The sequence below is a fragment of the Rhodococcus sp. NyZ502 genome (assembly GCF_041464245.1).
Taxonomy (GTDB): Bacteria; Actinomycetota; Actinomycetes; order Mycobacteriales; family Mycobacteriaceae; genus Rhodococcus_F; species Rhodococcus_F qingshengii.
Window position 1 is genome coordinate 5,601,585 of record NZ_CP167155.1, and the last position, 57,133, is coordinate 5,658,717.

Annotated in this window: 58 protein-coding genes (2 of these 58 only partly in view); 23 read left to right on the forward strand and 35 right to left on the reverse strand. The window is 61.8% G+C overall.

The genetic code is table 11. The features are described 5' to 3' along the window. From ACBG85_RS25950 to ACBG85_RS25975, 6 genes are all read left to right on the forward strand, one after another. Positions 1-653, forward strand: the 3' portion of a protein-coding gene (locus ACBG85_RS25950; protein ID WP_070162549.1) for a YafY family protein. Its footprint begins 322 nt before the window's first position; 653 of the gene's 975 nt are visible here — the last part of the coding sequence; its start codon lies off the left edge, out of view; it ends in the stop codon at positions 651-653. 110 nt (positions 654-763) lie between these two features. After that, a complete protein-coding gene (locus ACBG85_RS25955; protein WP_007729796.1) occupies positions 764-1,981 on the forward strand; it encodes an MFS transporter in 1,218 nt (405 codons plus the stop codon). 102 nt (positions 1,982-2,083) lie between these two features. Continuing rightward, positions 2,084-2,752, forward strand: coding sequence for a FadR/GntR family transcriptional regulator (locus ACBG85_RS25960; RefSeq protein WP_003939850.1), 669 nt, complete (start codon positions 2,084-2,086; stop codon positions 2,750-2,752). 21 nt (positions 2,753-2,773) lie between these two features. After that, positions 2,774-3,202, forward strand: a complete 429-nt coding sequence (locus ACBG85_RS25965) for a hypothetical protein (RefSeq protein WP_372025364.1) — start codon at positions 2,774-2,776, stop codon at positions 3,200-3,202. Between the two features lie 119 nt (positions 3,203-3,321). After that, entirely contained in the window at positions 3,322-4,725 is a 1,404-nt protein-coding gene (locus tag ACBG85_RS25970) for a DUF222 domain-containing protein (protein WP_372025365.1), read from the forward strand. 99 nt (positions 4,726-4,824) lie between these two features. Then, entirely contained in the window at positions 4,825-5,373 is a 549-nt protein-coding gene (locus ACBG85_RS25975) for a hypothetical protein (RefSeq protein ID WP_372025367.1), read from the forward strand. 13 nt (positions 5,374-5,386) lie between these two features. On the opposite strand, the gene ACBG85_RS25980 is transcribed toward ACBG85_RS25975, so the two are convergent. After that, the gene (locus ACBG85_RS25980; protein WP_372025369.1) at positions 5,387-6,760 is read right to left on the reverse strand and encodes a hypothetical protein; all 1,374 of its coding nucleotides are present in this window, start codon (positions 6,758-6,760) and stop codon (positions 5,387-5,389) included. Between the two features lie 548 nt (positions 6,761-7,308). On the opposite strand from ACBG85_RS25980, the gene ACBG85_RS25985 reads away from it, so the two are divergent. The 3 genes from ACBG85_RS25985 (at position 7,309) to ACBG85_RS25995 (ending at position 10,137) form a co-directional block, all read left to right on the forward strand. Continuing rightward, complete coding sequence (locus ACBG85_RS25985) at positions 7,309-8,013, forward strand: TetR/AcrR family transcriptional regulator (protein ID WP_372025371.1); 705 nt, start codon at positions 7,309-7,311, stop codon at positions 8,011-8,013. Further along, on the forward strand, positions 8,010-8,747 hold the full coding sequence (locus ACBG85_RS25990; protein ID WP_372025372.1) for an SDR family oxidoreductase: 738 nt from the start codon (positions 8,010-8,012) through the stop codon (positions 8,745-8,747). The genes ACBG85_RS25985 and ACBG85_RS25990 overlap by 4 nt, the downstream gene beginning before the upstream one ends. Before the next feature lie 82 nt (positions 8,748-8,829). Continuing rightward, positions 8,830-10,137, forward strand: a complete 1,308-nt coding sequence (locus ACBG85_RS25995; protein ID WP_075834622.1) for a serine hydrolase — start codon at positions 8,830-8,832, stop codon at positions 10,135-10,137. 19 nt (positions 10,138-10,156) lie between these two features. On the opposite strand, the gene ACBG85_RS26000 is transcribed toward ACBG85_RS25995, so the two are convergent. The 3 genes from ACBG85_RS26000 to ACBG85_RS26010 form a co-directional block, all read right to left on the reverse strand. Further along, on the reverse strand, positions 10,157-10,993 hold the full coding sequence (locus tag ACBG85_RS26000) for a DUF1206 domain-containing protein (RefSeq protein ID WP_372025374.1): 837 nt from the start codon (positions 10,991-10,993) through the stop codon (positions 10,157-10,159). A 61-nt stretch (positions 10,994-11,054) separates the two neighbouring features. After that, a complete protein-coding gene (locus tag ACBG85_RS26005; protein WP_020971062.1) occupies positions 11,055-11,456 on the reverse strand; it encodes a hypothetical protein in 402 nt (133 codons plus the stop codon). 58 nt (positions 11,457-11,514) lie between these two features. After that, positions 11,515-12,486 (reverse strand): serine/threonine dehydratase, encoded by a 972-nt coding sequence (locus ACBG85_RS26010; protein WP_372025377.1) that lies wholly within the window; start codon positions 12,484-12,486, stop codon positions 11,515-11,517. A gap of 167 nt (positions 12,487-12,653) precedes the next feature. Between ACBG85_RS26010 and ACBG85_RS26015 the strand changes: the two genes are divergently transcribed. Together ACBG85_RS26015 and ACBG85_RS26020 are read left to right on the forward strand one after the other, a co-directional pair. Further along, complete coding sequence (locus ACBG85_RS26015) at positions 12,654-13,292, forward strand: NAD(P)-dependent oxidoreductase (protein WP_030536013.1); 639 nt, start codon at positions 12,654-12,656, stop codon at positions 13,290-13,292. 32 nt (positions 13,293-13,324) lie between these two features. Further along, positions 13,325-14,242: a nuclear transport factor 2 family protein gene (locus ACBG85_RS26020; RefSeq protein ID WP_225320166.1), complete on the forward strand. Its 918-nt coding sequence runs from the start codon at positions 13,325-13,327 to the stop codon at positions 14,240-14,242. 36 nt (positions 14,243-14,278) lie between these two features. Here ACBG85_RS26020 and ACBG85_RS26025 read toward each other — a convergent pair whose 3' ends face one another. The 4 genes from ACBG85_RS26025 to ACBG85_RS26040 form a co-directional block, all read right to left on the reverse strand. Then, positions 14,279-15,445: an alkane 1-monooxygenase gene (locus tag ACBG85_RS26025; protein ID WP_372025379.1), complete on the reverse strand. Its 1,167-nt coding sequence runs from the start codon at positions 15,443-15,445 to the stop codon at positions 14,279-14,281. 420 nt (positions 15,446-15,865) lie between these two features. Next, positions 15,866-16,849: an ABC transporter substrate-binding protein gene (locus ACBG85_RS26030; protein ID WP_030536016.1), complete on the reverse strand. Its 984-nt coding sequence runs from the start codon at positions 16,847-16,849 to the stop codon at positions 15,866-15,868. 94 nt (positions 16,850-16,943) lie between these two features. Further along, a complete protein-coding gene (locus ACBG85_RS26035) occupies positions 16,944-17,801 on the reverse strand; it encodes an AraC family transcriptional regulator (RefSeq protein WP_372025381.1) in 858 nt (285 codons plus the stop codon). Further along, complete coding sequence (locus ACBG85_RS26040; protein WP_054187490.1) at positions 17,798-18,742, reverse strand: D-cysteine desulfhydrase family protein; 945 nt, start codon at positions 18,740-18,742, stop codon at positions 17,798-17,800. Before ACBG85_RS26040 ends, ACBG85_RS26035 begins: the two co-directional genes overlap by 4 nt. Positions 18,743-18,798: 56 nt before the next feature. Here ACBG85_RS26040 and ACBG85_RS26045 point away from each other — a divergent pair, with 56 nt between their 5' ends. Then, positions 18,799-19,485, forward strand: coding sequence for a dienelactone hydrolase family protein (locus ACBG85_RS26045; RefSeq protein WP_372025383.1), 687 nt, complete (start codon positions 18,799-18,801; stop codon positions 19,483-19,485). Positions 19,486-19,498: 13 nt separating this feature from the next. Here the strand turns inward: ACBG85_RS26045 and ACBG85_RS26050 are convergent, their stop codons facing one another. From ACBG85_RS26050 to kynB, 3 genes are read right to left on the reverse strand one after another with little or no spacing between them, the layout of a single operon-like run. Continuing rightward, positions 19,499-20,932, reverse strand: coding sequence for an amino acid permease (locus tag ACBG85_RS26050; RefSeq protein WP_003943087.1), 1,434 nt, complete (start codon positions 20,930-20,932; stop codon positions 19,499-19,501). A 52-nt stretch (positions 20,933-20,984) separates the two neighbouring features. After that, positions 20,985-22,250: a kynureninase gene (gene kynU / locus ACBG85_RS26055; RefSeq protein ID WP_372025385.1), complete on the reverse strand. Its 1,266-nt coding sequence runs from the start codon at positions 22,248-22,250 to the stop codon at positions 20,985-20,987. Further along, positions 22,247-22,978, reverse strand: a complete 732-nt coding sequence (gene kynB, locus ACBG85_RS26060) for an arylformamidase (protein WP_051649548.1) — start codon at positions 22,976-22,978, stop codon at positions 22,247-22,249. The genes kynU and kynB overlap by 4 nt, the downstream gene beginning before the upstream one ends. A gap of 137 nt (positions 22,979-23,115) precedes the next feature. On the opposite strand from kynB, the gene ACBG85_RS26065 reads away from it, so the two are divergent. Both ACBG85_RS26065 and ACBG85_RS26070 read left to right on the forward strand, forming a co-directional pair. After that, complete coding sequence (locus ACBG85_RS26065; RefSeq protein WP_007730865.1) at positions 23,116-23,607, forward strand: Lrp/AsnC family transcriptional regulator; 492 nt, start codon at positions 23,116-23,118, stop codon at positions 23,605-23,607. Between the two features lie 83 nt (positions 23,608-23,690). Continuing rightward, entirely contained in the window at positions 23,691-24,683 is a 993-nt protein-coding gene (locus ACBG85_RS26070) for a phosphotransferase enzyme family protein (RefSeq protein ID WP_372025387.1), read from the forward strand. Positions 24,684-24,732: 49 nt separating this feature from the next. Here ACBG85_RS26070 and ACBG85_RS26075 read toward each other — a convergent pair whose 3' ends face one another. The 5 genes from ACBG85_RS26075 to ACBG85_RS26095 all read right to left on the reverse strand — a co-directional run bounded on the left by ACBG85_RS26075 (position 24,733) and on the right by ACBG85_RS26095 (position 29,794). Further along, entirely contained in the window at positions 24,733-25,359 is a 627-nt protein-coding gene (locus ACBG85_RS26075) for an MBL fold metallo-hydrolase (protein ID WP_007730862.1), read from the reverse strand. Next, the gene (locus ACBG85_RS26080; protein WP_007730860.1) at positions 25,356-26,444 is read right to left on the reverse strand and encodes an S-(hydroxymethyl)mycothiol dehydrogenase; all 1,089 of its coding nucleotides are present in this window, start codon (positions 26,442-26,444) and stop codon (positions 25,356-25,358) included. The genes ACBG85_RS26075 and ACBG85_RS26080 overlap by 4 nt, the downstream gene beginning before the upstream one ends. A gap of 148 nt (positions 26,445-26,592) precedes the next feature. Continuing rightward, positions 26,593-27,855: a response regulator transcription factor family protein gene (locus ACBG85_RS26085; protein WP_003943037.1), complete on the reverse strand. Its 1,263-nt coding sequence runs from the start codon at positions 27,853-27,855 to the stop codon at positions 26,593-26,595. Between the two features lie 22 nt (positions 27,856-27,877). Further along, positions 27,878-29,047, reverse strand: coding sequence for a DUF4185 domain-containing protein (locus tag ACBG85_RS26090; RefSeq protein ID WP_372025389.1), 1,170 nt, complete (start codon positions 29,045-29,047; stop codon positions 27,878-27,880). A gap of 120 nt (positions 29,048-29,167) precedes the next feature. Continuing rightward, entirely contained in the window at positions 29,168-29,794 is a 627-nt protein-coding gene (locus ACBG85_RS26095) for a type 1 glutamine amidotransferase (RefSeq protein WP_372025391.1), read from the reverse strand. A gap of 209 nt (positions 29,795-30,003) precedes the next feature. Here ACBG85_RS26095 and ACBG85_RS26100 point away from each other — a divergent pair, with 209 nt between their 5' ends. The 6 genes from ACBG85_RS26100 (at position 30,004) to ACBG85_RS26125 (ending at position 35,338) form a co-directional block, all read left to right on the forward strand. Next, a complete protein-coding gene (locus ACBG85_RS26100; RefSeq protein ID WP_030536029.1) occupies positions 30,004-30,507 on the forward strand; it encodes a PASTA domain-containing protein in 504 nt (167 codons plus the stop codon). Between the two features lie 129 nt (positions 30,508-30,636). Further along, positions 30,637-31,413, forward strand: a complete 777-nt coding sequence (locus ACBG85_RS26105; RefSeq protein ID WP_225320168.1) for an aspartate/glutamate racemase family protein — start codon at positions 30,637-30,639, stop codon at positions 31,411-31,413. Positions 31,414-31,449: 36 nt separating this feature from the next. Then, positions 31,450-32,133, forward strand: a complete 684-nt coding sequence (locus ACBG85_RS26110; protein ID WP_003942830.1) for a GntR family transcriptional regulator — start codon at positions 31,450-31,452, stop codon at positions 32,131-32,133. 61 nt (positions 32,134-32,194) lie between these two features. After that, positions 32,195-32,572, forward strand: coding sequence for a helix-turn-helix transcriptional regulator (locus tag ACBG85_RS26115; protein ID WP_003942971.1), 378 nt, complete (start codon positions 32,195-32,197; stop codon positions 32,570-32,572). Further along, complete coding sequence (locus ACBG85_RS26120; protein ID WP_372025394.1) at positions 32,569-33,165, forward strand: SRPBCC family protein; 597 nt, start codon at positions 32,569-32,571, stop codon at positions 33,163-33,165. Before ACBG85_RS26115 ends, ACBG85_RS26120 begins: the two co-directional genes overlap by 4 nt. Before the next feature lie 133 nt (positions 33,166-33,298). Further along, positions 33,299-35,338 carry a YhgE/Pip domain-containing protein gene (locus ACBG85_RS26125; protein ID WP_099697137.1) on the forward strand — a complete coding sequence of 680 codons (2,040 nt, stop codon included), beginning with the start codon at positions 33,299-33,301 and terminating at the stop codon, positions 35,336-35,338. A 6-nt stretch (positions 35,339-35,344) separates the two neighbouring features. Here ACBG85_RS26125 and ACBG85_RS26130 read toward each other — a convergent pair whose 3' ends face one another. The 12 genes from ACBG85_RS26130 to ACBG85_RS26185 form a co-directional block, all read right to left on the reverse strand. Beyond that, on the reverse strand, positions 35,345-36,544 hold the full coding sequence (locus ACBG85_RS26130; protein WP_372025396.1) for a DUF4185 domain-containing protein: 1,200 nt from the start codon (positions 36,542-36,544) through the stop codon (positions 35,345-35,347). Positions 36,545-36,714: 170 nt separating this feature from the next. Continuing rightward, on the reverse strand, positions 36,715-37,500 hold the full coding sequence (locus ACBG85_RS26135) for a RhlG family 3-oxoacyl-ACP reductase (RefSeq protein WP_007730838.1): 786 nt from the start codon (positions 37,498-37,500) through the stop codon (positions 36,715-36,717). Next, complete coding sequence (locus ACBG85_RS26140; RefSeq protein ID WP_007730836.1) at positions 37,497-38,696, reverse strand: acetyl-CoA C-acyltransferase; 1,200 nt, start codon at positions 38,694-38,696, stop codon at positions 37,497-37,499. Before ACBG85_RS26140 ends, ACBG85_RS26135 begins: the two co-directional genes overlap by 4 nt. A 79-nt stretch (positions 38,697-38,775) precedes the next feature. Further along, on the reverse strand, positions 38,776-39,759 hold the full coding sequence (locus tag ACBG85_RS26145; RefSeq protein ID WP_003943088.1) for an NADPH:quinone oxidoreductase family protein: 984 nt from the start codon (positions 39,757-39,759) through the stop codon (positions 38,776-38,778). Positions 39,760-39,790: 31 nt separating this feature from the next. Beyond that, positions 39,791-40,888, reverse strand: coding sequence for an acyl-CoA dehydrogenase family protein (locus ACBG85_RS26150; RefSeq protein WP_192712777.1), 1,098 nt, complete (start codon positions 40,886-40,888; stop codon positions 39,791-39,793). Next, entirely contained in the window at positions 40,885-42,078 is a 1,194-nt protein-coding gene (locus ACBG85_RS26155) for an acyl-CoA dehydrogenase family protein (RefSeq protein WP_283551699.1), read from the reverse strand. The genes ACBG85_RS26150 and ACBG85_RS26155 overlap by 4 nt, the downstream gene beginning before the upstream one ends. Positions 42,079-42,112: 34 nt before the next feature. Next, a complete protein-coding gene (gene fabG, locus ACBG85_RS26160; protein ID WP_338926408.1) occupies positions 42,113-42,871 on the reverse strand; it encodes a 3-oxoacyl-ACP reductase FabG in 759 nt (252 codons plus the stop codon). Between the two features lie 45 nt (positions 42,872-42,916). Next, entirely contained in the window at positions 42,917-43,951 is a 1,035-nt protein-coding gene (locus ACBG85_RS26165; RefSeq protein ID WP_065455055.1) for a phosphotransferase family protein, read from the reverse strand. After that, positions 43,944-44,726, reverse strand: coding sequence for an SDR family oxidoreductase (locus tag ACBG85_RS26170; RefSeq protein WP_007730827.1), 783 nt, complete (start codon positions 44,724-44,726; stop codon positions 43,944-43,946). The genes ACBG85_RS26165 and ACBG85_RS26170 overlap by 8 nt, the downstream gene beginning before the upstream one ends. Before the next feature lies 1 nt (position 44,727). Beyond that, positions 44,728-45,948: an acyl-CoA dehydrogenase family protein gene (locus ACBG85_RS26175; protein WP_019745701.1), complete on the reverse strand. Its 1,221-nt coding sequence runs from the start codon at positions 45,946-45,948 to the stop codon at positions 44,728-44,730. Then, positions 45,935-46,738, reverse strand: coding sequence for an enoyl-CoA hydratase-related protein (locus ACBG85_RS26180; protein WP_372025399.1), 804 nt, complete (start codon positions 46,736-46,738; stop codon positions 45,935-45,937). The genes ACBG85_RS26175 and ACBG85_RS26180 overlap by 14 nt, the downstream gene beginning before the upstream one ends. After that, on the reverse strand, positions 46,735-47,556 hold the full coding sequence (locus ACBG85_RS26185; protein ID WP_047269419.1) for an SDR family oxidoreductase: 822 nt from the start codon (positions 47,554-47,556) through the stop codon (positions 46,735-46,737). The genes ACBG85_RS26180 and ACBG85_RS26185 overlap by 4 nt, the downstream gene beginning before the upstream one ends. 157 nt (positions 47,557-47,713) lie before the next feature. Between ACBG85_RS26185 and ACBG85_RS26190 the strand changes: the two genes are divergently transcribed. Further along, the gene (locus ACBG85_RS26190) at positions 47,714-48,190 is read left to right on the forward strand and encodes a MaoC family dehydratase (RefSeq protein ID WP_003942878.1); all 477 of its coding nucleotides are present in this window, start codon (positions 47,714-47,716) and stop codon (positions 48,188-48,190) included. 103 nt (positions 48,191-48,293) lie between these two features. On the opposite strand, the gene ACBG85_RS26195 is transcribed toward ACBG85_RS26190, so the two are convergent. Beyond that, positions 48,294-48,974: a TetR/AcrR family transcriptional regulator gene (locus ACBG85_RS26195; protein WP_054187502.1), complete on the reverse strand. Its 681-nt coding sequence runs from the start codon at positions 48,972-48,974 to the stop codon at positions 48,294-48,296. 137 nt (positions 48,975-49,111) lie between these two features. Here ACBG85_RS26195 and ACBG85_RS26200 point away from each other — a divergent pair, with 137 nt between their 5' ends. Next, positions 49,112-50,614, forward strand: a complete 1,503-nt coding sequence (locus ACBG85_RS26200; RefSeq protein ID WP_063315559.1) for a class I adenylate-forming enzyme family protein — start codon at positions 49,112-49,114, stop codon at positions 50,612-50,614. 118 nt (positions 50,615-50,732) lie between these two features. Here the strand turns inward: ACBG85_RS26200 and ACBG85_RS26205 are convergent, their stop codons facing one another. The 6 genes from ACBG85_RS26205 to ACBG85_RS26230 all read right to left on the reverse strand — a co-directional run bounded on the left by ACBG85_RS26205 (position 50,733) and on the right by ACBG85_RS26230 (position 56,762). Further along, positions 50,733-51,020: a putative quinol monooxygenase gene (locus ACBG85_RS26205; protein ID WP_007730819.1), complete on the reverse strand. Its 288-nt coding sequence runs from the start codon at positions 51,018-51,020 to the stop codon at positions 50,733-50,735. Positions 51,021-51,075: 55 nt separating this feature from the next. Continuing rightward, complete coding sequence (locus ACBG85_RS26210) at positions 51,076-51,708, reverse strand: HAD family phosphatase (RefSeq protein ID WP_315873464.1); 633 nt, start codon at positions 51,706-51,708, stop codon at positions 51,076-51,078. A gap of 38 nt (positions 51,709-51,746) precedes the next feature. Further along, positions 51,747-52,421, reverse strand: coding sequence for a TetR/AcrR family transcriptional regulator (locus ACBG85_RS26215; protein WP_372025403.1), 675 nt, complete (start codon positions 52,419-52,421; stop codon positions 51,747-51,749). A gap of 68 nt (positions 52,422-52,489) precedes the next feature. After that, a complete protein-coding gene (locus ACBG85_RS26220; protein ID WP_003943131.1) occupies positions 52,490-53,881 on the reverse strand; it encodes an MFS transporter in 1,392 nt (463 codons plus the stop codon). 250 nt (positions 53,882-54,131) lie between these two features. Beyond that, entirely contained in the window at positions 54,132-55,787 is a 1,656-nt protein-coding gene (locus tag ACBG85_RS26225) for an AMP-binding protein (protein WP_372025405.1), read from the reverse strand. A 3-nt stretch (positions 55,788-55,790) separates the two neighbouring features. Next, complete coding sequence (locus tag ACBG85_RS26230; protein WP_003943005.1) at positions 55,791-56,762, reverse strand: phosphotriesterase; 972 nt, start codon at positions 56,760-56,762, stop codon at positions 55,791-55,793. A 157-nt stretch (positions 56,763-56,919) separates the two neighbouring features. Here ACBG85_RS26230 and ACBG85_RS26235 point away from each other — a divergent pair, with 157 nt between their 5' ends. Next, positions 56,920-57,133 carry the 5' portion of a QsdR family transcriptional regulator gene (locus ACBG85_RS26235; protein ID WP_003943195.1) on the forward strand. 347 nt of this gene lie beyond the right edge of the window, so 214 of the gene's 561 nt are visible here — the first part of the coding sequence; the start codon lies at positions 56,920-56,922; the stop codon falls past the right edge of the window.

The following is a 57,133-nucleotide window of genomic DNA, read 5'->3' on the forward strand; positions in this document are numbered from 1 at the left end:
AAGTGATGCCGTCGCGTCTGCGCCATCGCCTCGACGCGCTCACGTTCACCACGATTTCGGCCGGTTCCGGCGACGCAGACTCCGTGTCCCCAGAGGTGCTCGTAGCGATTTCCGCTGCAGTCCGCGCTCGCGAGGTGTTCCGCTTCGATTACTCGAACGACCACTCAACCGACAACAGCGAAATAACACCCCCGCGCCGAGTGGAGCCGCATCATCTGGTGACCTCCAAGCGTCGCTGGTACCTCGTCGCGTGGGATCTCGCGCGAGACGACTGGCGAATCTTCCGCGCCGATCGCATCACCCCACGCACCCCGAACGGTCCCCGGTTCACGCCGAAGGAAATCCCCGGCGGCGACGTCAGCGAATACGTGTCCGCGCGCTTCAAAGGATCGGAACATATCAACAATTGGCCGTGCCACGGCAAGGTCGTTCTCCATCGACCAGCCAGTTATGTTCTTCCCTTTGTCGGGGACGGCATCGTCGAAGATCTTGGCCCCGAGCAGTGCAGTCTCGAAGCCGGATCATGGTCTTGGACGGCGCTGGCAGCCTCCTTCAACCAATTCGACACCGACATCGATGTCGTCGGCCCGCCAGAACTTACCCACGCTTTCGCGCAACTCGCCGCCCGCAACGCCGCGACTGCTGAGAGTTAGTCAGTCGTCTCGAATGAGATCCAGGTCTCCAACGCAACCGTGCGCCCGCGGGTTCGCGATAGCTTTCAAGTCCTCAGAGGACCTGAGGACTTGAAGACCTGAACGAAGGGATGCCCAAGGAGATGAAGAAGGGGCAAGTTGCATTTCTCACCGGCACACACGTCGTGAACGATCTGTACCAGGGGGCTGTGCCTGCGCTGTTGCCGTTCATGATGCTCGAACGCGGATATTCCTATTCCGCGGTCGCCGGAATCACGCTCGCCGCGACCGGACTATCCAGTGTCGTGCAACCTGCATTCGGCATGCTGGTCGATCGAAAGAGCCGAAACTGGCTGGTACCCACAGGTTTTGTGACGGCCGCAGCAGGCATTGTCGTGGCAGCGATGAGCACCACCTACATCGTCACTTGGCTGGCAATTGCCGTGGCCGGCATCGGCATCGCCGCATACCATCCTCCCGCCACAAATTTGGCACGCGCGGCTGGAGGTCATTCACAGAAAGCCATGAGCGTGTTCTCCGTGGGCGGTACGTTGGGCGCCTCGCTGGCGCCACCGTTTGTCACGCTCGTGGTTGGCTCACTCGGTTTGTCCGGCGGCTATCTACTCGCAGTTCCTGCAGTGGTGGCGGCTATTTGGTGGATGGTCGCCCAGTCGCGATCGGCCAACACGGGTGCGGCCGAGTCAGCCCAGTCGTTGAGTGCGCAACTGGCAGCGAACGGTCCCGTGTCAGACGATTGGCGCTCGTTCACACGACTCGTGCTGGTAACGGTCTGTTGGTCAATTCCGTACGTGACCACTCTGTCGTTGGTCTCACCGTTCGTGCTCAACGCACTGAACGGATCGTCCTCGAGCGCTGCAATCGTGTTGTCCTCCTTCACATTGGCAGGAGCGGCCGGAACGCTACTGGGAGGAGTCCTCGCGGACCGTCGTGGTCGACGCGCATCCATCCGACTCGGCTACCTGCTTGCGGTACCTTCACTGGCACTGCTCGCTGCCGCCCCGCACGTAGCAGTTGCCGAATTGGGAATCGTCTGTCTCGGATTTGCTATGTTCCTGCCCTTCGCGCCACAGGTGACATTGGCGCAGGACTACCTACCGAATCGCCCCGGCACAGCAAGTGGGGTGACGCTCGGACTCGCGATGTCCGTGGGGGGCATCGCATCTCCGCTGTTCGGCTACCTGGCAGATCACTTCGGACCGCGCATGGCGATCGGGGCGACAACTGCAGTGCTGTTCGTCGGCGCCGTCATCGCATTCACCTTGCGCGATCGACGCCTCGACCCGGAAGACGAGACGGAGCGCGAACTGGACGTCATCGCCCTTCGATAAACCATAAGACGGCCCCGTAGTCTGAAGATTCATCGGAGGACATGAAGTATTACTCGGTGAGCCGCTCCATTGCGGTTCACCGAGTCAGTCAGGAGCAGTCACATGGCAGTGCGCCAGATCAAGCAGCAGTCGCTGGTACAGAAAGCCGCGGACGAACTTGCGCGCCTCATCGGCGACGGCGAGTGGCCGGTCGGGACCAAAATCCCGAACGAACAGGATCTGAGCACACTCCTCGGAGTCGGGCGTTCGACCGGCAGAGAGGCCGTTCGCGCACTGATTGCGTCGGGCCAGCTCTACTCGCATCAAGGGTCCGGCACCTACGTCATGTCCTCGACACCGGTCACAGAACTCGAGCGAGAACTCAAACGCTCGGACCGCCGCGAAGTCTACGAAGTACGCAGACTCCTGGAAGTGGAAGCGGGCCGCCTGGCTGCCATGCGCCGAACTTCGGCCGACGTCGATCTGTTACAGGCAGCACTCGAAGCCCGTGAAAATGCCTCGACACCAACAGAATTTGTCGACGCTGACATGGAACTACATCGCGCCGTGGTGAATGCTGCGCACAACAGCGTGTTGTCGATGGTGTTCGATTCATTCATCGAAACGCTCCGCAACTCGGCCCTGGACGTGATCACCGACGTCGCGGCGCGAGACCCCGAATCGATCGACGACGAAGCCGCTGCCCACCGAGATCTAGTAGAAGCCATCGTCGCGGGTGATGCCGACGCTGCCAGCGCGGCAACGCGCAGGAACATGGACGGGCTCGACTGACCCTCTCTATCGTTGTCAGGCATGACGTCCACATCGCTCCCTCCACGGGGTCTCCGGATCGGTCTGTCCGCCATCGCGTGGCTAAACCTGCTCTCTGCGCTCGTAGGAATGGCGGGCCTGACGATCGGCGGCGGGATGGGCCTGCCTCCTGAGTGGATCGAGGGAACCGTCTTCCCTTCATATTTCTGGCCCGGAATCCTCCTCGGCGTTGTCGTCGGAGGCATCCAGGCCGCCGCGCTCTTCGTTCAGCACAACAGGTTCCGTCTGACGTGGGGCCTGCACGCGGCCGCCGGCCTGACCATGATGATCTGGATCTTCGTCGAGATCGCCATCGTTCTCGCCTGGTCGCCGCTGCAGGGCATCTTCTTCACCACCGGACTAGTCCAGACGATCCTCGCCGTTCTCGCACTCGGCGCCTGGCCTCACCCCTTCCTTCAACGAGTCGAGTAATGACGGAACCTGTTCTCGAACAACAGAATCACGACGGCCGGGCCCACCTCACCTTCTCGAAAAAGCCCTTGACTCGAAAGTATGTTCGAGTATGATGGGAGGTGAAACGGGGGGTTCTCATGACGATCAACATCACCGACGATGCCGTCACCGACGTGGTCAACAACTCCGCCGTGGGTGTGCGCGGACGATTGTGGCGGCTTCACCCCAGCGACGTCCGCGAGATCGCCATCACCGCGTCAGCGGAAATCCTTCGCCTGGAAGCCATTCGAGTGGCCGCTGTCGACACCCTGACGTTGAACCCGGACGAACAAGTACTCTGCTACCGCGGCACCGGACAATGGCTCGCGAACCACACCATGCTGCAGATCTCCACCGGCAGAAGAATCGCAGCCCTGGGCAAAGCGCTACGGTCGTTTCCCGAGATCGAAGACCAATTCGATGCCGGTGACCTCACTTTCGAGCACGCAGCACTGATCGTGGCGTTCTGCGAATCCCCACCCAAGGCAATGCCCGACGCCGCACTACCGTACTGCCGCGACACACTCCTCGCCGCAGCATCGGGAACCGAAGCAACCACCGTCAAACTGCGCTACGCCATCAGCGTCCTCGAGCACATGTTCGAATCCGACGACCCACCACCAAGCGAAGACACCGACCGCAACGAACTGCGCATCTCCCCCACCCTCAACGGAAGAGTCGCCGTCCGAGGCGATTTCGACGGAGTGACCGGCGAAATGCTTCTCTCCGCCCTCTCCAACCTCTCCATGCCCACCCCCGCCGAAGACGGCACACCCGACAAACGACCCGCCGCCACACGCAACGCAGACGCCATGGCAGAACTCATCCGACGCTACCTCGACAACGCTGCCACCGGCATCGACGGCGGCCAACGCCCACACCTGAACGTGCACATCAACGCCAAAGACCTGGCCTACCACCGTGAATGCGCCACAACGAGTGATGGCTCAACACCTGTCCCCTCCGAGGACGACGATCCCGGCATGCTCGATCTCGACTTCCACGATCTCGACAAACAAGATCTCGATGTCGGCCACATGCCCTGGATGGGACCACTGAGCGTCGGCCGCACCCGCATGATCGCCTGCGACTGCATGCTCTCCAGCGTCCTCCTCGACGAAAACGGCGCCCCACTCGACGTCACCCCACTCAAAAGGCTTGTCACCGCGGCACAACGCACCGCACTGATCGCCCGCGACAAAGGCTGCGCCTTCCCCGGCTGCGACTGCGTCCCCGCCTGGACCGACGCCCACCACATCAAACACTGGGCCAAAGGAGGACCAACCGTCATGGACAACCTGGTCCTACTCTGCCGAACCCACCACACCCTGATGCACCGAAAACCCGGATTCACCGGCAAATGGGAAATCCGAATGGGCACCGATCACCTGCCCTGGTTCATCCCACCACCGGGCATCGACCCCGATCACCTGCCCTGGTTCATCCCACCACCGGGCATCGACCCCGACCGGAAACCCCGCCGCTCCACCACACGACTCTGAACCCGGAGGTCACCGAGCAAACGCCTCGGTGACCCATTCCGGCGTGCTTCGATAGCCGGAAAGGGCGGCACGGTATCCCCTATTGCTAGCGTTGAGCGTGTGTTTGCACAGGGAACCAACGCGCTGACGGTAGACGGCCGACCGACGCTCGCGCATATCGATTTTGCCCTTATGGATTCCTATCGATTTCCCGACCGGCAGGGCTTCCCCGATTCATATCGCGCATTCGTCAGGCACGCAGGTTGGGCGCGGACCTTCGGACTCTGGCTCATCTATCCGCCCGTCCTTCCCGGATTTGCCGACGGCTGGCAAGGGCGCGCCCGCAACCTCACCGCCCATCTTCATTCGGTCTACAGAGAAGGACAGGATGACGAGTTCGATTGGATGATCGAACCCGACGGCGATTGGTCACTCCCCGACTCGCTGCAGGTTTTCGGATGGAGCGAAAACGGTGACGCCCTCCTGTGGGACACAGCATCACGCGACACCGACGGAGAGTTTCCGGTTTGGGAATCACGCTCGTTCAACTCTCTCCACCGTCTCGGCGGGAGCATCCACGAAGCACTACCGTCCATTCGCACCCGGGCTATGGGCCTGTTCGGACCTCGCACCTCCGACATAGAACCACTCCAGCCCACCGCGCTCTGATCTACACGTCCGGTCATTGATCGACGGTGAAGTCCCGAGCGATGCTCAGAGCTGCACCGCGCTCAGTTTCGACGTCGACAGTGACAGTGTAGGTGCCAGGATCGTAGATAGGGGTGTTGGTACCGAAGGCTCCGCCCCCTTGGCAGATGTTGAATCCGGTGTCGTCGTAGCGCGCGATTTCTGTTCCCTCACTGTTGGTAATTCGCGCGTGAGCTCTGCAGTATCCGAGGTCGCTGCCTTCTGGTCGGTTCAGCTTCCAGTGGTAATTGACGTCCACGTAGAAACGACCGTTGTTCTTGTGAACGTCCGAAATCTCGTAATGATCTGGCCCACGAGTGAACCCGAATCCGTTTGGGGTGATCTTCGTGATCAGTTCGAGAGTGGCGCCAGTATTGTTCGGCGACGGCACAGTCGAGGTCGCGCGGACAGGTCCCCTACTTTCCAGGGTGTATTCGAGGTGATTGTCACCATTAATTTCGCCGGCGATTCCCGTGATATTGGCCATCAACTGACTCGGGAGCGCGGTGAACAGGGACGTGACGACACTCATCTTGTGCAGAATCCGACCTTGACTGTCGCCTACTGCGCCTGTCGCCCCGGCAAGTCCACATTGAGCGAGATCGCCGAGCACCTTGGTGAATTCGCCGACGCTGGCCTTACTCGGGTCAGTCAAACTCTCGTATACCGTCACCAAACAGTCGTAGGCAGATTTGGTCGCCTGAAATGCATCGACCAGTTCGTCTCCTTGGATCCCGTACATGTCGAGACCGGTAAGAATCGTCTCCAATTGTAGTGCGGCGGCATCGACATCGAGGCGGACGACTCCCGTGGCCGTGCCGGCAGGTAACACTAGTGTGCCAGCGCCTTTCGGGGTCAATAGTCCCGAATTCCCGCCACTTAAACTGGATCGAAGCAATACTGCAAGTTGATCAGTCCCTTGCAACGGCCCTTGATTCACGAATTGGCCGGGCGGTTGGGAATTGACTTCGTAATATTGTGCGGATTTCGTGGCAAAGTCGACGGCGATCCCTTCCTCGGCAGCGCGGAGGCAAGCAGCAACTACCCCCGATTTAGAGGCAGTGAGCGTGTATTTCATGCCTGCAAGGTCGAGTTCGCTTTTCTCAGAGCATAATTCATCGGATCCTCCTGCACTCGCCACCCATACCTGAGTGAAAGAGTCGGTGAGCACTTGCCCGACGTCGGTAAGGAGGACTTGGAAGCTGCTGAGGTGAGTGGTTGTAGTCGCCACGGATTTCGACACCGCGTTCCATTCGGCAGGAAGCAGGTCACTACTGACAGGATCATCGGAGTTGACCGCGACGATCGGTCGAACGGAATCGCTGATCTGTCGGACGATCTCGGGTTGTCCGGACAAGTCGAAGGTCAACGTGATCGGCTTCCTGGGCTGCAGTCCGTCTTCGAGAGTGAGCTGCGCCGGGATTGTCGAGACCAACTCTGCCGGAAAGACTTTACGGTTCGTCCCGACGCCACTCGATAGCGTGAGCGTGGTCCCGATATCCGCGACTCCCGCGGGCGCTGTTGCAGTGACACCGAGCTGACCGATCTTCCCACTGACCGATACACCGTCCTCGCCAACTTCAGCCTCGACGGGCCCATCACTTGCCGAGGCCTCGACAGTTGCAGTCACGGGCGCAGCTGTTGTCACGGGAGTGTCGGACGAACCACACGAGAGCAGCGGGAAGCACAGCATCGCCAACACGAAGACTATGACTGACCGAGCCGAAGGGTATTTCACCGGTAGAACCTCCTGAATTTTCGCTCCTGAGCAGGGACATGCCATCGACAGGGCGAACTCCGAGAGTTTTAACACGACTTGGGACTAGGTATCTGTAGTCCATCCAACGGACACCGACACACCAAAGCGCCTCTTCACCCCGGTAGCGATGATCACATAATTCCGTTAGCGTTGTTTTTATGAGCTCGAGAGCAAAGATTCTGGCCGCGGCAACCGAGCTGCTCAACACCTCCCCCAACGGCGACATATCCACCCGCGCCGTGTGCGAGATGGCCGGCGTCGGCGCCCCCGCGCTCTACCGTCAGTTCGGCGACAAGGACGGACTGCTCGCAGCCGTCGTCGAGGCAGGTTTCTTCGAATACCTCGAAGGCAAACGGGCTGCGACACCTTCCGATGACCCCGTTGCCGATCTACGGGCCGGCTGGGATGCGCACACCGCCTTCGCGCTCGCGCATCCCGCTCACTACCGCTTGATGCACTCACCTTCCGCCCAGAGCGCCGACACCGCTCTGCAGGCCCAGGCGCTACTTCGATCCGTTCTCGAACGATGCGCTGCGGCAGGTGTTCTGACCGTATCGGTCGACGTGGCTACGCAGATGGTGATGTCCGCCAATGCGGGCGTCGCTCTGATGCTCGTCGTCAGGCCGGAACAGTACCCCGATCCGACGCTGTCACAGCGAGTTCGCGACGGAATCTTCGCGTCCATCATCGACGAATCCGGCGTCCACCCGGAAACCTCACTCAACAGAGTTGCATCTACTCTCGACGCCCAACTGGCCGCCGCAGATTCAACTTCTCTCTCCGCCAACGAAGTCGGCCTACTACGAGAGTGGCTTCGCAAGCTGTCCGATGCAACCGAAACCAGTTCAGGAGTTACATCATGACTGACACCACCACCCGCGTCGCCATCGTCACTGGCGCTTCCGGCGGCATCGGGCGAGCGACTGCCGAGAAGCTCGCCGCCGACGGAATGGCTGTCGCCGTGCACTATTCAGGAAACATTCAACGCGCCCAGGAAATAGCTGACGCCATCGTCGCTGCGGGCGGTCGCGCCATAGCGGTGCATGCGGACGTCGCCGACGAAGGTGAAGTCGCGGCCCTGTTCGATACGGTCGAGGAGGAGTTCGGGGGCATCGACGTCGTCGTCCATGCAGCCGGAATCATGATCCTCTCCACCGTCGCAGAACTGAACTTCGACGATTTCGATCGGATGCATCGGACCAACGTCCGAGGGACCTTCGTGGTCGACCAGCAGGCAGCCAGACGTGTCCGGCGCGGTGGTGCGATCATCAATTTCTCCACCTCCGTGAAGAAGCTGGCGTTTCCGACTTATGCCGCGTACGCCGCCACCAAAGGTGCTGTCGACGCGATCACTCTGGTTCTCGCGAAAGAGCTACGGGGACGCGATATCACGGTCAACGCCGTAGCCCCAGGCCCCACGGCCACCGATCTGTTCCTCGACGGGAAAGACGAAGCTACAGTGGAGAACCTGTCCAAGCTGGCTCCCCTGGAACGCCTCGGCACACCGATGGACATCGCGGAGGCTGTCGCATTTCTCGCCGGCCCAGCTCGTTGGGTCAATGGCCAGGTCATCTACGTCAACGGCGGCGTGATTTAGCGAAACCATCGCCTAAGGACCACACCTTGGCAATTCCGACAAAACAGTCAAACCAGTCGACTTTGGTTGTAATGTGCAAACAATGGATAACCAGGATCGAGGGTCCGCCCGGACGTCACGACGGCAGTTCATCAGCGTTGCAGGGCTGGCGGCAACCGCGGTCATAACCCTCGCGACCTCCTCGACCGCCGGCGCCGCCGGCCCCACTGCACCCAATCCAGGTTCGCGGGTCGGCGATCCTGCGGAAGCCCAAGCGGTACAGCGCGTCGCAGAGACACTGCTGAACAGCGGAGTCCCCGGTCTTGCCTTCGCCATCGTCAAACCGGATGAGAAGAACCGCAAGGCGAGTGTCGCCACTACGTACCACTACGGCCAGGCCGACGTCGAAAACGGCGTGAGAGTCACTCCACGAACGCAATTCGAGATCGCCTCGGAGACCAAGACCTTCACCGCTGCACTACTGGCGAAACTGATCGCTCGGGGAGAAGTCGGATTGGACGACCTGGCGAGCAAGTATTCGGATGGCAACCCGCTGCCGAAAGGCATCGGCGGCGAGGAGATCACGCTTCGCCAACTGGTCACCCACCGTTCCGGCCTGAGCGACGACCCGCCCAATCTTTCGGCGGGGTGTGCCGATCCCACACGATCGTGCACGGACGAGAAGGCGAAGTACACCAGAAATATGCTCTGGAAAGGACTCCAAGACGCCGGCGCCTTGGAGTTCGCCCCCGGTAGCCACTGGCTGTACTCGGACTTCGGGTTCGGACTGCTCGGCACACTGATGGCCGACAAAATCATTCCGGGACAAGAGAAGCCACCATTCGCGGCGGCAGTCGCCCGCGAAATCACCGACCCGCTCGGGATGATGGGTACCGTGATCGAGACCAAAGCAACCGACCTTGCCGTTCCGTACCACCTCGACGGCACACGAGCGCCTCTGTGGAACAACACGGGTGCGATCGCAGGAGGGGGTGGGCTGGTCAGCACCGCCGAGGACATGTCGATTTGGGCTGCAACAACTCTCGGCTACGGAAACAACCCGCTCAAACCAGTCCTGACCTCGATGCTCGAGCAGATCGACACGCAAGCTCCGGAGAATCCTGCATTCGGAATGGGAATGGCGTGGCAGCTCCAACCCCCGACGCCGAACTTCCCACAACGGTTCGCCAAGAAAAACGGAGACAGCTCGGGATCCAACTGCATCACCCTGCTGGTTCCCGACAGCGGCTGGTCGATCACGATTCTGGCGAACGGTGGAAATGCGGCGATGATCGACCCTGCAGCCGTGAACCTGATGCATGATCTGGTTCCGAGACGACCCATATTCGGTAGCTCGACGGGAAGTTCGTCGGGCAGCGACGTCGGCTTCCAGACCGGGTCATTCGGATAGGCCCACTTGCCTACAGGCGCTACATCTTCGTCGAGCGCGCCATCACGAAGCAGTAGAGCCCGTAGGTGATGATGCCCAATCCGGCAAGGATCAGCAGCGCCACTCCGTACGGCTGCGCGCCCAGCGTCTTGAACGCTCCGTCGAGTCCGGAGGACTTGCCGGGTTCGGAACTGTTGACCGCAAGAAGAACCAGAATGCCGACTGCAGCGATGGCCAAGCCCTTGGCGACGTACCCGACGGTTCCGAGTCGGCGCACGAAGTTGCTGGGTGTGCCTTTCAGATCATCGAGGAAGTTCTGGCTCGCGCCCTTGTACACGTGGTACACACCAACGGCGATGATCGCGATCCCGCCGATCACCAATGCGATAGTTCCAAGCGTGTTCTCCATCAAACGCGCCGTGATCCCCGCACTCTGACCGCTGCTGGACTTCCCGCTACCGCGGGCGAATCCGAATGCAGTGAAAGCAAAACCGAAATAGACGAGCGAAATGCCCAGAGCCTTTGCGCGGTTGAAGAACTCTTTCTTCTTGTCGTCAGAGGACGGCGACGACGAGCTTCCCAACGCAGCTTCGGCCAATCTCCACAACGCCATGGCAAGGAAGGCCACGACGCCGACCCACAGAGCGAAGACACCCCTTGGCTTTCCTGCCAACTCGGCCATCGCACCCGATTGGTCCGCAGACCCGGATCCACCGAGAGCAAGGCGGATCGCGATATATCCGATCAGCAGATGAACCACACCGCTGACGACGAATCCGGCACGGGCAAAGCGCTCGAAGACATTGTTCTGTGCGACGTCAGCCGCCGTGGACGCGACGCTCTTCTGGTCGTGCGGTGACGATTCTTTATTCATCATGATCGTCGAACCATATACGGGCAGACGCTTCCCTCGAACGCCTGCATCAAGTGTTTCGAGATCAAGGGTTTCGAGGGTTCTGATCCGGCGTCGACCGCGGTTCTTCGGGGTTGGGAACCTTGGGGTCGATCGTGTCTGCATGATCTCGTTGCTGGTTCAGTTCCTCGCGAGAACTCGTCGCCTCTTTCCGATGCTGCGCTGCATGATGTTGCAGCGCAGACGCTTCCGCCGCTTTGGCGTCGGCCTCTGCCTGCACCATGCGCGCTTTGGCTGCTGTCTCTTCTGCCCGCGCCTCGCGCTCGCCTACTTGCAGTGACTTGTCTGCGACGTCTTCGCGGATCTGTTCTGCCTCGATGTGACGACGCTCGTCACGCCTGTTTCGCGCCACCCACAGGAGTGCGGCCACGATCGCTATCACCACGACCACGGCAACAATTATCCAGATAATGCTGCTGGTACTCATACTGCGAGAGGTACCCACCTGCGACTTTCTCACACGCAGGCAAACAAATACGCTGAAATTACAGGTCGGTCGGATGTGTGTTGGCTCCGCATAAAACCACGCACAGTTCACCGTCGGACGGCGGCGACACCGTTCCGTTCAGAACCGGAGCCAATGCTGCTGCGGTTCCCAACTCCACCAGAATCCGGAACTCCCGCCACATGAATGCCCGCGCTTGCCGGATCGAATCATCTTCGACCACAACACTGTCTACCGAACTCTCATGCAGTGTCTCCCAAGCGATGGCACCAATTCGTGTAGCCCCCAACGAGTCTCCGGCGATACTGTTTACTTCGATATCCACCGGACGCCCCGCATCGAGCGAGGTGCGCAAGGTGGCAGCCCCGGTCGGCTCGACGGCTACCACGTGATCTTCGGGACGAGCCGCCGCGACGATTCCAGAGACCAATCCGCCGCCGCCGACTGCAACGCAATACGTAATCGGTCCGGATGCGTCGTCTTCGAGCTCGAGAGCGATGGTGCCGGCCCCACTGACGATGTCGGGCAGGTCGTAGGCATGCAGTTCGAGCGCACCGCTGGTGCGTGCGATGTCCGCCGCAGCGGCAGCAGCGAGTGCATACCGGTCGCCTACCTTGTGAACGGTTGCACCCAACTCTCCGAGAGCCTTCACCTTGGCATCAGGCGCTGTCTCCGGCACCACCACTGTGCAGGTGAGTCCCTGTCGCCGCGCTGCCCACGCGGCCCCGATTGCAGCGTTGCCGCCAGACGCGATCACCACGCCGGCATCGGGCATGGTGCCGTCGGCGACCGCTCGTTCCACTGCATTGAGACTGCCGCGCACTTTGAAGGAACCGCCGTGCTGGAGGTACTCGAGCTTGAACAGAACCGGTACCTCACCCTGTGGCGTCGGTAGCGCAGTGCGAAAGAACGGAGTACGCCGCGCCAGTCCTGCGATACGAGTCCGCGCAGCTTCGACGTCCGAGCGCTCGATTGCCACTGGACCTGCATTGTTGTCGGCGGTGAGAGTCATGTACCAACCCTACGGTTCGCAACTTCGACCCGAAGCAGTCGGCCCATCGTCATCATGATGTCTGTTTTTCACCAAGGAATGCCCGCATCTGACCGAGACAATGCAGCTCGGGGTGAATAAATTTACTACTACAAGCACAACGACGACATCAAGGAAAGGCACACCCCATGTCGAAGATCGCAGTATTCGGTGGAAACGGTTTTGCAGGAAGCGCAATCGCGAAAGAAGCCGCTTCACGCGGCCACGAGGTAACCGTCGTCGCTCGCAGCGCGCAGTCCGGAACCGACACGAATGTCGTGCAGGGTTCTGTTCACGACAACACGATCGTGGAGCAGATCACGGCAGACAACGACGTCGTTGTCGTTGCCATCCCCGCTCGCGAGATCGACGGCAAGCGCCTGCTCGACGCCGTCACTCCCCTCGCAGATGCCGCCGCACGCAACGGTGCTCGCATTGCCGTAGTCGGTGGCGCCGGCAGCCTGTTGGTCTCCGAGGGTGGGCCACGCGTCGTCGACACCCCCGACTTCCCGGACGCATACAAGGGTGAGGCACTCGCTCACGCCGACGTCCTCGATGCGCTCCGCGCGACCGACAGCAATGTCGACTGGTTCTACGTGAGCCCGGCCGCTGCGTTCGGTGCCCATGCCGGCGTCGCCCCGAAGGGATCGTTCCAGTTGGGTGGCGACATTCTCCTGACGGACGCCGAGGGCAACTCCGCCATCGCGGGCGAAGACTACGCACACGCTTTTGTCGACGAGATCGAGACTCCGGCCCACCGTCGCCAGCGTTTCACCGTCGCACACTGAATATGAGCAACCTTCGTAGGCGCGCAGCCTGGATGACTGTTCCCGCTGCCGCCGCACTCCTGCTCACCGCGTGCTCCAACGACGCGGAATCCGCAACGCCCAGCAGTTCTACGACGTCCACGAGCGTTGTTGCCGAACAGGGCGATCAACTCGAATCCAACAAGACCGTCGTCACGGACTTCTACGAACTGGCGTTCAACGGCCGTCAGGTTCAGCAAGCCGCCGACCGGTACCTTGGCGACGTCTACATCCAGCACAACCCCACCGCCGCCGATGGGGCAGCCGGATTTGTCAGCGGCATAGGCGGTTACGTCGAGGCCACACCCGGATTGCATGCCGAGATCACTCGCGTTTTCGCCGAGGGCGATCTGGTTGCCCTCCAGTCCCACACCACGTCTGCACCCGGCGACCGCGGCCAGGCGGTATTCGACATCTTCCGCGTCGACAACGGCAAGATCGTCGAACACTGGGATGCCATTCAAGACGTGCCGGAAACGTCCGCGAATCCGAACACGATGTTCGACGGACCCACCTCGTCGCCGTCCAAGTCGTCAGAAGTCTTGGAGCGCAACACGGCCAACGCGTTGACGTTCCTGCAGCTCGCCTTCAACGAAGGCAAAGCCGCCGAGGCTGCCGACCAGCTGGTCGGTCCGACCTACACGCAGCACAACCCCTCGTTCGCTGACGGCAAGGACGCATTTGTCACCGCACTGGCCGGGATCGAACCCGTTACCGAAGACAAGGCCACCAAGTTTCCACGGACGGTAGCCGAGGGCGACTTCGTCTTTGTTCAGACCTTCGCTTCGTCCGGTGAGGGAACGGCCGGCAGCGGCTCGATGGACATCTTCCGATTCGACGAGAACGGCAAAATCGTCGAGCATTGGGACGCCGTCCAGGACTACCCGTCGACGACTGCAAGCGGCAACACCGTGTGGGACGACGGTCGCTGAGACGGCAACTCCGAACAGTTCAGAGAGGGATGCGGATCAGCCGACGTTGATTCGTTCTGTGTCGCCGTCGTAGTAGTCCAACAATCTCTGATCCATCACCCGGCGCCACAGCGGTGGAATCCACGCGATCACGATCATCACTGCGTAGCCGGCCGGAAGTTGCGGCGCTTCGGCCGCGCTACGCAGACTTTGGTACCGCAGCTTCGGGTTGGCGTGGTGATCGCTGTGCCGCTGCAGTTGGTAGAGAAACAGATTGCTCACGACGTGATCGCTGTTCCAACTGTCAGCGGGGCTGCAGCGAACGTACGAGCCGTCGGCACGCTTGCCACGCAGCAGGCCGTAATGCTCGAGGTAGTTCGCGGCTTCGAGGAAGGTGAATCCGGCAACTGCCTGCAGCAGGAGCCAGGGCGCGACCTCCCAACCGAAGATACCGATCAGCGTCGCGAAGAGGACAACACTCATCGCCCAAGCGTTGAGAATATTGTTCTCGAAGCTCCAGGTTCGTTTGCCTTTCCTCTGGAGTCGAGCGCTCTCGATGCGCCATGCCGAACGCAGCCCGCCGAACACACTTCGTGGCAAGAACCTCCAGAAGCTCTCACCGAACCGTGAGCTGGCCGGGTCCTGCGGAGTAGCTACACGCACATGGTGGCCGAAATTGTGTTCCACGTAGAAGTGCCCGTAGAGAGATTGCGCAAGCGCCACTTTCGCGAGCCACTGTTCGATCTTCTCGCTCTTGTGGCCGAGCTCGTGGGCCGCGTTGATACCGACGCCGGCGACGACGCCCACCGTGAACGACATCGCGATCTTCTCCGCGATTCCCATCGGAGCGTTGATCCAGCACCAGCAGGCGAAGACCAGACCGGCGTATTGCAAGGGGAGGAACGTGTAAGTGCACCAGCGGTAGTAGCGGTCCTTCTGCAGTCGTGGGATCGCATCGTCCGGCGGACTTTCGCCGTCTTCACCGGCCAGCATGTCGATGATCGGGATGACGATGACCAGTAGCCACGCGCCGGTCGCCCAGAACAATCCGAGACGAAGGTTGTCGACGAGAAACCAGGAGATGAACGGGCTGAGTGGAATCAGCAATCCGAGCGGCCACAGGTACCTCTTGCGGTCGCGCCAGCGCGGATTTTCGCCGGACGGCGAGTCGGTGTTCTGGACAGCGTTCGATTCGGTACGCCGTGCGTCGGAAGTCGCTGTCATTCGCCGATCTCGCCTTTCGTCCCCTCGAACGATTCGCCCCACGCACCGTTCACGCTCAGCAAACCAGAACTAATGCCCGGACGGGTATGGTCCCGAAATCCAGAGCGCCCTGCTCGAAAGACGGCACGAGCGCTTGTACTCACCAGAAACTCCCCCGCACATCACTGCTCACCCCGACAGTAGATACGGACAAAATACCCCACGGATCTGCGGGGATGGCGACCACCTCCGCACGTCGCCGAGGATCGATAATCCCTGCCAAGGCAAGGTCGAACCGCGTCGCCCTCGTCGAAGTAACGGTAACCGGCAGTGACAGAAATCATAAGCAGAGGACAGGATTTCCGCTCGTAGTGGCGACCAAAAAGACTGCGCGCCCTCAACTGGTCAGTTGCGGGCACGCAGTGAAAAGGTGAGCAAGCGTCAGAGCGTTGCAAACACCTTCGTTTTCACTTCGTTCAGCCAACCGTTCGCGGTCACGAAGTCTGTGACGCTCGACTGCAATCCGAAGACGTGCCCGGCCTGCGCCGCCGGCAGCCTCGTGAAGAGGTTGTCGTCGAGGACCGCCTGAACCGCCGCACTGGTCGACCCGTCCGCGTTCAGCGGATACAGCACGACCGTCACGCCGTTCAGGATGTCGGCCAACTGCTCCATCGGATAGGACGCGTATCCGGCATCGGTGTAATTGGTCGGAACACCGGGCCCGTACGCCAATCCGAGTTCGTTGACCACCAAATTGCCGATCGCACCGGTGGGCTGCTGAACCGAGAAAGCGCCGGGCGCGTCTCCGAGTGAAATGTGAATCCACTTGTTGGTCGCGATCACGTCGGCGTACTCGCCACGGACACGTTCGAGATTCTCTTCGTAAGCAGTCCGCGTCGACTCGAGCACGTCGGTCTTGCCAATTGCCTCAGCAAGCTCGGTGGTGATCTTCTTCCAGTCGCCTCGGCTCTCTCCCTTGACGATGACGGTGGGTGCAATGCCGGACAGACGGTCGAACGCCGCTTGGTCCACCTCGTCGGCGTCGCCGACAATGATGTCGGGATCCGCCGCAGCGATCGCTTCGAAGTTCATTTCCCCGAAAGGCCCGATGGTCGGGAGCCCGTCGACGAAGGCCTGCTGCTCCGGCGTGAATTCACTGATCCACTTGCCGTAGTCCTGCACAGCAGCCGGTTTCACTCCGAGGGACATGAGCTGCCAAGGAGTGTCGTACGACGCGGCGACGACGCGCTCAGGTGAAACCGGAACCTCGATGTCCCCGTACGCCGACGCGACGGTCCGGACGTCCGTCTGCTCGGAGTCGGCCGACGACGAGGAACAGCCGGTCACCACCATCGCACCTACGACGGCAACCGCCGCCGCTGCAATGACTCTGGAACCGAAAGAAAATGATCGAATTGCGCGCACGCAGAACTCCTACAGGGTGATTGTTTAGCCAACCCTAAGTTCATTCTGCGGCACGGCACAAGTCCGATCGAGATGCTTTGAGTCGCTGTTCGGACTAGTCCTGTAGCCAATCGGTCATTGGCGCGCGCGGATGATCGATCAGGCTTGCAAACTCCCCCGGTGTCACGCCCATCGTTCGACGAAAAGCCGCACCGAACGCGCTTTCGGAACGAAAACCCGTCTTCCGCGCCACAAACGAGATGCTTCGACCGAGTGCCAGAAGTTGCATCGCGTGATGAGCCCGCAATCGCATACGCCATTCCGAGAAGGTCAATCCGGTCTCGGCCGGAAACCTTCGTGTGAGAGTCCTCGTACTGACCTTCGCGTCGGTGGCCCACTCCTCGACCGATCGGGTGTCGGCCGGGCTGGCGACCAACTGATCTGCGATCTGCCGAAGCCACGGCGTCGTCGGCAGCGGTACATCGAAAATCAGTCGCGGAACAGGTTCGACGAGGTCGATGGCAAACGCCTCGGCTCGTCGACGAGCCGCGTCGGTCAGGTCGTCTCGGGTGAGGTGATCGAGTACTTGTTCGAGCAGCGGAGGGGTGGACAAGGCCACCACACGATTCAACCCGGTCACATCGGATGCCACCAACCACGTGCACGACAATTCTGTGCCGCTACGCGCCGTCACCTCGTGGGGAACAAAGGACGGGATCCACAGACTGACTCCGCTCGGCACCGTGTACACAGTCTCCGGAGTACGGACCTCGAGAACACCGTCGATCGCCCACAGCAATTCGTGATCGCTGTGGCGGTGCATCTCCCAGGTGTAGTCGGAATCGACGGCCAGCCGATTGGTCGCCAACCGCAAGTACCCGTCGGCACTGACGCGCAGCGGTCGAACGACGCGTTGCCACTCGGACAGTTCGTCGAGCGGACTGCTGAGCGGGTAGTCGATCTGCTCGCTCACCGCAGCGTCGACAGTTCGGGATGTCCGAACAGGCCAGGCAACCCACCGGTGTGTAGGAAGACCGTTTTTGATCCCGCCGTGATGGCTTCGTCCTTCACGAGTTGGATCAATCCCGCAAAGGCTCGGCCGGTGTACGTCGGGTCGAGGAAGATGCCCTCAGTACGAGCCAAACATCGGATCGCGCCGGCTGACGCTTCCGTGAGCGTCGAATATCCTTGTCCAACTTGGTTTCGCAGGATCTGAAGATCTGCGGCTCGCGCGGTCGGACCAGGCATCTCGTCCAACAACCCAGCGACAGTCGACACCGGGTCGGCAACAGCCCCGACGTCGACGCCCACAACTCTGTCGACGCCCAGATGCGCGACAAGGCCTGCCATCGTTCCACCCGATCCGAGTGCAACCACGACGCGATCGACGCCGGCGAGTTGCTGTTCGATCTCGCGTGCGCAGTCCACGTATCCCTGCGCAGCCACCGCGCTGGTACCACCGAAGGGAATGACAAAAGGTACACCGCCCGAGTCCGCGACGGCCTGCACCGCGGCGTCGAGCGCGGATGCCGTGTCCCCACCGGCCCAGACGATCTCAGCGCCCGCGAGTGCATCCAGAACGAGATTTCCCTGCGCGGATTCCGGCTCGGCACCACCGAGCACCAGCACACAACGCAATCCCAAACGGGCTGCTGCCGACGCAGTCAAGCGAGCGTGATTGCTTTGCGGCGCACCGGTAGTGATCAGAGTCGTCGCGCCGACGGCCAAAGCCTGAGCGCAGGTATACTGCAGCTTTCGGATCTTGTTGCCGCCGCCGCCCAGGCCAGTGACGTCGTCACGTTTGATCCACAGATCTTCCGGCCCCAATCCGAGTGCCTGCGCGCAACGCGCCAGAGGTTCGACGGGCGTCGGCCAACTGCCCAAGCTGATCGGCGGAACGGCGGAACTCAACATTTGACGAGTCTAGTTCGACCGTGCACCTACAGGCTGGGCTCGCATACAGTCGGGACATGGGAACTTTCACGACGACCACACGTGATGTACCGCTGACCGTCAGCCGACCGGATTCGCCGAGTGAACCGAGACATGCGGTAGTAGTTCTCCAAGAAGCGTGGGGCGTGAACCAACACATCGAGAGCATCCTCGAACGCCTCGCCGATGCCGGCTACCTTGCCGTCGCCCCGCATCTCTACCACCGCGGCGCACAGACCTCCTTCACCGACTTCCCGTCCGCGAAGGATGCGCTCATGGCACTCGACAGCACAAGCATCGGCCACGACGTACGTGCCGCCGTCGACTACAGCCGATCCGAGGGAGCAGACAAAGTCGGCTCCCTCGGATTCTGCATGGGCGGCACCGCATCCCTGTGGTGTGCCGCCGTACCCCTCGTCGATTCCGCTGTCACGTACTACGGTGGCGGCGTTGCAGAAGCCCGATGGGATGGGATTGCCGCAGGCACCGAACTCGCTGCGCAACTGCAGGTCCCATGGCTCGGCCATTACGGCGACTTGGACCCGAGTATCCCACCCGAGAGCGTCGAGCAATTGCGCGCAACCGCCTGCGATCTCGCTCGGGTGTACCGTTATTCCGACGCCGGCCACGCGTTCAACAACGACACTTCGGCCAGCCACTACGCCCCGAACTCTGCTGCCCTCGCGTGGACCCGCACTATGGAGTTTTTCGCCGAAACCCTGTGATTGCCAATGTAAGTCAGGGAACCCGCTTGACCACCGTGCCGGTGATCTCGTCCTGAACCTGTTCAGCCGTTACCGCTCGACTCTGCGCCCGACGTGATCGGGTGAAGTAGTAGATGCCGATCACGGCAAGAACAAACGGCACCCCGAACACCAAGGTCATCTTGAAATCCTCGACCCACAACGTCGTGACGAGGATCGCGACCATGAGGACACCTCCCAGTATCGTCCCCACCGGGAAGAACGGAATCGTGAAGGAGAGTGTCCGTCCTTCGCTCGCCATCCGCTTGCGAAAGAACCAGTGCGTCACGAAGATCAGCAGCCACGTCGCCATTGCCCCGAACATCGACAGCGAGATCATCAAGGTGAATGCCTGCTCGGGAAAGAGAACGTAGACGATTGTTGCGACGGCGATACCCGACGTCGACAGCAGCAAGGCATTGACCGGTGAGCCGTTGGCCCTGACCTTGCCGAGAATGGCCGGCGCGTCACCAGCACGGGAGAGCGAGAACATCATTCGCGAAGACACGTACAGCTGACTGTTCATCGCGGACAGCGCGGCAATGATCACCACGAAGTTCAGCACGCTGTCTGCGCCCGGAATCTTCACGACCTGCATCACCGTGACGAAAGGGCTTCCGCCGCTCAATATCTTGTCCATCGGAGCGATTGCCAGAATCAAGGCAAGCGTTGCGATGTAGAAGACGAACAGTCGGACGATCGTCACACGGAATGCCTTCTTCACCGCCACTGCCGGGTTTTCCGCCTCACCGGCCGCAATGGCGATCATCTCGATGCTCAAGTAGCTGAAGATCGATACGATCACGGCAAACCACATGCCGGACAAACCATTCGGGAAGAATCCGCCACCGGCCGTGTAATTGTGGAATCCGTAGTCCGGGTTTCCGCTACCGAACACGACGTACGCTGCCATCACGATGAACGCCACGATCGCGAAGACCTTGATCGTCGAGAACCAGTACTCCATCGTTCCGAAGGCCTTGACGTTGAACATGTTCACGCCGATCAGCACTCCGGAGAACAACACGATCCACAGCCACGACGGTACGTCGGCGAACCAGAACTGCATGTATTCACCGATCGCGGTGACCTCGGTCCCGACCGCGAGGACGATGCACGACCAGTAGAGATAGCGAACGAGGAAGCCGATCAACGGTCCGACGTAGAATTCTGCGTACGCACCGAACGAACCTGATGTCGCATGTGCAACAGTCATTTCGGCGAGGGCACCCATCAGCAGGAGGGCGATCAACCCGCCGATCGCGTAACTGATGATGACGCTCGGGCCGGCAAAGCCGATGGCGAACTTACTGCCGAGGAAGAGTCCGGTGCCGATTGCACCGCCGAGCGCGATCATGCTCATCTGCTTGGGGCCGAGTTCGCGTTTGAGACCTGATTCTCGCTGCTGAATGTTTTTGAAATCACTCATGAAAGCTCCTTGCGAAAGGCGGTACCTCCCGGTCCGCGGAAACTTGGAAGAATCAGGTGACTGCGTCGCGCTCGCGGAATTCGGGGCGATCCCAGGACTTGTTCTCGAGGATGTCTCGCAACACGTCGACGGCGTTCCACACGTCGGCGTATCCGAGATAGAGCGGAGTGATACCGAACCTCAGCACTCCTGGTTCGCGGTAGTCGCCGATGACGCCCCGCGCGATGAGAGCCTTCATGATGGAATAGCCCTCGGGATGAACAAAACTCACGTGCGAGCCACGACGCTCGTGCTCGCGCGGCGTGATCAACTCCAAACCGTAAGCAGCGCAACGCTCCTCGACGAGGCCGATGAAGAGATCGGCCAGCGCGAGCGACTTGCTGCGGATGTCGGCCATGTCAGCTTTGAGCATGATGTCGAGACCACATTCGACGAGTGACAACGACGTGATGGGTTGAGTACCACTCAGAAACCGTCGTATTCCTGCGCCCGGTTCGTAGGCCGACTCCATCGCGAACGGTCGCGCGTGCCCCCACCACCCGGACAGCGGCTGGATTCCGGTGTTCTGATGGCGACGGTTGACCCAGATGAATGCAGGTGAACCCGGACCGCCATTGAGGTACTTGTACGTACACCCGACCGCGAAGTCGGCGTCGGCACCGCTCAGATCGACAGTGACGGCGCCGGCCGAGTGTGCGAGATCCCAGATCATGAGGGCGCCACGTTCCTGCACTGCTGCAGTGACTTCCGTCATCGCATACAGGTTTCCGGTGCGGTAGTTGACGTGCGACAACATCACTACGGCGGTGTCCGGTCCTACTGCTTCGGTGAGGTCGCCCGGTTGGTCGATCAGGCGTAGTTCGTATCCCTGATCGAGCAGCGAGATGATGCCCTCCGCAATGTAGAGGTCAGTGGGGAAATTGTCGCGCTCGGAGACGATCACCTTCCGGCTGGGATCCTGAGCAGCCGCGATGGACAGCGCAGAGGCCAATGCCTTGAACAGGTTGATCGACGTCGAATCCGTCACTACCACTTCGCCTTCACCTGCTCCCAGCAACGGGGCAAGTTTGTCACCGAGGCGGACCGGGAGGTCGAACCATCCAGCCTCGTTCCAACTGCGAACCAAGCCGTTGCCCCACTCGTCGCCGATCACTCTCGCGGCGCATTCCTGCGCGGCAATGGGACGCGCGCCGAGCGAGTTTCCGTCGAAGTAGAGAACGCCCTCCGGAATCGCGAACTCGCGGCGGAACTCCCTCAGGGGATCCACTGCGTCGGCGTTGACGCAGTCTTCCAACGAAAGTGTGGCTGTCGATGTCATGACGATTCTTCTCCTGCATGTGTCGGCGTTGAGGGTGATGAAGGCAGAGTCCGGAGCACGGCCCGTACCGGGCTGGCATCGAGGTCGAGGAACTTCAGCGGCAGTGCGATCAACTCGTAGTAGCCTTCGTCGACGTCGTCGAGGCAAAGTCCTTCGAGGATCGCGACGCTACGATCGCTTGCCGCGTGGTGCCCGTCCATGGTCTTGCTGTCCATCGGATCGAACGAGGCGCCGTCGATTCCGATCAGAACTCCACCGCGGTCGGCGAACCAGTGGGTCAGCTCCGGAGATACACCGGCGAAGTCGTTGTCCCACTCGCGCGGGTACTTCGGGTACGTCCTCAGAATCAGCCGCTGCGGCAGATGTCCGCCGAGTCGCTCCACCGTCTCTTCGACGGGCCTGATGCAGGCGGCACCGTCGACCCCCGTCATGTCGACCACCAGTGCTTCGCCGAGATAGGGCTCGAGGGGAACGGAACCAATGGTCGCGCCGTCGATGCGAGTGTGCGCCGGCGCATCGGCGTGAGCACCGATATGCGGAGTGGTGGTGATTCGGTTGATGGTGACGGCGTCACTGCCGCCGAGGTCGGACGTGACAGCGCGGGTGAAGGCGGTATCGCCTGGCCACACCGGCGTCGATTCGGAGATCGGCGGGCTGATGTCGATCAACCGCGCCCTCCAGTCGCCCGTGTGTCCGTCGCCCGCGTGTCGGCCGATCCTCGGAAGCATCCAGACCCCTTCGTCGCAACAGTCGACTGTGTAGATCTCGACCGTTTGATAATTCGATGTGTTTGGCAAAAGCTAGGATCATCGACGGGCGCGGTCAATAGATGCTGAATATTTTCGCGACGGCAGGGAGAAATCGGATGATAAATGCGATCGAACGGGCAGCTGCCGCAGCTCGGCCGAATCATGTTCGGCTCGACGACGTCGATACGGCGATTCTCCGCGAACTCGTCCGGGATGCACGCATCCCCAACAACGCACTCGCCGAGAAGGTCGGGATAGCGCCGTCGACCGCTCTGGCGCGGATGCGCGCTCTACGCGAATCGGGCGTCATCAAGGGGTTTCACGCAGACATAGACCTCGAGCTACTCGGCCTCGAGATCTCGGCGATGGTGTCGATTCTGATTCACTCCCACGCCAGGAGCCGGATGACGGAAATTGCCGAGCACCTGAGCGGATTGGATTCCGTTCAGCGAGTGTTCCTGATGAGTGGGGACCGTGATCTCCTGGTACACGTGTCGTGTGAATCCCCCACTCGGCTTCGCGATTTCGTCAGCGCGCACCTCAACGATCCGGCCATCGCCAATACCCAGACCAACCTGATCTTCAGCGAACTGAGTCAAGGCGGCTGAACTGCAGCTGTCGCCAAGGCGTCTTCGAGTGCTTCCGAGATCGGCACCTCGATTCGAACTTCTCCCCACTAGAGTCGAACAGCATGTTGCCACTCGGGTTGTCCATGCTCTGGGAATCGGTGGAGCCGGAAGCCGCATTGAAGCAGCGATTCGGATTCAACAGCTTCCGCGCAGCCACACATTGGGTCTCGGCGGTACTCGAGCAGACTTGGGGCTTGACGGCCCTCGAATGCTCGCGAATGGCGATCAGTGACCAGAACGCGATCGTGTGGGTTGCGAGCGACCGCGGTGGGCTGGTGGTGAAGTGGTCGCGCGCCACAGAGCGCTTCGCGAACCTGGAGGCGTCGACGCGCCTACTGAGCGCACTCGCCGCGCAGGGCGTGCCCGTTCCGTCACCAATCACGTCCCTGAACGGATTGGACCGGGAAACACTGCTGGTCCGGGAAACACTGCTGGCCTGGGAAACACTGGAAGGGCCTTCGTGCGCAGTGTCATTCACCGTACTGCCGGAGTTGGCGGGAGATTGGTTGGACGTGCAAGACCGCGCGGCGGTCCGTTCGGCAGGAGCATGTCTGGCAGAAATACACCGAACGCTCGGCGCCACCCATGTCGACGGATCGGTTTTCTCGTCGCGCAGCACCGGGTTGAAGGAGCGCATCGGTGGTTGGCTCGAGAATTTCGACCGCGGGTTCGCGCCTGAGGCAACGCGTAGGCTCGTGGGCCTCCTGGCGCGTGCGTCCGAGCTCGATGACCAAACACAACTGGTACACAACGACTTCCGTGCAGCCAACATCTTGACTCGAAACTCTCGGACCACCGGAGTACTCGACTTCGACGACGTGGTGATCGACCACCGGGTGAGCGACCTGGCCAAGGCAAGCGTCTATCTGGGCACCCTGTTCACCGATTGGCGACCGACACCGATCGCGGTACGGCAGAGCCTGCGCGCCGGCTACGAATCCGTCCGTCCCCTCAGCCGATCCGAGACAGAATGGTTCGAGATCCTCGAACTGTGGCACGGCCTGATGGCGATCCCGGGTGAGAACGACACCGCCGGTTGGGCATCAGCGTTGTGACAAAAGTGGGGACGCCGGTACCGGCGTCCCCACTTCGCTTCTGATCACATCAGGATCCGGCGCGGATCCATTCTTCGAGATGCGGCGCCTCGGTACCGATCGTCGTGCCGTCGCCGTGACCGGTGTGAACCTTGGTCTCGGCGGGGAGCGCGAACAGCTTGTCGCGAATGGACCCGATGATGGTCGGGAAGTCTGAGTACGACCGCCCCGTTGCGCCGGGTCCACCGGAGAACAAGGTGTCGCCGCTGAACAGTTCCCCCGCCTCGGGCAGGTAGAGGCAGGTCGACCCCGGGGAATGGCCCGGTGTGTGGATGGCCAGAATGTCCGTACCCGCCACAGCAATACGCTGATCATCTTCCAAGCTCAGATGCTTCACCCCGGGGTGAGTCATCTCCCAGAGGACATCGTCGGCCGGGTTCAGGTAGATCGGAGCGTCGAGTTTCTCGGCCAGCTCCGGCGCAACGGTGACGTGGTCGTTGTGGCCGTGGGTGCAGACGATTCCGATCACCTTGCGTCCACCGACAGCGTCGATGATCGGCTGCGCGGTGTGAGCTGCGTCGACGATCACCACTTCGTTGTCGTCACCGATCAGCCAGATGTTGTTGTCGACGTCCCATGTTCCGCCGTCGAGGCTGAACGTGCCCGAGGTGACGACGCGATCGACTCGCAATGTCACAGGACCACCACCGAACGAAGGACCTCGCCGCGGTGCATCGTCTCGAATGCCTTCTCGACCTCGTCGAGCTTGATGCGCTCGCTGACGAACTTCTCGAGCGGCAGACGCCCCTGCTGGTACAGGTCGACCAGAACGGGGAAGTCACGCTCGGGCAGGCAATCGCCGTACCACGACGACTTGAGGGCTCCGCCGCGCGAGAAGAAGTCCACCAGCGGCATTTCCAGCTTCATGTCCGGCGTCGGAACTCCCACCAGCACTACGGTTCCCGCGAGGTCGCGGGCGTAGAACGCCTGCTTCCAGGTCTCGGGACGGCCGACTGCGTCGACAACCACGTCGGCGCCGAAACCTCCGGTCAGCTCCTGGACTGCTTCGACGACGTCGTCGACCTCGGTCGCATTGATCGTGTGCGTTGCACCAAGTTCCGTGGCCCACTCCAGCTTTCGTGGATCCCGGTCGATGGCGATGATGGTATTGGCACCGGCCAGGCGTGAACCCATGATCGCTGCGTCGCCGACGCCGCCACACCCGATCACAGCCACCGAATCACCGCGTCCGACGTTGCCGGTGTTCATCGCGGCACCCATGCCGGCCATGACGCCGCAACCGAGCAGTCCGACGACAGCCGGATCGGCCGAGGCGTCGACCTTGGTGCACTGGCCTTCGTGAACCAGCGTCTTGTCTGCGAATGCGCCGATGCCGAGTGCCGGCGTCAGTTCGGTGCCGTCTTCGAGTGTCATCTTCTGCTCGGCGTTGAACGTGTCGAAGCAGTACTGCGGGCGGCCACGCTTACACGCACGACACTGCCCGCATACGGCACGCCAGTTGAGGACGACGAAGTCGCCCACCTCGACGTGAGTGACACCGGGGCCGACGCTCTCGACGATGCCCGACGCCTCGTGCCCGAGCAGGAACGGGTACTCGTCGTTGATTCCGCCGTCGCGGTAGGTCAGGTCGGTGTGGCACACACCGCACGCTGCAATGGCGACCACTACCTCGTTGGCGCCGGGATCGGGAATCGTGATGGGGACGATTTCGACGGGGGCACCCTTGGATCGGGCGATGACGCCGCGTACCTGCTGTGGCATGGCTTTGCTCCTGGCTTCGTGCGATTGAGGACGTGTCGTCACATGGCGCCGTGTTTTCACATTGCGATATGTGCACTCGTTGAAAGGTTAGCCCGAAGTAGGTGCCCGCAACCCTGGTCGAACTGACTGACCGACCTGGCCGAAAGGACTAGGGTGCAGGCTTCACGCCGGCCTCGGCGCCCGCGGCGGCCGCCGCACCCCGACTCTCGACGCCCAATTTCCGCAGGACCCCGGCAACATGAAACTTGACTGTGCTCTCACTGACGCCGAGTCGCTCCGAGATTGCCTTGTTGCGCCGTCCGGCCACCAGATGCTCGAGTACCTCGAACTCCCGCGGAGCCAGTTCCGTCAGGACGTCGCGGTTCGGTAGGGCGACGGGCGCGTCGAGCGGGATGGTTGCGCTGATCCGGTTCCCCCACCCGGGCGTCGACTCGGATTCGACGGTTCCACCCAAAGTCTCTACCCTCGAACGTAATTGGCGTTCCACGTCGATCACGTCGGCTTCACCACCACCGTCGTCGCGGATGTCGATCGAGAGCGAAGCCGCGTCGAGGGTCCAGGCCACCCGGATTCGCGAGAGCGTCTGCTGATCCGACAAGGCCAAGACCGCGCCGCGGACGACCGCGCGGGCGCCGTGCGCCACTTCACCGGGCAACCCACGCCCGTCGACGGGTGGCTCCACCAACTCCAACGCGATTTCCCGATGCTTGAGCAGCGAACGCAATTCCCCACGCATCCGCGCAAAAGCGGTGGTGGTCGACTCCTCGGCCAACTCGCGGTGCACGTCGACGGCCGAACGCAGGCCGATCAGGGCCGAAGCCGCAGTCTCCCTGGCCGAGGTTCGAGCACGCGTGTCGTCGAGATCCGCCGAGCGCAGCGTCGCCAGCATCGTCTCGAGGGTGGCCGCATGCACCTCCGTCATCTCTGCCACGGTGCGTGCACGCTCGGACGACGCTGCCCGCGACTCGGCGAGATATGCCGGACTCGCGTTCCGCACCTGGAGCTGAATTCCGGTTGCAGTCACCGCGAACAGTGCCTGGATCAATTCGAGGGATGCCGCCTTCACCGGTCCGGGGTGTGGCGTCAGCACGAGGAGGGTGTCTGTTCGATCGAGCATCGCGAGCACTTCACGGTCTCGGCCGGCGATAGCGCACTTTCCCCGAAATATCTGTCCGACAGTGAGATCCGTACGGATACGGTCGAGTTCGGCGATGGTCACACGATCGACGACAGCTGGATCCCCGGCAACCTTGCGCGGCCTACCGGTGCACTCACGGGTGAAGATCACCAGAGAGGTGTGCGGCGCCATGTCCGCGATCAGCGTCGAAAATCGTCGGCCGATTTCGGGAAGTGGTCCCACCAACACGTCTCGAAGGGCGGTGATCAGTAGCGCATTGTCGGTGGTGCTCACTGTTCAACGATAACCATCCGGTTCACTGGTGCAGCGTGGTCTTCATGAGCATCACGTTGTAGTCGGACCACGTGGTGGCGAGAGAGTAGAGGTCCTGCCCCTGCGACCAGGGGTGCATGTACGCGCCGTAGAGTCCCGGAACCTCGTCGGTGCCGATCACGACGTCCGGTGCGCTCCACGGGCCGGTCAGGTCCGAGGCCGTCCGCAGCACCAGCGCTCCCCACTCGTTGGAGTACATCGCGACGAACTTTCCGAGATAGTTGTTGTACTGCACCGACAGTTCGCTGACATCCCCGTCGAGAACTACTGCAGCGGCAGCGGGATTGTTGGGGACCCATGCCTTTCCGTCCCAGTATTCGTACGCCGCGACGTCCGCGATGGAGGCTTCCTTGACTCGCGAGAGACGCCCCTCGCCAAAGCGTCCGGCGGGGGTGCCGAAGTTGTAGACGTAACCACCGTCTTTGACGAAGGACCCCATCTGGAAGTTGTCGTTACCTGTCAACGGCAGATTGGGCCGGGACGAGGCCGGTTCGATCTGCCAGGTCTCACCGTTGTCGTGCGAGGACGCGATCTGCGAGAAGTTGGTGACCCACTCGCCCGACCCTCCCCACGAACGTATCGACATGTAGTTGACGTACTGAACGCCGCCCACGGAGATACCCGTCGTCGGAATGCTGCTGGTTTCGACGCCGGTGACTTTCAGACTTCCGATGATCTCGCGCGAGTGATTCGGTCGGTCGGTCGGTGAGGAGTCGATGTTCATGCCGTCGGACAGATTTCCGTCCGAGCTACGGAACAGGACGTTGCTGCGCCAGTCGCCGACCACCCCGGAGCACAGAGGGTCAGATCCGATACCGACGGTGTCACCGAAAGCTGTCAGGACCTGACCTGCGCCGTTGTCCCACATGATGCCCAGATCCGTGCCGAGAACATTGAACCGCTCGACGGTTTGGTTGGGGCTGAGCGCGCCCGTGATGTACTCGACCGCCGAGGTGCGGCCTTGCAATTCCGGCAGTTTGCCATCCGTGCCGTTGAGCCAGGGAATCGGATTGGTCGGCCCACCTGATTGATCCAAGCTCCCGGTGACATTGCAATCCCACGGGGATGCATGGGCCTGGGTCGCCCCCAAGACCGCGGTCGACGCGAGTACACACGTCACTGCTGCTGTCGATATCTTCCGCATCCGGCGCATCGCTCCCCTTTCGCGGGGGGAGATCCGGACTCTACGAGGTGTGTTGCTCGACCGGATCGGTTCATCCACCCACGAGAACACAAGGTAACAGGTAAATCGGTCAATCAGGACAAAACGGGCTTATTCGGTGGAGATGGATTTCAACCATTTCTCCATCACGGCTGCGGCAATCTCGAGCCCCTGCGACTCGGCTGCACCCAACTGATCCATGAAGATGCGCGGACCGTCCACTCCCAACGAAGCATGCAGCGAGTCGCGGTACTCGGCCAGTTCCATCCACTCGCGCGCCACCGCGGAGGACGCTTCGAGGTGAAACTGAACGGCGTAACTCTGCTTGTATCGGAAGAGTTGATTCGGATACTTGGCTGAACCAGCGAGCCTCACCGCGCCGTTCGGTATGTCGAAGGTATCCGAATGCCATTGCATCGCAGGAAAAGTGGAGGGCAGACCTCCCCACACGGGATCTTGCCGGCCCTCGACAGTCAAGGTGATCTCCTCAACTCCGACTTCAGGCACAGCGCCCGTGTAGACGCGAGCACCCAGCGCCGCGGCGAGCAACTGCGAACCCAGACACACTCCCCACACCGGGACGTCGCTCTCGACCAGATCGCGAATGTATTCGATCTCGGATGCCAACCACTCGACCTCGCCCTGATCGCCGACGCCCATCGGCCCGCCCATCACGATCACGGTGTCGAACCGTCGATGTGCCGGAAGCGGGTCGGTGCCCAGAAGAACAGTCTGCACGTCTCCGTAGCTCTCCAGGACAGGCGAATACGCCGCTGGGGGTTCACACTGCGCGTGTCGTAGTTCCAGAAAATGCATGTAGGCAATTCCTCTCGAATCCGGTGCCGAAAGCCTATGGTTCTATTCGACATAAGGCACATCGACGGCGTCGGATGTGCTCTGCGCTCGAATCTCCGCTTTCATCGCCCCTTTACCGACAAGGAACGTCTGTGCGCGCACCACACCTCTTTTCGACATCGATTCGCCCGCCCTCAACTGCCGTTCGCATCGGACTCAGCGCATTCGCCTTGGCGTCACTTGCCGCGTGCTCAGGAACAAGCACCGACAGCGAGGCCGAATCAACATCCACCGCGACCACCACTGCAACCTCGACAACTCAACCCACGACGACTCAGGCTCCATTGACCACCTCGGTGATCGGTACGACGAATTCTCCACTGGCCACGACCCCAGTCGCCGCGGAAGTGACGCCCGCTGCAGCTCCCGCGGTCATGCCCAACGTCGTGTGCATGAATCTTCAAGACGCACAGGACACCATTCAGTCGGCCGGAGTCTTCTTCTCCAGAAGTGCTGACGCAACCGGCGCGGGTCGACGCCAACTGGTCGATTCCAACTGGATTGTCGTCGATCAGACACCCTCTGCCGGAAGTCCTTTCGGGGAAATCGAAGCCGTGCTCTCGGCCGTGAAGATCGGCGAACCGAACCCCTGCTGATCGGCTGAGTTCTCGAACTTCGCAATTCCGGGAACACTGCGCCTTACTTGACAACTACCTCCGACCTCCTTCACTGTAGTCAACATTACGAGTATCCAATATATTGGATGCGAAAGGTTGGATTGCAACATGAAGGTGCCACGAATACGGCAGAGCGCCAGCTCTCCGGCGTCCATGAGCGACCCCGTCATCGGAATACTCGGAGGCATGGGGCCCGCCGCTACTGCCGACTTCTACTCCAAACTCGTTGCGCTGACACCAGGTTCGACGGATCAGGAGCACCCCAAAGTTGTCATCTGGGCCGATCCCACCGTTCCCGACCGGACATTGGCACTCACCGAGAACGGCCCTGACCCCACTCCGTGGCTGATCCGCGGTGCGCGCGTTCTCCGAGAGTCGGGCGCGACGACGCTCGCCATCCCATGCAATACCGCCCACGCCTTCCTGCCCGCCATCTCGTCCCAACTGGGACTTCCCGTCGTCCACATGATCGACGAAGTCGCTCGGCACATCCGGACGCTCTCACCCGCCGTCACATCCGTCGGACTATTGGCCACCACGGGGACGGTCCGCACCGGGTTGTATCAACAATGGCTGTCGGAATACTCGATCGACGTCCTGGTGCCCGGACCTGCGATCCAGGACGAACTGGTGATGCCGGCGATCCGAGCAATCAAGAGCGGCAACGTCGGAGACGAGACCACCGACAAGCTCGTCAGGGCCGCTGATCTTCTCGTCGAATCGGGCGCGCAGGTCGTCGTGGCCGGGTGCACCGAGATTCCGCTCGGACTGCCCGCCGACGCCACAACCTGTCAGATCATCGATCCGGCAACAATTCTCGCCCGCGCTCTGCTCCGGCGGGTTGCGGATGCCCGGAGACACCCTTCGATGGTCGTTTCGGGCTGACCTGCAGCAGGGAGGCTGCAGAGTACGATATCCAGTATGTTGCGTGGCGGTAAACCGGTTGAGCGAGCACGAATGAGCGACATCGCTCTCGAACGCATTCGCGAAGCGATCGTCACCGGTGAACTGGCGCCGGGCTCGAAGATCAAGGACAGCGAACTCGCCGAGTATCTGGGACTGAGCAGAACTCCAGTCCGCGAAGCGCTCGCAAGGCTGGTCGACACCGGACTCGTGGAAGCGAAACCTGGTGCGTACACGCGCATCACCACCCTCGACCGCGGCGACGTCGAGGCAACACTCGCAGTCATCGAAGCTCTCGACCAACTGGCCGTCGTCACCGCTGTACCGAATCTCACCGACGAGATGATCGGGGCGATGCGTTCGGCCAACAAGGACTTCGCTGCCGCCGTCAAGCGAAACGACATAGGCCGAGCCCTGACCGCTGACGATCGCCTACACAGCGTCATCATCGATGCTGCGGCGAATCCGCTGTTGAAGAAGCTGATTCACCAGGTTCACCCACAAATTCACCGCATCTACTACCGCAAGTTCTCGAGCCTCCTCGGGAGCCAGGACTCCGTCGATCATCACAACAGACTGATCAAGCTGTGCGCAGACCACGATGCCGAGGCGGCAGCGACGCTGTCAGCCGAACATCGACGCCATCTCGGCGGCCTGATCGGCGAACTTTTCGACGCCGACGAGTTCGCGCTCTCGGACTGACCGAGTCCGGGTACAAGTTTCGGCGCTTGCCTATATTGGTCATTGCCGATATAAATGACTGGTGCATGCATTCGACGTTCTCGGAGACCCAGTGCGGCGACGAATCATGGAACTCCTGTCCGGCGGCGAGCGCTCGGCGGGTCAGATCGCCGAAGTCGTGGCAGCGGAGTTCGGAATCTCGCAACCGACCGCGTCCGGACACCTGCGAGTACTCCGAGAAAACGGATTCGCCACCGTCCGCAGCGAAGGCACCAGGCGTCTCTATGCCGTCGAGCCCGCGCCATTGCAAGAAGTGGACCAATGGCTCGACGGATTCCGGCAGTTCTGGAGCGGCCCTCTCGACGCATTGGCCACAGAACTCGCACGCGGGAAACGACGCGGCTCGAAGCGGAGCAGATCTTCACAATCGAATTCTTCCGACGAAGGAGACTCACAATGACCGAGATCGCGAACCAGGACACCAGCCTCACCGCGGTGGAGCGGAGCATGGGTAACCGCGACATCGCAGAAGGTTCGGCTCGAACAGCCGTACTCAAGCGCCGCTACAACGCGTCGGTCGACGACGTCTGGGATGCCATCACGACCCCTGACCGCATCAACCGTTTCTTCCTTCCGGTGAGCGGAGACTTCCAGGTGGGCGGCTCGTACGCCTTCGAAGGCCAGGCAAGTGGCGAGATCCTGGCCTGCGACGCCCCACACCTGCTGCGACTGCAGTGGACACCGCCCGGCGATCGCGGATACAGCGATCAGGTCGAGATCCGGCTGACTGCCGACGGCCCCGACGCCACCTGGCTCGAGTTGGAGCACGCCTCCGTCGCCGATGTCTTCCGCAACGACCCGGACACCGGCTGCTACGGCGTCGGAACCGGCTGGGAAGGCCCACTTCACTACCTGGGCGAATACTTGCGCGGCACTCTCCCTGATGCGCCGAGCACCGAGTGGTACACCTTCGACGAAGCAGAGGAGCTTCGTCTGGCCAACTCCCGAGGGTGGGAGTGGGCAAAGATCGAGGCAGAGCACGGCGGCCGATAACGCCCAATTCTTCGAAAACGGTCACAGGATGGCCGTTAGCTTTGTATCGTGACCGAGCTGGACGTATGTCCAGCAGTTTTGGTGGCTTCCTTTCGTGCCACACCTGCTTCGGTCCACGAGAAGAGAGCTCCACATGGCGCCACAACCCGTAGTCGACAACGCGGCCACGACGCGACGCACGCACATCATCCGGACAGTTCTCGCTGTCCTCGTCATCGCACCGCTGTCGATTGCGGCGTTCTACATGTGGGCACTGTGGGATCCGGGCGACACGGTCAACCGCTTGCCCGTCGCCATCGTCAACGCCGATGCGGGCACAGAACTCGACGGAACACGTCTGCAAGCCGGCGATGAAGTTGTTGCCGCGCTCGTCGAGAGCGGAGACGTTGCATGGAAGATCGTCTCGGAACAGGAAGCCGCCGACGGCGTCAACGACGGCACCTATTACTTCTCGGTCGTCATTCCGAAAACTTTCAGCGCGGATGTGGCCAGTGCCGCATCGGGTTCGGGCCGCAAGGCCGAACTCGACGTCTTGTACAACGACTACAACAGTCTGGTCGCCGGCCCGGTCGGTGAAAGCATCATCGCTCAGGTGCGCTCGGCGGTCTCCGAGTCGATCGGCGAGCAGTCCATCGACCAGGTGCTGGTCGGGTTGGGTGAACTCGGAACAGGATTCGGTGAAGCAGCAGCAGGAGCGCAACAGCTGTCCGACGGATCCTCCGAAGCGCTTGCCGGAACCAACGAGCTCTACGCTGGAAGCAAGGAACTCGCCACCGGCATGGGCGAAGCAAATCAGGGCGGCAAGGAGCTGGCCGCCGGAGCCGGCGAGCTGGCTGCCGGAGCTGGCGAAGCTGCTGCAGGCTCGGGCGAGCTGAGCAGCGGACTCAACCAGTTGGTCGGGGGCACCGACGAACTCGGCGCAGGCGCCCGACAGATCAGCGAAGTGGTCGACATGGTCACCACCCCGGTACTCGACCTCGCGGGGTCCTCGGACGCCGTCGTCGGTCAGATCGACGCCCTCACGTCGATGCTTCGAAACTCGGCCGATCCGGTCTCCGCCGGACTCGTCGAAGCCCTGGCTGGACTGCGGGCTTCCCTGACTGCACAACCGTCGGACGACGACGTGATCGGTCAGCTCGGCCAGCTTCGCGACGGCGCGCGGGAAATCTCGCGGCAGCTCACTGATCCGAGCAGCGACTACCGTGGTGGGCTCCTTGCCGCCGCGGCCGGTGCAGGTGAACTCAACACCGGCCTGGGCCAACTGTCCGACGGCGCAGGCCAACTCGCTACCGGTGCACAGGAACTCTCCACCGGGCTGGGGCAGTTGGACACTGGAAGTATTGCGCTCCGTGACGGTCTCGGGCAGCTATCGGCCGGCGTCGGCGAGCTCGACGCGGGCAGCGCGGAACTCGCCACCGGTTTGTCCGACGGTGCCGCCCAGGTACCGCAGTTCACGGACGACGAGCGCGCCACCACGGCCAATCTCCTCTCCTCCCCGGTTGCCGTCGACGCGCGGAACAACTATCCCGCAGCCGGTTTCGGGCCGGGAGCCGTACCTGCCGTGATCTCGGTGGCACTGTTCCTGTGCGGAATTCTCACGTGGTTCGTCGTCCGCCCACGACGCGGACGTTCACTGAACTCGCACACCAGCGTGGTACGTGAGGGGCTGCGCCGCTACCGCATTCCCGCCCTGGTCACCTTGGTCGCGGCGCTCGTGTTGTCGGTGGTGTCACTGACCGTGGCAAACGTCGAACCACCTAGTGTTCTGGCGATGATCGCAGTGATGATCCTGGTGGGTGCCGCCGCGGTCAGCTCGGGCAGGCTCTTCACCGTTGTGTTCGGTGCCGTCAACGGAACCTTCATCGCTCTGGGCGCCTTGATGATTCAGATCTTCGCCTTCGGCGCGGTATACCCCATCGAACAGATGCCGACGGTTCTGCAGTGGCTGCACGCTCTGATGCCACTCACGTGGGCGCGCAACGCCATGCGCATGGTCCTTGTCGGATACTACGGCCCGAAATTCTGGGTGGCGGTAATCGCTCTGGCTGCCTTGGTGATCGGAGCCGTCCTGTTCACCATCTGGTGGCGCCGCCGACAAGAACCGCCGACCGACGCCGATGACGACGCGCCGATCACCGAGGAGATCGTGTACCTCCAGCAAACGCAAGCGTGAGCCGGATCAGCGAACGAGCGTCGTACGCATCAACATGACGTTGTAGTCGGCCCACGTGGTGGCAAGGAAGTACAGATCCGAACCACTGGACCACGGGTGGATGTATGCGGCGTAGATACCGGGAACCTCGACCAGATTGACCAGTGTCTCCGGTGCCGTCCACGGACCGACCGGACTGGGAGCGGTTCGCATCACGATCGAACTGAACGCGTCGGCGTACATCGCCACGAACTTGCCGAGGAACTCGTTGTACTGAACGGAGACCTCACCGATGCGGCCGTCCATGACGGGTACGGCCGCAGCGGGATCGGCAAGGATCCAGCCGTTTCCGTTCCAGTACTCGTAGGCGGAAAGATCGAGGATCGCCCCCTCGGGCACGCGAGAAAGTCGAACCTCGCCGGATCGTCCCGCGGGGGTTCCGTAGTTGTAGACGAACCCGCCGTCCTTCACCATCGAGCTCATCTGGAAGTTCTCGCTACCGGCGACGGGGGCGACACCCGCGGGAAGAACCCCACCGATGTTGGGGCGCAGAGTTTCCGGACGAGTGGTCCACGTCTCGCCGTTGTCCGAGGAGGTAGCAATCTGTGAGTAGTTTGTACTCCACTGCCCGGCCTCGCCCCAGTTGCGCACCGACATGTAGCTCAGATACTGCACACCGTTCACTGCGATGCCGCTCGTGGGGATGCTGGAGGCCTCGACGCCCGGAATCTTCAGACCGGAGATGATCTCACGCGCCTGACCGGTACCGTCCTTCGGCGCGCTGTCGATGCGCATACCGTCGGCCAGTACCCGATCCGAGCTGCGGAAGAGTACATTGCTTCGCCACTCGCCCACCAAACCGTCGCAGCCGGGGTTACGACTGAGCCCGGTGGTATCGCCGAAAGCGGTCAGAATCTGCCCCGCACCGTTGTCCCACATGATGCCCAGGTCGGTACCCAGGACATTGAAGCGATCAACGGTCTTGTTTGGACTGTATGTCCCGGTGACCTTTTCGATCGCGGCAGTACGACCGGACAGACCTGGCAACCCTCCGGTGTTGCCGTTGAGCCACGGCGCCGCATTGGCCGGACCACCGCTACTACCGACGCCACTGACTCCGACGCATCCCGGCGCAGCCATCGCCGGCGAAGCCACCGCCGTGAAGGCAGCAGCTGCCAGAGCGGCAACTACCCCGAACACCCCCAACGATCTCCCCGCGCGAAACATGACTCCCCCATGGCCGGGATTGTTGGTGTTGTCGTCGTTCCCCCCGAACCTCGGACAATCTAGCAACTGCAGTCACAGATAACCCAATCAGACAAAGACGCGAAAAGGCCTGAAAGTCATAGTAGTTCAGACTTTCAGGCCTTTTCGGACAGAGAAGATCAGTCAGTAGGTCAGCGCGCTCCGCTCGCACCGCCGTCGAGTGGAATCACCGCGCCGGTCAGATAAGCCCCGGCACGTGAAGCCAGGAAAATGGCAAGACCTGCAGCATCCTGGGGAGTTCCGACCCTGCCCAACGGGACCGAGTCCGCCACAGCCTTTGCACTCTGTTCGTCCTCGAGGAGGAATGCCATCATCTTCGACGGGAACGGGCCCGGCGCAATGGCATTGACCGTGATCTGTTCCCCCGCAAGCGTTGCCGCGAGCTTGCGCGTCAACATGTGCACCGCAGCCTTACTGGCTCCGTACGAGAAGTTCTCCGAACCCGACACCACGAGTCCGTCGATCGATCCGATATTGATCACGCGCGCGGGATCTTCCGCCGTGGCTGCAGACCGCAACTGCGGCAACAGCTTCTGCGTCAAGAGGAAGATTGCCTTGACATTGATGTCGAAAATCTTGTCGAAGCCTGCGGCCGGAAAATCGTCGACGGGAGCTCCCCACGTGGCACCGGCGTTGTTGACCAGTACGTCGAGCGTCGGCGAAATCTCGGCGACCTTCGCAGCGAGGCTCTCGACCCCCTCGTCCGTGGACAGATCGGCCGGATGCGAAATGCAGGTGCCGAACTCCGAAAGCTCTCGCGCGGCTTCGTCACAGGCTTCGGCTTTTCGGGCCGAAATGACGACCGTCGCTCCGCCTTCGACAAACCCGCGAGCGATCATGTATCCGATACCGCGTGATCCACCGGTGACCACAACGGTCTTGCCACTGACGTCGAACAGTCCCTCGATCAAGCTCATGCGACCTCGAAAAGCCCGGCAGCACCCATACCGCCGCCGATGCACATGGTCACCACCACGAGCTTGGCTCCGCGCCGTTTTCCTTCAAGAAGAGCATGGCCGACCAGACGAGCCCCCGTCATTCCGTACGGATGGCCGACGGAGATACCGCCACCGTCGACGTTGTACTTCTCGGGATCGATCCCGAGCTTGTCGCGGCAGTACAGGGCCTGAGAGGCGAAGGCCTCGTTGAGTTCCCAGAGATCGATGTCGTCGACCTTCAGGCCGTGAAGATCCAGCAGACGCGGAATCGCGAACACCGGTCCGATGCCCATCTCGTCGGGAGCGCAACCCGCGACAGCCATGCCACGGTAGATACCGAGAGGCGCCAACCCGCGGCGTTCCGCCTCGCCTGCCTCCATCAGCACCGACGCCGAAGCGCCGTCGGAGAGCTGAGACGAGTTGCCCGCAGTGATGGACGAATGAGCACTGACAGTCCCGTCGGCCAGAACCGGTCGCAGACTCGACAGCCCTTCCAACGTGGTGGAAGCGCGGTTGCCTTCGTCGCGGGTCAGCGTCACGGACTCGCTGCGGATCTCACCCGTCTCCTTGTCCTGCACCTGCTTGATCGAGGGCAGCGGGACGATCTCGAGATCGAACCGACCTGCGTCCTGGGCCGCTGCGGTCCGCTGCTGGGAGACGAGCGCGAACTCGTCCTGCTGCTCGCGGGTGACTCCGTAGCGCTCGGCGACGATCTCGGCCGTATGCAGCATCGGCATGTAGATCGACGGCTTGTTTTCCTTCAGCCACGGATCAGCCGCGCGGAAGTTGTTCATGTGATCGTTCTGGACCAACGAGATCGATTCGACTCCGCCGCCGACCGCGATCTGCATTCCGTCGTCCACGATCTGCTTGGCTGCGGTTGCGATGGCCATGAGACCGGACGAGCACTGACGGTCGATCGTCATTCCGGAAACCGAGTCCGGAAGCCCGGCCCGCAGTACCGCTTGCCGCGCGACGTTGCCGCCGGAAGAGCCCTGCTGCAGCGCGGCGCCGAGGATGACGTCCTCGACCTCGCCGCCCTCGAGGCCCGCGCGCTGAACTGCATTCGAAATGGCATGTGCAGCAAGCTCTTGAGCCTGAGTGTTGTTGAACGCGCCGCGGTACGCCTTACCGATCGGGGTACGGGCGGTGGAAACGATGACAGCTTGCCTCATCGGGGAATCCTTTCGTCGAACACGAAGTGCTGTGCGCCTTTATTAACCGCCGGGGGTTAATAAAGGCGCACAGCAAGAATCAGGGCTGGAACACGACGCGACCGACAGTGGTGCCGTCGCCGAGGCGACCGATACCGTCGGCAACGTCCGTCAACGACAACCGCTCACTGATCAGTGGTTTGACCAAGCCGGCATCGGCGAGCCTGGTGAGCTCGACGTGGCAGTCGTCGATGGCCTGCTGGTTGTAGGCCTTGTACAGCCCCCAGTGCAGTCCGATGATCGAATAGTTTTTGATGAGAGCGTGATTGAGTGCCGGCTGCGGGATCGTGCCACCGGCGAAGCCGATGATGACGATCCGTCCCTCGAAGGCGATGCACTTGGTGGACTTCGCGTATGCGTCGCCGCCGACCGGATCGAAGACCACGTCGGCGCCCTTGCCGCCGGTGAACTCCTTGACCGCTGCCACGAAGTCCTCACTGTGACGGTCTACGACGAGGTCTGCGCCGAGCTTGCGCGCGTACTCGGCCTTGTCCGGGCCGCCGACGACACCGATCACCTTGGCGCCTGCCGCCTTGCCGAGTTGCACTGCCGCACTACCGACACCACCCGCAGCAGCGTGGACCAACAACGTCTCACCCTCGAGCAGTTGGGTGCGGCGATGCAGAGCGAACCACGCTGTCTGATAGCCGATGCTCAGAGCGGATGCTTCCGCGTCGTCGAGAGCCGACGGCGCCGGGAACGTGTTGTTCTGATCCAGTACCGAGTACTCGGCGAATCCGCCGGACGGCAGACTCGGATTACCGATCACCCGGTCCCCCACTGCGAATTTGGTCACCGATTCACCGACCGAGACCACTTCACCACACAGTTCGACACCGGGTGTGAAGGGCAGCGGCGGCTTGATCTGGTACTCACCCCGGCACATGAGGACGTCGGGGAAGTTGGCCGGAGCCGCCAGCACCTTGACCAACATCTCCGTCGCATTCGGGGTGGGATCCGCGGTCTCCTCCAACGCGAGCACATCGCGGGGTTGACCGAGTTCGTTGACGCGCCAAGCCTTCACAGCAATTCTCCAGACAGATAGTGGGTGAGTTTCAGGACGAGATCGGGAGGTCGACCAACTCGGCGAGGCGTCCCCGATGCTGATACGCGGTTCCCAGCGACAGCTGATCGCTCTTCGCCCGTTTGAGGTACAGGTGCGCCGGATACTCCCACGTCATTCCGATACCACCATGAAGTTGGACGCACTCCTCCGCAGCATGAACCGCGACGCCGCTGCAGAATGCCTGGGCCACCGTCGCTGCGATCGCCGCATCGACGTCGCCGCGTGCATAGGTGTCCGCCGCATATCGTGCTGCCGCTCCCGAAGAGCTGACTTCGAGCCAGAGATCGGCGAGGCGGTGCTTGATCGCCTGGTACGAACCGATCGCCCGGCCGAACTGCTTGCGCTCCTTCACATACGCGAGAGTCGTTTCGAGGCACCACTGAGCTACAGCGAACTGTTCGGACGCCAGCAGTGCGCTTCCGCAGAGCAACGCTTCCTCAACCGCTTGCGCCGCGTTGCCGCTGTCGACACGGACCGACGACGAACCCGAGAACTCGACGTCCGCCAATCGGCGCGTCATGTCCAGGGACAGAACCGGCGTGACGGTGGCGTCGGCGATCCGAACGGTGTGCAGCTCCAGACCGCTCTCACCGGCAACCGGAACAACAAGAACATCGGACTCGGCGACGCCGGCAACCGTCGTGACGCTGCCGACGAGTCCACTCGCCGTTGCCTTGACAGTGGGTGTGAAAGTTCCTGGTGCAGTGGACAACGGGACGATCAGAGCAGCCGTCGAATCCCCCGCCGCCAATTGACCGAGCACCTCGGTCTCGCCGGCCTTCAGCAACGCCGTGGTCGCCAGCACAGCGCTGGTGAAGAACGGAACGGGAGCGACCGCACGTCCGATCTCCTCCATCACGACCGCCGCCTCACGCGTCGACGCACCTGCCCCGCCCAGTTCTTCGGGTACCAGCAGTCCCGCCAAACCGAGTTCCGACGCCAGCGACTTCCACAGCCCGGTGAAGTCGGCGGACACGTCGTCGTACGCCGTGACCACGGTGTCGGCACCGGCCCGCTCGCTCAGCAGTCGTCTGACGCTGGCTCGCAGATCTTGTTCGGTCTCGGAGTACAACAGATCGGCGCTCATCGGGGTAAGTCCTTCCAGGCGATGTCCTTGTCGACGCGATGCTCGGGCGGCAACCCGAGTACACGTTCTGCGATGACGTTGCGCAGGATCTCCGACGTTCCGCCCTCGATCGAATTGCCCTTGGCTCGCAGGTACCGGTATCCGGGTTCACGCCCGGTGAAGTCGACGGAATCCGGTCGACGCAGCGTCCAGTCGTCGTAGCGCAGACCGGCTTCGCCGTGCAGCTCGAGGTCGAAACCCGAAATCTGCTGAGCCAAAACGGCAAACGCGAGCTTCATTCCCGAGCCTTCGGGGCCGGGCTGGCCAGCGGCGAGCTGCTGGCGCAGTCGCTCACCGGTCAGACGCGCAACTTCGGATTCGGTCCAGAGCCGCATCAACTCGTCGTGCATCGCCGGATTACGCAGCTCGGGCTCGTCACGCCAGGCCTGAGCGACCTTTCCGATCATGCCTCCCTCACGCGGTGCGCCCGAACCGATGGCAACACGCTCGTTGTTCAGGGTGGTGGTCGCAACCTTCCACCCCTGGCCTTCGGCTCCGAGGCGATTGGCGTCCGGAATCCTGACGTCCGTGAGGAATACCTCGTTGAATTCGGCCTCGCCGGTGATCTGACGCAGCGGCCGGACATCGACGCCCGGATCGGTCATGTCGCAGATGAAGTAGCTCAGACCCGCATGCTTGGAACGTGACGGATCGGTCCTGGCCACGAGAATCGCCAGCTGCGCATTCTGCGCGCCCGACGTCCATACCTTCTGCCCGTTGACTATCCAGTCGTCGCCGTCGCGGACGGCGCGGGTAGCGACGGCCGCGAGGTCCGAACCTGCGCCCGGTTCACTGAACAGCTGGCAGTAGACCGTCTCCGCAGTCCACAACGGGCGCAGGAACTTCTGCTTCTGCTCCTCGGTGCCGAAGGCAGCGATGGTCGGTGCCGCCATGCCCAGTCCGATCCCGTTCTTGCCGGTGGCCGGGCCCGGTGCACCGGCGGCCTCCAGCTGAGCGTTCACCTGACGCTGAAAGCTCTGCGGTACACCGAGTCCCCCATGACCTTCGGGGAAATGAACCCACGCCAGTCCGGCGTCGAATCGTGCGCCGAGGAAATCCGATACCGACACGCTGTTCGGATCGTTCTCCGCGAGAAGCGTGTTCACCTTGTCGGTGAGATCACGCGATACTGCCTCTTCGTCGAAAGCCATGCCCATTCCTTCGGTTCGAGCGGTGAGCGGACGGTCAGTCCTTCGGTCCACCGGCGACGTAGACGACCTGACCGGAAACGAAGCCCGCGCCTTCGCTGACGAAGAACGACGCGGTGTGCGCGATGTCCTCGGGCTGACCGACACGGTTGACCGGGATCTGCGAAGCGGCAGCGGTCTTGAAGTCGTCGAAGCCGACGCCCATGCGCTCGGCCGTTGCGGCGGTCATCTCGGTTTCGATGAATCCGGGTGCAATGGCGTTGGCGGTGACGCCGAACTTGCCCAGCTCGAAGGCCAATGTCTTGGTGAATCCCTGCATGCCGGCCTTGGCTGCGGAGTAGTTGACCTGTCCGCGGTTGCCGAGAGCCGACGTGCTCGAGAGGTTCACGATGCGGCCGAACTTCGCTTCCACCATGTACTTCTGCACCGCACGCGACATGAGGAACGCTCCGCGCAGGTGGACGTTCATCACCGAATCCCACTCGGCAACACTCATCTTGAACAGAAGGTTGTCGCGAGTGATACCGGCATTGTTGATCAGCACGGTAGGTGCACCCAGGTCTGCGGCCACACGATCCACTGCTGCAGCAACCGAAGCCTCGTCGGAGACGTCAGCGCCGACGGCCAGCGCCTGTCCGCCTGCGGCCTTGATCGCGTCGACGGTTCCGGCACACGCCGCTTCGTCGAGGTCGAGCACGGCGACGGCAAAACCGTCTTCCGACAGTCGCTTCGCTACTGCCGCACCGATTCCGCGTGCTGCACCCGTGACAATTGCGGTTCTACGTTCCTGGCTCACTGGCCCTCCATACTTTCGTGATTCGACGGACACCGGACGATCTCGTCAGATCCCGGCCTGATCTGCAATTTCCCTGGCTTTGGCGACCAAGGCGTCAATACGTTCCACGGTGGGAGTTCCGCTCTCGGCGGCATTCTGCGGTTCGTCGCGGGCGCGACGCATCACGCCCTCGGCGATCACAGCAATCTTCCACAGTCCCAACGTGTGCCAGAACTTCAGCGCAGCAGGATCCCGTCCGGTGGCCTCGAGATAGATCCGGGAGATCTCCTCTCGCGAGGGGAATCCCGGGAGTGCCGACGCCGGGAAATCGCCGCCGGTATTCTCACCAGCCGCCGGCCAGTACGCCAACAAGCTTCCGACGTCCGCCAACGGATCACCGAGAGTGCAGAGTTCCCAGTCGAGGGCCGCGACAACTTCGCCGTTCTGAGCGGAGGTGATCACATTGCGCAAGTGAAAGTCGCCGTGCACCAACGTGGTTTCGGTATGAGCCGGCTGAGCTGCAATCAAGCGTCGCGTGAGATCGTCGAGATCGGGGCATTCCCGCGTCTTCGACTGTTCCCACTGCCCACCCCAACGCTTCAGCTGCCGTGCAGCGTAGGGCTTGTGGCTTGCCAGGTCGTCGAGGCCGGCCTTCTTCAGATCCACGGCGTGTATCTTCGCCAACGTCTGAGCCAGCGAGATGCCGATTGCCCGACGACGATCTTCCGACAACGCCTCCGCAAGAGGCATTCGGTCCACCACTTCGCCGTCCACGAATTCCATGAGGAGCAGCGGAACTTCGGTGACGGCAGGATCCTCGGTCAACCCGAATACTCGCGGCGAAGGCACGTCGGTGGATTCGAGAGCGCTCAGGATTCGAGCCTCACGCGCCACGTCGTGAGCCGAGGCCAGCAGATGCCCCAGCGGTGGGCGTCTTAGCACCCAGCGATTGCCGTCCTGATCGCGAACCAGGTACGTGAGATTCGACTGCCCCAAGCCGATTCGATCGAAGGACAACGGCCCGGAAAAGTCGATCCCCAGGCCTGCGATCCACCCGGTGACCGCTTCGGTATCGAGTCCCACTACTCCGACGCTAGCCACCGACGGACGCTCCCTGCCGGAACGGGAGTGCGTCACCCAACAACTGGCCACCGTCGATGGTCATGATCTCGCCGGTGATCCACTGGGCTGCATCCGAAACCAGGAAGGCAATGGCAGCGGCCACGTCCTCGGGTTCACCGATGCGTCCGAGAGCAGTCGACGCGGACACCGCTTCTTCGTGTTCTTTCCACAGAGCTTCGGCGAGTTTGGTTCTCACCACTCCCGGCGCAACGGCGTTGACACGAATCTTCGGTGACAACTCGAGCGCCAACTGCTTGGTGATGTGGATCAGAGCAGCCTTCGACGCGTTGTACGTACCGATTCCCGCCTCGAACGCCATGCCGCCGATCGAAGCGGTGTTGACCACGGAACCACCGTGCTCGCCCATCCAGGCCCGCGCTGCGAGGCCGGTCCACAGGACTGGAGCCCACACGTTGACGTCGAAAGTCTTGGCGAAGCGCGAGTGATCCTGGTTGATGATCGGCCCGAACGACGGGTTGGTGCCCGCGTTGTTCACCAAGATGTCGAGACTGCCGAAACGCTCGATCGTCTGCTCGACGCACTTGCGTGCAGCATCCTCGTCCGTCGCGTGAGCGCCGACGCCGATCGCGTTGCCGTTCACCTGCGCGGCAGCCGCATCTGCGGATTCCTGTGAGCGCGAAGTCAGTACGACGTTTCCGCCCGCCGCCGCAATCGCCTGCGCGGTCGCGAGGCCGATGCCCCGCGATGCGCCTGTGACGATTGCCGTCTTACCGGTGAGATCCAGTCCTGCCATGTCAGTTCGCCTTGACTTCGCGGTACTTGCGCAGTTCCTGCTTGGCGATGGCGCGCTTGTGCACCTCGTCCGGGCCGTCGGCCAGGCGAAGGGTGCGCATGTGGGCGTAAGCCATCGCGAGCGGGAAGTCGTCGGTGACGCCGCCACCGCCGTGAACCTGGATGGCGCGGTCGATGATCTTGAGCGCGATGTTCGGTGCCGCAACCTTGATGGCTGCGATCTCGGTGCGCGCTTCCTTGTTGCCCACCGTGTCCATCATGTGTGCGGCCTTGAGCGTGAGGAGTCGAACCATCTCGATGTCGATACGAGCCTCGGCGATCCAGTCCTGGATATTCGCGTTGTCACTGACGGGCTTCCCGAAGGTGATGCGGGTGGATGCGCGCTTGCACATCAGTTCCAGTGCGCGCTCGGCCATTCCGATTGCACGCATGCAGTGGTGGATGCGGCCGGGGCCGAGGCGGGCCTGGCTGATCGCGAATCCTTCACCCTCACCGGCGAGAATGTCCTTGGCCGGGACGCGCACGTCCTCGAAAGTGATCTCGCCGTGTCCTTCGCGGTCCTGGTAGCCGAAAACCGGCAGGTTGCGCAGGATCGTGACGCCGGGAGCATCGATCGGCACGACCATCATCGACTGCTGACGGTGGGTGGCGGCATTGAAGTCGGTCTTACCCATGACGATCAGAACCTTGCAGTTCTGGTGCAAGGCGTTGGAAGCGAACCACTTACGGCCGTTCAGCACGTACTCGTCGCCGTCACGGTCCATACGGAGCTGGATGTTGGTGGCGTCGGAGCTGGCAACCTCGGGCTCGGTCATCGCGAAAGCGGAACGAATTTCGCCTTCGAGAAGCGGCTTGAGGTACTTCTCCTTGTGCTCGTCGGTGCCGAAGAGCGTGAGCACCTCCATGTTTCCCGTGTCCGGAGCGGCGCAGTTGGTGGCCTCGGAGGCCAGGTGGCTGCGGCCCATGATCTCCGCGAGCGGTGCGTATTCCAGGTTGGTCAGGCCGGGGCCCCATTCGGGATGGGGATGGAAGAGGTTCCACAGCCCGCGGGCCTTGGCTTCCTTCTTCAAGTCGTCGATGATCGGCGGCTGGAAGTGCGGGTTACCGGACTCACGCATCTGCTCTTCGTAGACCGCTTCGGCCGGGTAAACGTGCTTGTCCATGAAATCGAGCAGTTCGGCCTGGTACTTCTTGGTGCGATCCGAGAACTCAAACACTGACATGTGAACTCCTGACAGAGAGGGAAGGAAAATTGGGGGCTCGATGTTCGAGATGGCTGTTGACGCCCTCGACGACATCCGGGCCGTGAAATGCGTTCAGCATCAGCGATTCCGCACGCCTGGCGGAATCGGTGAAGGTCGAGTGCGCGTCGGCACTCATCTGAGATTTGATGACGGAGAGGGACGTCGGCGAGCAGTTCGCCGCGATGTCCTCGGCGTAAGCAATCGCCGCGTCCAGAACGTCACCGCCGCTGACCAGGTGGTCGATCAAACCGATACGGTACGCCTCGTCGGCATCCGCCATCCGGCTGGAAAGCAGAAGATCGACTGCTCGACTGTGCCCGACCAAGCGGGGCAACATCCAGGAGATGCCGTACTCCGCAATCAGGCCGCGACGCGCGAACGCGGTAGTGAATCGTGTTGCGCTCGAACCGAAACGAACGTCGCAGTACAGAGCCTCGACCATTCCGAGCCCGGCAGCGACGCCGTTGACGGCGGCGATCAGCGGCTTGCGGATGGTGGTCGGGAAATGACGGTCTCGCGGCCGGACAAGATCACTTTCGGAGACTTCGCCGACGTTCTTCAAATTGCCGAGGTCAGCCCCCGAGCAGAATCCTCGGCCGGAGCCGGTGACAACAATTGCTCGGACACTGGGATCTTCGTCTGCCATCGCCAGAAAGTCGTAATACTGATCTTCGAGCTCGTTGGTCCACGCGTTGAGAACACGGGGCCGATTGAATGTCAGAACCAGCACCGCTCCTCTCTGCTCGGAGAGGACGAGTTCCTCGGTCATCGCGTTCCCGCGAGGAGCGACGCCTGGTACCGGCGCATCCCGCGCAGCCAACGGTCGTAGTCGGCGCCCTTCTGCCGGTACATGTCCAGCACGTTCTTGTGCGGAAGGATGAGAAATTCTTCGGCATCCACTGCCGCAAGAACGATTTCGGCGCATTCGGCAGGCTCGAGAACATTGCCTGCCGCAAGCACGGCTCCGGTTGCGGCCTTGCCGACCGGATCGCCGGAGTTCTCACCTTCGTAGAGAAGCTTGGTGTTGACGCCCATCGGGCACAAGCAACTGACGCGAACACCCTGATCTCCGTAGGTGATCGAGAGCCACTCGGCAAACGCGACCGCGGCATGTTTGGTCACCGAGTACGCGGCGGACCCGACCTGACTGAGCAAGCCGGCCGCAGAGGCCGTGCTGATGAAGTAGCCCTGCCCGCGCTCCGTCCAGCCGGGGACGAGGAGCCTGGCAGCGCGAATGTGGGCGCGAACGTTGACGTCGATCGTCGTGTCCCAGACGTCTTCACTGATGTCGAGGCCCATGCCACCGGTAACGCCGGCATTGGCGAAGTAGAGGTCGACCGGGCCGAATTCCTTTTCCGCCTGCGCGATCAGGCCCGCAATGACCGTCTCGTCGGAGACGTCGCCACCGGCAGACACGGCCGCTCCGGGACGCTCCGCGTTGATCGCCTCTGCTACTGACGAAGCTGCTGCCCCGTCCAGGTCAGCCACTACGACGCGAGCACCCTCGGCAGCCAGTCGCTCGGCCAGTGCACCGCCGATTCCCCCGCCGCCACCGGTGACAATTGCTACCTTCTGGGCAACCTTCATGAGCGATTCCTCTCGCTTGCGTCATACCTACGCGCTGACAGTGATCCACGTCTCCCCTCATGTATAGTTGAATCCGGCGTCAGTTTCAACCGTCGAATCGCGACGGTCACCCGAACGGCCCGTTCCGTCCTCCTGAACTGCGAGTAAAGGGATAACGATGACTGAAAACCAATTGCCCGTCCGCCCGTCCACCTTCGCCGAGCTCGAGAAGCTCATCGGCCAGGAACTTGGCCCGACGGAGTGGTACGACATCACCCAGGAGCGCATCAACGCGTTCGCCGAAGCCACAAACGATCATCAGTGGATTCATGTCGACCCGGAACGAGCCGCATCGAGCCCGCTCGGCAGCACGATCGCGCACGGACTCTTCAGCCTCTCACTGGGACCCCAGTTCTCCTACCAACTCATCCACTTCGACGGCTTCGCCCACAGCCTCAATTACGGCTACGACAAGGTTCGCTTCCCCGCTCCCGTTCCCGTGGGATCCCGGGTCCGCATGCGCGCAACCGTCGTGTCCGCGGAGCAGTTGCCCGGCGGAATCCAAGTGAAGATGAGCCAGGTGGTCGAGCGCGAGGGTTCCGACAAGCCCGTCGTGGTCGCCGAATCCGTCGCTCGCGTCGTCGAAAAGAGCTGAACCGAAAAGAGCTGAACCGAAAAGAGCTGAACCGAAAAGAGCTGAACCGAGACTGGGACGCCCGGCCGCTCGAACATCGATGCAGCCGGGGCGGCCCACCTCGTCAGAGACGGTCGGGGAACTTCAGAGCGTTCGCCCACAGATCGGTCACAGTGGCGACAATCTGATCGAACTCCGGTGAACGCCCGTCCACCTCACCCTCACGAAGGGTGAACAGACTGTAGGCGAGTCGACTCACCATGCCGGACAGAGCAATCGACGCCGTCATCGGATCCAGCGCCGTGTCCGCGATGCCGCGGGACTGCAGATCTGCGATCCCGCGGGCATTACGGCGTATGAACGCATTGGCACGCTCGCTGCGGAACTTCCGGAACTCCGGGTCGATGTGAGCAACCTGCTCCATGAGCCCCATCAACTTCGCATTGCGTTGATACGCGGCCAGATACGCTCGATTACTTGCCTCGAGCACGGCGTACGGATCGTCCGCGCTCGCAACGCGTCCCATGCCCGGGTGCATCATGTCGTCTCGCGCGACCTCGAGGACGGCGGCGAACACCTCTTCCTTGTTCGCGAAGTACGTGTAGAACGATCCCGTCGCGCAACCGGCTTCTTTTGCGATGTCGATCAAACGTGCATCGAGATAGCCACTGCGCTCGAAAACCTTACGGGCAGCAGCAACCAATGCCGCACGCGTGCGTGTCCCCCGCTCGGTGGTCGGTCGATCCCGGAGCAGCGCGGGCGGAGCCACCGGTAAGGCGGCAATTCGCGATTCGTCGTCGAGCACGGTGCGCTCCTCATCCTTCCGATCAACATCATTTTCGGGACAATCCCAGCAGACTCGATGTTGACGCCGGATTCAAGTGTACGCTCTGGTGAGACCCAGGACACACAATCGGTCGATTCCTCCCGAAAGGCAGAACCATGGTTAGCGTTCTCGACCCGGTGACCCGTCACGCGGAAGCCACTCCGGAAAATATTGCAATTCGCGGCACGGATAGTCATTGGACATACCGACAGCTTCACGACGCGTCTCTGGCGTTCGCCGGCCGCATTCGCGACGAAGGGTTGAGCATCGGCGACCGGGTTCTGCTCGCGGCGCCGTCGGTGCCTGAATTCATCGTGGCGTACATGGGGATTCAGGCTGCAGGTTGTGTCGTGGTGCCCATCAACACGATGTCGGCGCAACCCGAAGTCGAGTACGTACTGGACGACGCCGAGATTTCGCTGGCGATCGCCTGGCACCAGCTCGGTCCCGCAGTTCAGGATGCAGGGAGTGCGCGCGGCGTCCCGGTGTGGACGCTCACCGAAGAATCGGCGAAGGCCGACCATCCACCGGCAACGGTGGTCGACCGCGACACAGCGGACACCACGGCGATTCTCTACACCTCCGGTACCACCGGACGTCCGAAGGGCGCTCAGCTGACAGTCGGGAATCTGTTGTCTGCCGGTGAGATCGGCGCCGAGAGCAGCCGCGGAAATCCCTCGGACCGCACCGGTACCGGGCTGCCGCTCTTTCACATCTTCGGCCAGGGTTCGGTCATGATGGCAACCTTCACCGGCGGCGGATCGCTGTCCCTGCTCGCCCGGTTCGACCCGGCCGCCATGCTCGATCTGGTGCGTCGGGACAAGCTCACCATCATGGCCGGCGTCCCCACCATGTGGAATGCCATGCTGCACGCCGCAGCCGACGTGGACAGCTCCGACTTCGAACAACTGCGGATCGCAATCTCCGGTGGCGCATCACTTCCCGGTGAAGTCGCTCGCGCCTTCGAAGCACGGTTCAACTGCACAATCCTCGAGGGCTACGGCCTGACCGAGACGAGCGCATTCGGAACTTTCAACAGCATCGACCGCGTCGCAAAGATCGGATACACCGGCCGCGCCGTACCGCGCACCGAGGTCGAGGTCCGTGATCACGACGGAAATGTCTGCCAGGCAGGCACAGTGGGCGAGGTATTCATCAAAGGACCGACGGTCATGAAGGGCTACTGGAAGCGCCCGGCCGACACGGCCGCCGTCCTGTCCGACGACGGATGGTTCCGCACCGGAGACCTCGGCGAGACCGACGCCGACGGTGACCTTCGCATCGTCGACCGCGTCAAGGACCTCATCATCCGCGGTGGATACAACGTCTATCCAGGCGAGGTCGAAGAGGTGCTCTACCAGCACCCCGACATCATCGAGGCCGCGGTGATCGGTATACCCGACGACTACTACGGCGAGGAGGTTGCGGCGGTGGTGGCCGTGCGCCCAGGCTCCGACCTCGAAGCAGATGACGTCACCTCGTGGGCTCGGGAACGTCTGTCCGCCTACAAGATTCCGCGGGTGGTCCAGTTCATCGACGCGCTCCCGAAGGGTTCGACGGGAAAGATCCTCAAGCGATCGATCGACCGCACTGAACTCCTCGCCCAGAAGCAGAACTGAAAACACAGGTGAACCCCGGCGAGATTTCGCCGGGGTTCACCTGTCCATGCGCTCAGAGTGCCCTGTCCATGCGCTCAGAGTGCCCTGTCCATGCGCTCAGAGTGCCCTGTCCATGCGCTCAGAGTGCGTCGAAGTACTCGATCTGCGGGGCGCCTGCGAGGAAGGGCGCCATCGCCTTTCCCGCGGCCTGGAAATGCTCGGACGATCCATGGGCCTTGATCGCAGCACTGTCTTGATACAGCTCCATGAACTTGTACGAATTCGTATCCGTCTTCGAGCGGATCAGTTGATACAGAACCGTTCCGGGCTCTTCCGTGCGCACCTTCTCGGCAAGTTCGGCGACTACGGCTTCGAACTGTTCGCCGCTTCCGTCTTTGACGGTGATATCCGCGATGACAGCAATCATTCATTCCTCCAAAAGTGTTCCAGCAGTATTCGAGTGTTACCGAGAACCTACAGTTTCACTGCATGGGCAGTAGTCCGAACGTCGATTCCAACTGACTGCGAGTGCTTTCCGCATCGGTGTGGAGAATGCCGGCGATCCCCAATCGTGCCGCGCCGTCGAGGTTCTGTTGCAGGTCGTCGATCATCACGGCGCCTTCGGGCGCAACACCCAGCCGCTCACACGCGATGGTGTAGATCTGACGAGAGGGCTTACGAATCCCGACTTCCGAGGAGATCACCACTTCGTCGGCGAGGTCCTCGAGCACAAAACCCGCGTAGCAATCACGCCCGAAAGCATTGGACACGAGCGCAACAGGGTGACCCGCCGCTCGGACATCCGCGAGCAGACGCACCATCTCCTCGTCTCGAATCAGCCCGGCTTGCATACGGTCGACCAATCCAACGCTGTCCACAACGGCGCCGTGCGCTCGTAGCCGTTCCCCGAATCCTGCTTCGAAGGCCTCCTGGTCGATCTTTCCGGATTCGTGATCGGAGAGCAGTTTCTTCGAGACGTCGTCGCGGGAGAGCAGGGTCAACGGAAGTCGTGGGTCGCCGCCAAGCGAGGCCCCGAAATCTTCGAAGGCCCGCAGCACACTGGAGGTGAGAACTCCACCGAAATCGACGAGCACTGCCGTACGCGTGGGTGTCATTGCTCCATCAGACACCAAACATGAACCCGGCGTCAACATCAATTTTGGCGTAGCGAGAATTGCAAAGTGTTGATCCACAACCGGTTGACGGTATCGAGCAGACCGTCGAAGGTCACTCCGGCGGCGCCGTCCTCGCCGCCGCGGGATACGAAGTACCCGAACGCAAGTCGACTGATCATCCCGGAGAGTGCCCGAGACGTCAGTAGCGGATCCAGATTCGCGTCCGCCAGTCCGGTCTTCTGCAGCTTCTCGATACTGCGCGCGTTGCGTCGAACAAACGCGTCAGCACGCTCGAGGCGGAGAACCCGGAACTCCGGATCGATGCTTGCTACCTGCTCGAGCAGTCCCATCAGCTTCGCATTCCGTCGGTATGCCTCGAGGTACGCGCGGTTACTCGCCGCGATGACCTCAGCAGGATCCGCGCCTTTCGGAGTGTGCGGCATACCCGGATGCATCATGTCTTCGCGCGCCAACTCCATCACTGCCGCGAAGATCTCTTCCTTGCTCGCGAAGTAGGTGTAGAAGGTACCGGCCGAGCACTGCGCCTCTACAGTGATGTCGATCAGCCGCGAGTCCAGATAGCCGGACCGTTCGAAAACGGTGCGGGCCGCATCGATCAACGCTCGACGCGTACGCAAACCACGCTGAGTGGAGGGGAGTTCCCGTGACACTGTCGACGAAGCATCTTCGGAGCCTGTGCGTGCTGCAGCCATGCTCCAGTTATACGTCAGACGCCCGCTACCGGTGACCGATAGCGGGCGTCTACTCGAAACCGAAAGAGTTACTTGGCGTACAGGTGCGCGCCCGGAATTGCGTTCGGATCGTCCCGAACTTCCTTCGGGTTGGTCTCTTTCAGCACCCAGGCACTGAAGAAGGTCACCAGACCCATGAGGGCTACGAACACGGCAACCCATGTAGTGGTCCCGGTCTTCGCGATGAGTGCCGTCATGATGAACGGAGTACCACCGCTGACCGTGATCGCCGCCAGCTGGTACGCCAACGATGCTGCCGAGTAACGCACGTTGGGCGCGAACAGCTCACCCATGTACGCAGCGATCGGCCCGTAGGTCATCGACTGGAACACGCTGCCGACTGTCACCGCGATGAAGAACAGCGGCAGGGACTTGGTGTTGATCAACCAGAAGTACGGGAATGCCCAGACCACGATCGCCGCGGCGCCGATCAGGATCATCGGACGACGACCGATCTTGTCGGACATCTTCCCGGACCACAGCACCACACCGACTGTCAGCAACGCACTCAGGAGCGAGATGATGAGCAGTGAGTTCCGCTTCAACCCCAGTTCGGTTGTGCCGTAGCTGAGCACGCCGGCGATGCTGATGTAGAACAGTGCATTGGTGGCGGCCAGAAGTCCGCAACCGAGCAGAATCTTGCGCCAGTGATCCTTGAGCGCCTGCGCCAGTGGAGCCTGAACGACCACGTCCTTTTGGTTCTTCTTGGCGTCTTCCTGCAACTCGAGGAATTCCGGCGTGTCCTCGACCTTCGTCTGGATGTACAGAACCACGGGGAAGAGCAGCGCGCTGGCGAAGAACGGAACCCGCCAACCCCAACTCAGGAATGCTTCGTTGGAAATGGTCGCGGTCGCGACGAGGAAGACCAAGTTGCCCAGCACTACACCGAACGAAACACCCATCTGACCGAAAGTGCCTGAGAATCCGCGCTTCTTGGGACTCGCGGATTCGGTGAGGAGAAGGACGATTCCGCCCCACTGGCCACCGCAGGCGAGACCTTGGATGAATCGCAGTGTCACGAGGAGAATCGGAGCGACTACGCCGATTGCCGAAGCACTCGGAATCGCGCCGATCAGGAACGTCGCGACAGCCATCAGCAACAGGCAGGTGACGACGGCGGGCTTACGTCCGTACTTGTCGCCGAAGTGTCCGGCGACCAAACCGCCGATGGGGCGGGCAACGAAGCCGGCCCAGAACGTACTGAACGAGAGCAGTGTGCCCATCAGTGCGGATGAATCGGGGAAGAACACATGCGGAAAGACCAGTGCCGCAGCCGTTCCGTACAAGAAGAAGTCGTACCACTCGATGGAACTGCCGAGCAGTCCCGCGCCTAGAAGTTTGCGGTGCGCCTTCTTCTTCTTCCGTTCCTGATCGGACAGGCCCCCTGCCTGCGTGCTCGAATCCACTGCCGATCTCGTCATGGGTTACTCCTCGATGGGTCGGACGCTCGTCGCGCCGGGAGTTGAGAAGCGGAACCGGGCCAGAAGTAGAAACTGACACCAACTTCAACTCTGTGGCGTTGCGATCAGTCTGCGATACAAAAAGAGTGATGTCAATCACTGAAATACATTGCCGCATAGGGGACTAAATCCCCTACCGATGCTCGTCAGCCACCACGACGAATGGCCGGCTCACCTTGTCGGCCGCCGGCAATTCGTTTGTCAGGTAGATCTAGTTCGGTACCCGCAGTTCACGACGAAGAATCTTGCCGCTCACTGTTTTCGGCAGGTCATTCATGACCTCGACGATGCGTGGATACTTGTATGCTGCAAGCCTTTCCTTGCAGAACTCAACCAGATCCTCGGTGGTCGCCTCGAAACCGTCCTTGAAAGACACGAAGGCCTTCACGGTTTCGCCCCGATACGGATCCATGACACCGACGACAGCAGCCTCTCGTACGGCAGGGTGTTCGTAGAGAACATCTTCCACTTCGCGTGGCCACACTTTGAAGCCCGAGGCATTTATCTGATCCTTCATCCGGTCGACGATGTAAAACCAACCGTCGCCGTCCATGAATCCGATGTCGCCGGTGTGAAAACGCCCGTCCGGCATGGCATGTGCGGTCTCGTCCGGCTTGTTCCAGTATCCGAGTGCAACCTGGGGACCGGAGACCACGATCTCGCCGTACTCCCCGACCTGTACCGGCTTGTCGTTCTCGTCCACCACCTCGGCGTACGTATTCGATACCGGTACGCCGACAGCAACGGCCCCCGACGCCGGATCTACCGGCGCTTCACGCGAATTCGGCACCACGATTGCCGGGCTGTTCGTCTCGGTCAGCCCGTAGCCGTTGTGAATGTAGTGACCGAACTTCGCCCGGAACGCTTCCAACGCCGCGTGCGGGATCGGCGCTCCACCCGAATACACCGACTCGAGAGAGCTCAAAGATTCCTTCGAGACTGCGGCGCTGTCCGTCCACGCGATGAATACCGTGATCGCTCCGATGATCGCGGTAGCCCGATGCTCCGAAATCGACTCCGCTGCAACGATGGGATGGAATCGGCAGGTCAGAATCGTGGGCGCGCCGGCCAGGAGTGGAGCCGCGACGTGCCCGATCAACCCGGTGATATGGAACAGTGGCGCCACCGCGAACATCGCGCCGCCGGGGCGCAACCCCAGCCAGTCCCGATAGATCTGCGCTGCGAACACGACATTTGAGTGCGTGTTCATCGACCCCTTCGGCGGGCCGGTCGTCCCCGACGTATAAGGAAGGTAGGCAAGGTCTTCCGGGGACAGATCGACCTTCTCGGGCTTCTGCCCTCGATGAGCCTCGATCAGTTCCAGTAGGTCCGGAAATCCATCATGACGAATCCTGGACGCCGAACCGAAGATCCGTTCATCGTCGCGCGACTGAAAATCCCGTTCCGACGTAGTGATGACCCGTCGCACTTCGGTGCCCTCGGACGCAGTCGCCACGGTCTCGGCCGAGGACTCGAGACAGATGACTGCTACCGCTCCGCTGTCGGCCAGTACGGTGGACAGCTCACGGTCGCGGTACATCGGATTGACCGGAACGACGACGGCACCGAGCTTCCAGACCGCGACTGTCGCGATCACGAACTGCGGAACATTCTGCAGGACAAAGGAAACTCTGTCTGCGAACCCGATTCCATCCTTGGCGAGGGCTACGGCAAGCGCATCCGACATCTCGTCGAGCTCGGCAAAGCTGACGGTCCTGTCGAAGTACCTGATGATCGGGGCGGTGCGATCGCGCTCCAGCGAAGCACGGAACATCGCGAGGGCGTCGACGTGCTCGATGTCTACGTTCGGCGGAGTGTCGGCGTCGTAATTGGCGAGCCAGGGCTTGCTCTCGTACACGTTGGTCATATCTCAGCTCTCGAAATACCGACGTGGGTTGTCCACCAGCATCGCCTTGACCTGGTCTTCGGTGACACCACGTTCGAGCAGCGCCGGAATGACATCATCACTGATGTGGGTGTAGTTCCAGTTCGGAAGTGCCACTTCTCTTGCCGCGCTGGGGAAGTAGTCGATGAAACACGACGCGTCATGTGCCAGAACCATCTTCTCCGCGTAACCGCGACGGGCCATCTCCACCACGGTGTTGACACGATCCTCGAACGACAGGAACGGTTCGAGACCGAAACGGTCCATCCCCAGTAGCGAACCGGCATCGGCCAGCGCACACAAGTAGTCGAGATCGGTGGTGTCGCCGGAGTGACCGATGACCACCTTGGTCAGATCCGCACCCTCTTCGGCCAGAACCTTCTGCGCGACCAGCCCGGATTCAGTGTGCGGATTGGTGTGCACGGTGATCGGCACTCCCGTTTCCACCTGCGACTGTCCAACCGCGCGCATGACCCGCTCGACGCCGGGGGTAAGGCCCGGCTCCTCGATGGCGCACTTCAGGAAGGAGGCTCGGACACCGGTTCCGGCGATTCCTTCCCTGATGTCCTTGACGAACAGTTCGACCATCGGCTCGGGGCCGTCGAACAGCAATCCCGGTCCGGTGTAATGGAATTGGAAGGGAATGTCGTTGTAGGTGTAGATGCCGGTAGCAACGATGATGTTGAGATCGACCTGCTCGTTGATCCGGACGATGCGCGGAATGTACCGGCCGAGGCCGATCACCGTGGGATCGACGATCGTGCTGATTCCGCGGGACTTCACCTCGGTCAGCTTTGCCACCGCGTCCGCTACCCGTACTTCCTCGTCCCAGGGTTCGGGGTAGTCGGGGTAGTTCTGGCGCAACTCCTCACCCAGAACGAAGACATGCTCGTGCATCAACACCTTTCCCAGATCGGCTGTATCCACCGGCCCACGAACGGTTTGTACTGAACTCATCGATCGAACCCCTGACTGTGATCGCCATCACTAACATGAGACAATGAGCTAGTGTGTCTCACGTGGCCAGGTTCGTCAATAGGCTCGATCCCCCGAGGCTCACCATTTTTCAACGGCCGAAATTGTGCAGTACCGGACAACCGGAGAGAATGTCCCGATGCCTACCGACCTCGAACGCCGACGCGCGATCGACACCGCCGCGAGCATGTACCTCGCGGAGGAACCACTCGACATGTCACTGCTCGCCGAACGTCTCGGCGTAGGGCGCGCGACGCTGTACCGCTGGGTCGGCAACCGCGACGAACTGCTCGGAACAGTGCTGGCCGAGGCCACCGAACGGACATACCGAAAGGCGATGTCACAGGCGTCGG

Coding starts and splice junctions, on each gene's coding strand:
- ACBG85_RS25955 (WP_007729796.1), top strand. CDS start 764: ATGCCCAAGGAGATGAAGAAGGGGCAAGTTGCATTTCTCACCGGCACA.
- ACBG85_RS25960 (WP_003939850.1), top strand. CDS start 2,084: ATGGCAGTGCGCCAGATCAAGCAGCAGTCGCTGGTACAGAAAGCCGCG.
- ACBG85_RS25965 (WP_372025364.1), top strand. CDS start 2,774: ATGACGTCCACATCGCTCCCTCCACGGGGTCTCCGGATCGGTCTGTCC.
- ACBG85_RS25970 (WP_372025365.1), top strand. CDS start 3,322: ATGACGATCAACATCACCGACGATGCCGTCACCGACGTGGTCAACAAC.
- ACBG85_RS25985 (WP_372025371.1), top strand. CDS start 7,309: ATGAGCTCGAGAGCAAAGATTCTGGCCGCGGCAACCGAGCTGCTCAAC.
- ACBG85_RS25990 (WP_372025372.1), top strand. CDS start 8,010: ATGACTGACACCACCACCCGCGTCGCCATCGTCACTGGCGCTTCCGGC.
- ACBG85_RS25995 (WP_075834622.1), top strand. CDS start 8,830: ATGGATAACCAGGATCGAGGGTCCGCCCGGACGTCACGACGGCAGTTC.
- ACBG85_RS26000 (WP_372025374.1), bottom strand. CDS start 10,993: ATGATGAATAAAGAATCGTCACCGCACGACCAGAAGAGCGTCGCGTCC.
- ACBG85_RS26005 (WP_020971062.1), bottom strand. CDS start 11,456: ATGAGTACCAGCAGCATTATCTGGATAATTGTTGCCGTGGTCGTGGTG.
- ACBG85_RS26010 (WP_372025377.1), bottom strand. CDS start 12,486: ATGACTCTCACCGCCGACAACAATGCAGGTCCAGTGGCAATCGAGCGC.
- ACBG85_RS26015 (WP_030536013.1), top strand. CDS start 12,654: ATGTCGAAGATCGCAGTATTCGGTGGAAACGGTTTTGCAGGAAGCGCA.
- ACBG85_RS26020 (WP_225320166.1), top strand. CDS start 13,325: ATGACTGTTCCCGCTGCCGCCGCACTCCTGCTCACCGCGTGCTCCAAC.
- ACBG85_RS26025 (WP_372025379.1), bottom strand. CDS start 15,445: ATGACAGCGACTTCCGACGCACGGCGTACCGAATCGAACGCTGTCCAG.
- ACBG85_RS26040 (WP_054187490.1), bottom strand. CDS start 18,742: ATGTTGAGTTCCGCCGTTCCGCCGATCAGCTTGGGCAGTTGGCCGACG.
- ACBG85_RS26045 (WP_372025383.1), top strand. CDS start 18,799: ATGGGAACTTTCACGACGACCACACGTGATGTACCGCTGACCGTCAGC.
- ACBG85_RS26050 (WP_003943087.1), bottom strand. CDS start 20,932: ATGAGTGATTTCAAAAACATTCAGCAGCGAGAATCAGGTCTCAAACGC.
- kynU (WP_372025385.1), bottom strand. CDS start 22,250: ATGACATCGACAGCCACACTTTCGTTGGAAGACTGCGTCAACGCCGAC.
- kynB (WP_051649548.1), bottom strand. CDS start 22,978: ATGCTTCCGAGGATCGGCCGACACGCGGGCGACGGACACACGGGCGAC.
- ACBG85_RS26065 (WP_007730865.1), top strand. CDS start 23,116: ATGATAAATGCGATCGAACGGGCAGCTGCCGCAGCTCGGCCGAATCAT.
- ACBG85_RS26070 (WP_372025387.1), top strand. CDS start 23,691: ATGTTGCCACTCGGGTTGTCCATGCTCTGGGAATCGGTGGAGCCGGAA.
- ACBG85_RS26080 (WP_007730860.1), bottom strand. CDS start 26,444: ATGCCACAGCAGGTACGCGGCGTCATCGCCCGATCCAAGGGTGCCCCC.
- ACBG85_RS26090 (WP_372025389.1), bottom strand. CDS start 29,047: ATGCGCCGGATGCGGAAGATATCGACAGCAGCAGTGACGTGTGTACTC.
- ACBG85_RS26105 (WP_225320168.1), top strand. CDS start 30,637: ATGAAGGTGCCACGAATACGGCAGAGCGCCAGCTCTCCGGCGTCCATG.
- ACBG85_RS26110 (WP_003942830.1), top strand. CDS start 31,450: ATGTTGCGTGGCGGTAAACCGGTTGAGCGAGCACGAATGAGCGACATC.
- ACBG85_RS26120 (WP_372025394.1), top strand. CDS start 32,569: ATGACCGAGATCGCGAACCAGGACACCAGCCTCACCGCGGTGGAGCGG.
- ACBG85_RS26125 (WP_099697137.1), top strand. CDS start 33,299: ATGGCGCCACAACCCGTAGTCGACAACGCGGCCACGACGCGACGCACG.
- ACBG85_RS26130 (WP_372025396.1), bottom strand. CDS start 36,544: ATGTTTCGCGCGGGGAGATCGTTGGGGGTGTTCGGGGTAGTTGCCGCT.
- ACBG85_RS26135 (WP_007730838.1), bottom strand. CDS start 37,500: ATGAGCTTGATCGAGGGACTGTTCGACGTCAGTGGCAAGACCGTTGTG.
- ACBG85_RS26140 (WP_007730836.1), bottom strand. CDS start 38,696: ATGAGGCAAGCTGTCATCGTTTCCACCGCCCGTACCCCGATCGGTAAG.
- ACBG85_RS26150 (WP_192712777.1), bottom strand. CDS start 40,888: ATGAGCGCCGATCTGTTGTACTCCGAGACCGAACAAGATCTGCGAGCC.
- ACBG85_RS26155 (WP_283551699.1), bottom strand. CDS start 42,078: ATGGCTTTCGACGAAGAGGCAGTATCGCGTGATCTCACCGACAAGGTG.
- ACBG85_RS26170 (WP_007730827.1), bottom strand. CDS start 44,726: ATGGCAGGACTGGATCTCACCGGTAAGACGGCAATCGTCACAGGCGCA.
- ACBG85_RS26175 (WP_019745701.1), bottom strand. CDS start 45,948: ATGTCAGTGTTTGAGTTCTCGGATCGCACCAAGAAGTACCAGGCCGAA.
- ACBG85_RS26180 (WP_372025399.1), bottom strand. CDS start 46,738: ATGACCGAGGAACTCGTCCTCTCCGAGCAGAGAGGAGCGGTGCTGGTT.
- ACBG85_RS26185 (WP_047269419.1), bottom strand. CDS start 47,556: ATGAAGGTTGCCCAGAAGGTAGCAATTGTCACCGGTGGCGGCGGGGGA.
- ACBG85_RS26190 (WP_003942878.1), top strand. CDS start 47,714: ATGACTGAAAACCAATTGCCCGTCCGCCCGTCCACCTTCGCCGAGCTC.
- ACBG85_RS26200 (WP_063315559.1), top strand. CDS start 49,112: ATGGTTAGCGTTCTCGACCCGGTGACCCGTCACGCGGAAGCCACTCCG.
- ACBG85_RS26205 (WP_007730819.1), bottom strand. CDS start 51,020: ATGATTGCTGTCATCGCGGATATCACCGTCAAAGACGGAAGCGGCGAA.
- ACBG85_RS26210 (WP_315873464.1), bottom strand. CDS start 51,708: ATGACACCCACGCGTACGGCAGTGCTCGTCGATTTCGGTGGAGTTCTC.
- ACBG85_RS26215 (WP_372025403.1), bottom strand. CDS start 52,421: ATGGCTGCAGCACGCACAGGCTCCGAAGATGCTTCGTCGACAGTGTCA.
- ACBG85_RS26220 (WP_003943131.1), bottom strand. CDS start 53,881: ATGACGAGATCGGCAGTGGATTCGAGCACGCAGGCAGGGGGCCTGTCC.
- ACBG85_RS26225 (WP_372025405.1), bottom strand. CDS start 55,787: ATGACCAACGTGTACGAGAGCAAGCCCTGGCTCGCCAATTACGACGCC.
- ACBG85_RS26230 (WP_003943005.1), bottom strand. CDS start 56,762: ATGAGTTCAGTACAAACCGTTCGTGGGCCGGTGGATACAGCCGATCTG.